This is a genomic window from Nonomuraea gerenzanensis, from assembly GCF_020215645.1.
Taxonomy (GTDB): Bacteria; Actinomycetota; Actinomycetes; order Streptosporangiales; family Streptosporangiaceae; genus Nonomuraea; species Nonomuraea gerenzanensis.
On record NZ_CP084058.1, the window covers coordinates 10,242,540 to 10,296,722 of the forward strand.

At 71.2% G+C, this 54,183-nt stretch carries 55 protein-coding genes, 3 tRNA genes and 1 riboswitch (2 of these 59 running past the window's edge); of the genes, 28 read left to right on the top strand and 30 right to left on the bottom strand.

From position 1 onward, the window contains the following. A protein-coding gene (gene cofC, locus LCN96_RS47635; protein WP_225268999.1) for a 2-phospho-L-lactate guanylyltransferase crosses the window boundary here: on the top strand, positions 1 to 97 show its 3' end. It extends 569 nt beyond the left edge of the window; the window shows 97 of its 666 coding nt (coding positions 570-666); the start codon falls outside the window, past its left edge; its stop codon occupies positions 95 to 97. Positions 98 to 111: 14 nt separating this feature from the next. Here cofC and LCN96_RS47640 read toward each other — a convergent pair whose 3' ends face one another. Beyond that, complete coding sequence (locus LCN96_RS47640; protein WP_225269000.1) at positions 112 to 1,323, bottom strand: MFS transporter; 1,212 nt, start codon at positions 1,321 to 1,323, stop codon at positions 112 to 114. 52 nt (positions 1,324 to 1,375) lie between these two features. Here LCN96_RS47640 and LCN96_RS47645 point away from each other — a divergent pair, with 52 nt between their 5' ends. Next, positions 1,376 to 1,594, top strand: a complete 219-nt coding sequence (locus tag LCN96_RS47645) for a hypothetical protein (protein WP_225269001.1) — start codon at positions 1,376 to 1,378, stop codon at positions 1,592 to 1,594. Between the two features lie 90 nt (positions 1,595 to 1,684). Here LCN96_RS47645 and LCN96_RS47650 read toward each other — a convergent pair whose 3' ends face one another. The 4 genes from LCN96_RS47650 to leuC all read right to left on the bottom strand — a co-directional run bounded on the left by LCN96_RS47650 (position 1,685) and on the right by leuC (position 4,302). Then, on the bottom strand, positions 1,685 to 1,984 hold the full coding sequence (locus LCN96_RS47650) for an HU family DNA-binding protein (RefSeq protein ID WP_225269002.1): 300 nt from the start codon (positions 1,982 to 1,984) through the stop codon (positions 1,685 to 1,687). A gap of 99 nt (positions 1,985 to 2,083) precedes the next feature. Continuing rightward, positions 2,084 to 2,335, bottom strand: coding sequence for an SCO5555 family protein (locus LCN96_RS47655; RefSeq protein ID WP_225269003.1), 252 nt, complete (start codon positions 2,333 to 2,335; stop codon positions 2,084 to 2,086). After that, positions 2,314 to 2,901: a 3-isopropylmalate dehydratase small subunit gene (gene leuD, locus LCN96_RS47660; protein ID WP_225269004.1), complete on the bottom strand. Its 588-nt coding sequence runs from the start codon at positions 2,899 to 2,901 to the stop codon at positions 2,314 to 2,316. Before leuD ends, LCN96_RS47655 begins: the two co-directional genes overlap by 22 nt. A 15-nt stretch (positions 2,902 to 2,916) precedes the next feature. Further along, on the bottom strand, positions 2,917 to 4,302 hold the full coding sequence (gene leuC, locus LCN96_RS47665) for a 3-isopropylmalate dehydratase large subunit (protein ID WP_225269005.1): 1,386 nt from the start codon (positions 4,300 to 4,302) through the stop codon (positions 2,917 to 2,919). A gap of 62 nt (positions 4,303 to 4,364) precedes the next feature. Between leuC and LCN96_RS47670 the strand changes: the two genes are divergently transcribed. Together LCN96_RS47670 and LCN96_RS47675 are read left to right on the top strand one after the other, a co-directional pair. Continuing rightward, on the top strand, positions 4,365 to 5,081 hold the full coding sequence (locus LCN96_RS47670) for an IclR family transcriptional regulator (protein ID WP_043618626.1): 717 nt from the start codon (positions 4,365 to 4,367) through the stop codon (positions 5,079 to 5,081). Between the two features lie 58 nt (positions 5,082 to 5,139). Further along, positions 5,140 to 6,858, top strand: a complete 1,719-nt coding sequence (locus tag LCN96_RS47675) for a hypothetical protein (protein ID WP_225269006.1) — start codon at positions 5,140 to 5,142, stop codon at positions 6,856 to 6,858. Between the two features lie 205 nt (positions 6,859 to 7,063). Here LCN96_RS47675 and LCN96_RS47680 read toward each other — a convergent pair. From LCN96_RS47680 to LCN96_RS47695, 4 genes are all read right to left on the bottom strand, one after another. After that, positions 7,064 to 7,136: transfer RNA gene (locus tag LCN96_RS47680), tRNA-Glu, on the bottom strand. A gap of 18 nt (positions 7,137 to 7,154) precedes the next feature. Further along, positions 7,155 to 7,230: transfer RNA gene (locus LCN96_RS47685), tRNA-Glu, on the bottom strand. A 94-nt stretch (positions 7,231 to 7,324) separates the two neighbouring features. After that, positions 7,325 to 7,936: a response regulator gene (locus LCN96_RS47690; RefSeq protein WP_225269007.1), complete on the bottom strand. Its 612-nt coding sequence runs from the start codon at positions 7,934 to 7,936 to the stop codon at positions 7,325 to 7,327. Between the two features lie 12 nt (positions 7,937 to 7,948). Further along, positions 7,949 to 9,274 carry a sensor histidine kinase gene (locus tag LCN96_RS47695; RefSeq protein WP_225269008.1) on the bottom strand — a complete coding sequence of 442 codons (1,326 nt, stop codon included), beginning with the start codon at positions 9,272 to 9,274 and terminating at the stop codon, positions 7,949 to 7,951. A gap of 109 nt (positions 9,275 to 9,383) precedes the next feature. Between LCN96_RS47695 and LCN96_RS47700 the strand changes: the two genes are divergently transcribed. Further along, entirely contained in the window at positions 9,384 to 10,307 is a 924-nt protein-coding gene (locus tag LCN96_RS47700) for an alpha/beta hydrolase (RefSeq protein ID WP_225269009.1), read from the top strand. Between the two features lie 40 nt (positions 10,308 to 10,347). On the opposite strand, the gene LCN96_RS47705 is transcribed toward LCN96_RS47700, so the two are convergent. Next, positions 10,348 to 10,419, bottom strand: a tRNA-Gln gene (locus LCN96_RS47705). Between the two features lie 164 nt (positions 10,420 to 10,583). Between LCN96_RS47705 and LCN96_RS47710 the strand changes: the two genes are divergently transcribed. Further along, positions 10,584 to 12,554 (top strand): M3 family metallopeptidase, encoded by a 1,971-nt coding sequence (locus tag LCN96_RS47710; protein WP_225269010.1) that lies wholly within the window; start codon positions 10,584 to 10,586, stop codon positions 12,552 to 12,554. Here the strand turns inward: LCN96_RS47710 and LCN96_RS47715 are convergent. Beyond that, positions 12,532 to 13,365, bottom strand: a complete 834-nt coding sequence (locus LCN96_RS47715) for an NmrA family NAD(P)-binding protein (RefSeq protein WP_225269011.1) — start codon at positions 13,363 to 13,365, stop codon at positions 12,532 to 12,534. The genes LCN96_RS47710 and LCN96_RS47715 overlap by 23 nt on opposite strands. Before the next feature lie 17 nt (positions 13,366 to 13,382). After that, a complete protein-coding gene (locus LCN96_RS47720; protein ID WP_225269012.1) occupies positions 13,383 to 13,928 on the bottom strand; it encodes a PadR family transcriptional regulator in 546 nt (181 codons plus the stop codon). Between the two features lie 54 nt (positions 13,929 to 13,982). Between LCN96_RS47720 and LCN96_RS47725 the strand changes: the two genes are divergently transcribed. Next, complete coding sequence (locus LCN96_RS47725) at positions 13,983 to 15,431, top strand: MATE family efflux transporter (protein WP_225269013.1); 1,449 nt, start codon at positions 13,983 to 13,985, stop codon at positions 15,429 to 15,431. Here LCN96_RS47725 and gltX read toward each other — a convergent pair. Both gltX and LCN96_RS47735 read right to left on the bottom strand, forming a co-directional pair. Further along, the gene (gene gltX, locus LCN96_RS47730; RefSeq protein WP_225269014.1) at positions 15,325 to 16,698 is read right to left on the bottom strand and encodes a glutamate--tRNA ligase; all 1,374 of its coding nucleotides are present in this window, start codon (positions 16,696 to 16,698) and stop codon (positions 15,325 to 15,327) included. The genes LCN96_RS47725 and gltX overlap by 107 nt on opposite strands. After that, on the bottom strand, positions 16,691 to 17,467 hold the full coding sequence (locus LCN96_RS47735; RefSeq protein ID WP_225269015.1) for a fumarylacetoacetate hydrolase family protein: 777 nt from the start codon (positions 17,465 to 17,467) through the stop codon (positions 16,691 to 16,693). The genes gltX and LCN96_RS47735 overlap by 8 nt, the downstream gene beginning before the upstream one ends. A gap of 182 nt (positions 17,468 to 17,649) precedes the next feature. On the opposite strand from LCN96_RS47735, the gene LCN96_RS47740 reads away from it, so the two are divergent. The 7 genes from LCN96_RS47740 (at position 17,650) to LCN96_RS47770 (ending at position 20,833) form a co-directional block, all read left to right on the top strand. Then, entirely contained in the window at positions 17,650 to 18,147 is a 498-nt protein-coding gene (locus LCN96_RS47740; protein WP_225269016.1) for an Asp23/Gls24 family envelope stress response protein, read from the top strand. Next, entirely contained in the window at positions 18,144 to 18,533 is a 390-nt protein-coding gene (locus LCN96_RS47745) for a hypothetical protein (RefSeq protein WP_225269017.1), read from the top strand. The genes LCN96_RS47740 and LCN96_RS47745 overlap by 4 nt, the downstream gene beginning before the upstream one ends. Next, positions 18,530 to 18,718, top strand: a complete 189-nt coding sequence (locus tag LCN96_RS47750) for a hypothetical protein (protein WP_225269018.1) — start codon at positions 18,530 to 18,532, stop codon at positions 18,716 to 18,718. The genes LCN96_RS47745 and LCN96_RS47750 overlap by 4 nt, the downstream gene beginning before the upstream one ends. Beyond that, on the top strand, positions 18,715 to 19,068 hold the full coding sequence (locus LCN96_RS47755; protein ID WP_225269019.1) for an Asp23/Gls24 family envelope stress response protein: 354 nt from the start codon (positions 18,715 to 18,717) through the stop codon (positions 19,066 to 19,068). Before LCN96_RS47750 ends, LCN96_RS47755 begins: the two co-directional genes overlap by 4 nt. Next, positions 19,065 to 19,754, top strand: a complete 690-nt coding sequence (locus tag LCN96_RS47760) for a DUF6286 domain-containing protein (RefSeq protein ID WP_225269020.1) — start codon at positions 19,065 to 19,067, stop codon at positions 19,752 to 19,754. The genes LCN96_RS47755 and LCN96_RS47760 overlap by 4 nt, the downstream gene beginning before the upstream one ends. 92 nt (positions 19,755 to 19,846) lie before the next feature. After that, positions 19,847 to 20,434: an alkaline shock response membrane anchor protein AmaP gene (locus tag LCN96_RS47765; RefSeq protein WP_225269021.1), complete on the top strand. Its 588-nt coding sequence runs from the start codon at positions 19,847 to 19,849 to the stop codon at positions 20,432 to 20,434. 15 nt (positions 20,435 to 20,449) lie between these two features. Further along, complete coding sequence (locus LCN96_RS47770; protein WP_225269022.1) at positions 20,450 to 20,833, top strand: antibiotic biosynthesis monooxygenase family protein; 384 nt, start codon at positions 20,450 to 20,452, stop codon at positions 20,831 to 20,833. 6 nt (positions 20,834 to 20,839) lie between these two features. Here the strand turns inward: LCN96_RS47770 and LCN96_RS47775 are convergent, their stop codons facing one another. Further along, the gene (locus LCN96_RS47775; protein WP_225269023.1) at positions 20,840 to 21,436 is read right to left on the bottom strand and encodes an HD domain-containing protein; all 597 of its coding nucleotides are present in this window, start codon (positions 21,434 to 21,436) and stop codon (positions 20,840 to 20,842) included. A 142-nt stretch (positions 21,437 to 21,578) separates the two neighbouring features. Here LCN96_RS47775 and LCN96_RS47780 point away from each other — a divergent pair, with 142 nt between their 5' ends. After that, positions 21,579 to 23,180 (top strand): heparinase II/III family protein, encoded by a 1,602-nt coding sequence (locus LCN96_RS47780; protein WP_225269024.1) that lies wholly within the window; start codon positions 21,579 to 21,581, stop codon positions 23,178 to 23,180. Positions 23,181 to 23,244: 64 nt separating this feature from the next. Next, entirely contained in the window at positions 23,245 to 25,938 is a 2,694-nt protein-coding gene (locus LCN96_RS47785) for a DUF6185 family protein (RefSeq protein WP_225269025.1), read from the top strand. Between the two features lie 21 nt (positions 25,939 to 25,959). Here LCN96_RS47785 and cimA read toward each other — a convergent pair whose 3' ends face one another. Both cimA and LCN96_RS47795 read right to left on the bottom strand, forming a co-directional pair. After that, positions 25,960 to 27,537 carry a citramalate synthase gene (gene cimA, locus LCN96_RS47790; protein WP_225269026.1) on the bottom strand — a complete coding sequence of 526 codons (1,578 nt, stop codon included), beginning with the start codon at positions 27,535 to 27,537 and terminating at the stop codon, positions 25,960 to 25,962. A 212-nt stretch (positions 27,538 to 27,749) separates the two neighbouring features. Beyond that, complete coding sequence (locus LCN96_RS47795; RefSeq protein WP_225269027.1) at positions 27,750 to 28,397, bottom strand: DsbA family protein; 648 nt, start codon at positions 28,395 to 28,397, stop codon at positions 27,750 to 27,752. Between the two features lie 59 nt (positions 28,398 to 28,456). Between LCN96_RS47795 and LCN96_RS47800 the strand changes: the two genes are divergently transcribed. The 3 genes from LCN96_RS47800 to LCN96_RS47810 all read left to right on the top strand — a co-directional run bounded on the left by LCN96_RS47800 (position 28,457) and on the right by LCN96_RS47810 (position 30,714). After that, entirely contained in the window at positions 28,457 to 29,101 is a 645-nt protein-coding gene (locus LCN96_RS47800) for an O-methyltransferase (protein WP_225269028.1), read from the top strand. A gap of 7 nt (positions 29,102 to 29,108) precedes the next feature. Beyond that, positions 29,109 to 30,092, top strand: coding sequence for an aldo/keto reductase (locus tag LCN96_RS47805; protein ID WP_225269029.1), 984 nt, complete (start codon positions 29,109 to 29,111; stop codon positions 30,090 to 30,092). An 82-nt stretch (positions 30,093 to 30,174) separates the two neighbouring features. Beyond that, positions 30,175 to 30,714 carry a Uma2 family endonuclease gene (locus LCN96_RS47810; protein ID WP_225269030.1) on the top strand — a complete coding sequence of 180 codons (540 nt, stop codon included), beginning with the start codon at positions 30,175 to 30,177 and terminating at the stop codon, positions 30,712 to 30,714. A gap of 30 nt (positions 30,715 to 30,744) precedes the next feature. Here the strand turns inward: LCN96_RS47810 and LCN96_RS47815 are convergent, their stop codons facing one another. Continuing rightward, a complete protein-coding gene (locus LCN96_RS47815; RefSeq protein ID WP_225269031.1) occupies positions 30,745 to 31,842 on the bottom strand; it encodes a branched-chain amino acid aminotransferase in 1,098 nt (365 codons plus the stop codon). Positions 31,843 to 32,068: 226 nt separating this feature from the next. Further along, a complete protein-coding gene (locus tag LCN96_RS47820) occupies positions 32,069 to 33,106 on the bottom strand; it encodes a 3-isopropylmalate dehydrogenase (protein ID WP_225269032.1) in 1,038 nt (345 codons plus the stop codon). Between the two features lie 98 nt (positions 33,107 to 33,204). Continuing rightward, a riboswitch (cyclic di-AMP (ydaO/yuaA leader) is annotated at positions 33,205 to 33,349 on the top strand. A 132-nt stretch (positions 33,350 to 33,481) separates the two neighbouring features. Between LCN96_RS47820 and LCN96_RS47825 the strand changes: the two genes are divergently transcribed. Continuing rightward, positions 33,482 to 34,015 (top strand): C40 family peptidase, encoded by a 534-nt coding sequence (locus tag LCN96_RS47825; RefSeq protein ID WP_225269033.1) that lies wholly within the window; start codon positions 33,482 to 33,484, stop codon positions 34,013 to 34,015. A 58-nt stretch (positions 34,016 to 34,073) separates the two neighbouring features. Here the strand turns inward: LCN96_RS47825 and LCN96_RS47830 are convergent, their stop codons facing one another. After that, a complete protein-coding gene (locus LCN96_RS47830; protein WP_225269034.1) occupies positions 34,074 to 34,472 on the bottom strand; it encodes an SSI family serine proteinase inhibitor in 399 nt (132 codons plus the stop codon). Positions 34,473 to 34,572: 100 nt separating this feature from the next. On the opposite strand from LCN96_RS47830, the gene LCN96_RS47835 reads away from it, so the two are divergent. Further along, positions 34,573 to 35,388 carry a class I SAM-dependent methyltransferase gene (locus LCN96_RS47835; protein ID WP_225269035.1) on the top strand — a complete coding sequence of 272 codons (816 nt, stop codon included), beginning with the start codon at positions 34,573 to 34,575 and terminating at the stop codon, positions 35,386 to 35,388. A gap of 419 nt (positions 35,389 to 35,807) precedes the next feature. Here LCN96_RS47835 and serA read toward each other — a convergent pair whose 3' ends face one another. Beyond that, positions 35,808 to 37,397, bottom strand: a complete 1,590-nt coding sequence (serA, locus tag LCN96_RS47840; RefSeq protein ID WP_225269036.1) for a phosphoglycerate dehydrogenase — start codon at positions 37,395 to 37,397, stop codon at positions 35,808 to 35,810. Between the two features lie 330 nt (positions 37,398 to 37,727). Between serA and LCN96_RS47845 the strand changes: the two genes are divergently transcribed. Both LCN96_RS47845 and LCN96_RS47850 read left to right on the top strand, forming a co-directional pair. Continuing rightward, positions 37,728 to 38,489 carry a hypothetical protein gene (locus LCN96_RS47845; protein WP_225269037.1) on the top strand — a complete coding sequence of 254 codons (762 nt, stop codon included), beginning with the start codon at positions 37,728 to 37,730 and terminating at the stop codon, positions 38,487 to 38,489. A 67-nt stretch (positions 38,490 to 38,556) separates the two neighbouring features. Further along, positions 38,557 to 39,918: an MFS transporter gene (locus tag LCN96_RS47850; protein ID WP_225269038.1), complete on the top strand. Its 1,362-nt coding sequence runs from the start codon at positions 38,557 to 38,559 to the stop codon at positions 39,916 to 39,918. Here LCN96_RS47850 and LCN96_RS47855 read toward each other — a convergent pair. Genes LCN96_RS47855 through LCN96_RS47865 form a run of 3 tightly spaced genes read right to left on the bottom strand, consistent with a single transcriptional unit; the run spans position 39,878 to position 43,634 of the window. Further along, entirely contained in the window at positions 39,878 to 42,451 is a 2,574-nt protein-coding gene (locus LCN96_RS47855) for an ABC transporter permease (RefSeq protein WP_225269039.1), read from the bottom strand. The genes LCN96_RS47850 and LCN96_RS47855 overlap by 41 nt on opposite strands. After that, positions 42,448 to 43,128: an ABC transporter ATP-binding protein gene (locus LCN96_RS47860; RefSeq protein WP_225269040.1), complete on the bottom strand. Its 681-nt coding sequence runs from the start codon at positions 43,126 to 43,128 to the stop codon at positions 42,448 to 42,450. The genes LCN96_RS47855 and LCN96_RS47860 overlap by 4 nt, the downstream gene beginning before the upstream one ends. Next, positions 43,125 to 43,634: a PadR family transcriptional regulator gene (locus LCN96_RS47865; protein ID WP_225269041.1), complete on the bottom strand. Its 510-nt coding sequence runs from the start codon at positions 43,632 to 43,634 to the stop codon at positions 43,125 to 43,127. Before LCN96_RS47865 ends, LCN96_RS47860 begins: the two co-directional genes overlap by 4 nt. 89 nt (positions 43,635 to 43,723) lie before the next feature. Here LCN96_RS47865 and LCN96_RS47870 point away from each other — a divergent pair, with 89 nt between their 5' ends. The 3 genes from LCN96_RS47870 (at position 43,724) to LCN96_RS47880 (ending at position 46,898) form a co-directional block, all read left to right on the top strand. After that, positions 43,724 to 44,272, top strand: coding sequence for a DUF1707 and FHA domain-containing protein (locus LCN96_RS47870; protein ID WP_225269042.1), 549 nt, complete (start codon positions 43,724 to 43,726; stop codon positions 44,270 to 44,272). 85 nt (positions 44,273 to 44,357) lie between these two features. Further along, positions 44,358 to 45,902, top strand: coding sequence for a D-alanyl-D-alanine carboxypeptidase/D-alanyl-D-alanine endopeptidase (gene dacB, locus LCN96_RS47875; RefSeq protein WP_225269043.1), 1,545 nt, complete (start codon positions 44,358 to 44,360; stop codon positions 45,900 to 45,902). Positions 45,903 to 46,097: 195 nt separating this feature from the next. Further along, positions 46,098 to 46,898, top strand: coding sequence for a CAP domain-containing protein (locus tag LCN96_RS47880; RefSeq protein ID WP_225269044.1), 801 nt, complete (start codon positions 46,098 to 46,100; stop codon positions 46,896 to 46,898). Positions 46,899 to 47,040: 142 nt separating this feature from the next. On the opposite strand, the gene LCN96_RS47885 is transcribed toward LCN96_RS47880, so the two are convergent. The 5 genes from LCN96_RS47885 to LCN96_RS47905 are packed head-to-tail and all read right to left on the bottom strand — an operon-like array spanning position 47,041 to position 51,303. After that, entirely contained in the window at positions 47,041 to 47,961 is a 921-nt protein-coding gene (locus LCN96_RS47885; protein ID WP_225269045.1) for a cysteine peptidase family C39 domain-containing protein, read from the bottom strand. 15 nt (positions 47,962 to 47,976) lie between these two features. Beyond that, entirely contained in the window at positions 47,977 to 48,747 is a 771-nt protein-coding gene (locus LCN96_RS47890; RefSeq protein ID WP_225269046.1) for an ABC transporter permease, read from the bottom strand. Beyond that, positions 48,744 to 49,496 (bottom strand): ABC transporter permease, encoded by a 753-nt coding sequence (locus LCN96_RS47895; protein WP_225269047.1) that lies wholly within the window; start codon positions 49,494 to 49,496, stop codon positions 48,744 to 48,746. The genes LCN96_RS47890 and LCN96_RS47895 overlap by 4 nt, the downstream gene beginning before the upstream one ends. Continuing rightward, entirely contained in the window at positions 49,493 to 50,245 is a 753-nt protein-coding gene (locus tag LCN96_RS47900) for an ABC transporter ATP-binding protein (protein WP_225269048.1), read from the bottom strand. Before LCN96_RS47900 ends, LCN96_RS47895 begins: the two co-directional genes overlap by 4 nt. Next, complete coding sequence (locus tag LCN96_RS47905; RefSeq protein WP_225269049.1) at positions 50,242 to 51,303, bottom strand: ABC transporter substrate-binding protein; 1,062 nt, start codon at positions 51,301 to 51,303, stop codon at positions 50,242 to 50,244. Before LCN96_RS47905 ends, LCN96_RS47900 begins: the two co-directional genes overlap by 4 nt. Positions 51,304 to 51,522: 219 nt before the next feature. Here LCN96_RS47905 and LCN96_RS47910 point away from each other — a divergent pair, with 219 nt between their 5' ends. Continuing rightward, on the top strand, positions 51,523 to 52,707 hold the full coding sequence (locus tag LCN96_RS47910; RefSeq protein ID WP_225269050.1) for a metal-dependent hydrolase family protein: 1,185 nt from the start codon (positions 51,523 to 51,525) through the stop codon (positions 52,705 to 52,707). Here LCN96_RS47910 and LCN96_RS47915 read toward each other — a convergent pair. Further along, on the bottom strand, positions 52,672 to 53,814 hold the full coding sequence (locus LCN96_RS47915) for a PucR family transcriptional regulator (RefSeq protein ID WP_225269051.1): 1,143 nt from the start codon (positions 53,812 to 53,814) through the stop codon (positions 52,672 to 52,674). The two genes, LCN96_RS47910 and LCN96_RS47915, sit on opposite strands and share 36 nt — an antisense overlap. A gap of 87 nt (positions 53,815 to 53,901) precedes the next feature. Here LCN96_RS47915 and LCN96_RS47920 point away from each other — a divergent pair, with 87 nt between their 5' ends. Further along, on the top strand, positions 53,902 to 54,183 hold the 5' end (the start) of the coding sequence (locus LCN96_RS47920) for an adenosine deaminase (RefSeq protein ID WP_225269052.1). The gene runs 648 nt beyond the window's last position; only the first 282 of its 930 coding nucleotides appear in the window; its start codon is at positions 53,902 to 53,904; its stop codon lies off the right edge, out of view.

Below are 54,183 nucleotides of genomic sequence, written 5' to 3' on the forward strand. Positions count from 1 at the left end.
GGCCGTCGCGCTGGGGCTGGGGCGGCACACGGCGGCGGTGGTCGCGGAGCTGTGGCCGGACACCGGCGTCACCCCGCCCGCGCGCCCGCCCGCCTGATCGCGGGGAGCGCCTCACCTCGCCGCCGCGCCCGCCCGCCTGATCGACGGGGCGGTCACGATCGCCAGGTACGACAGCCCGAGCAACGCCACCCCGGCGGCGAAGACCCCGTAACCGCCCAGCCACTCCCCCAGCAGCCCACCGGCCAGCCCGCCCACCGGCGTCGTCCCCCACATGAGGAAGCGCATGCTGGCGTTGACGCGCCCCAGGAGGTGCTCGGGCGTGATGCGCTGGCGGTAGCTGAGCTGCGCCACGTTGAACACCACCCCGGCCGCCGCCGCCAGGGCCGAGCTGACCGGGAAGATCAGCAGCCGCCACCCCGGCCCGGTGGCCACGGCGGGGAGCTGGAGGGCCACGACGAGCACCGCGGAGCCGTACAGGGTGGTGCCGACCCCGTAGCGCAGCGTCACCCGGGCCACCACCGCCGCACCTGCCAGCGCGCCGACCGCCGACGCCGACAGCAGCAGCCCGTAGACGGTGGCGCCCACCTCCAGGCCGACGAAGAGGTAGAGCGGATAGCCGACGGCGCAGATGCCCAGCGCGATCCGGGTGAGCGCCCCGCCGAGCGCGACCCTGCTCAGCACCGGCTCCCCGAGCACGAACGCGAGCCCCGCGCGCACCTCCGCCCACAGCCGCCGCCCCTCCGGCGGGCGGGGCCGCTCCGCCACCCGCACCCCCGACAGCAGCCGCGCGGAGACGAGGTAGCCGGCGGCGTCGGCCAGCAGCGCGACCGGCGCCGTGAGCGTGCTCACCAGCCACCCGCCCACCCCGGGCCCCGCCAGCACGGACACCTGCCGGGTGACCTCCAGCCGCCCGTTGGCCCGCTCCAGCCGCTCCTCGGGGACGACCGCGGGCACGAAGCTCATGTGCGCCACGTCGGCGAACACGGTGCCCACGCCGAGCACGAACGCGACCGCGTACAGGTGCGGCAGCGTGAGCACGCCCAGCCAGGCGGCGGCGGGCACGGTGAGCAGCGCCACGCCCCTGACCAGGTCGGCCCGGACGAGGATCGGGCGGCGGCGCAGCCGGTCCACCCACACTCCGGCGGGCAGGCCGATCAGCAGGAACGCGGCCGTCTGCACGGCTGACAGCAGGCCGAGCTGGAACGGGCTCGCGTGCAGCGTGGCCACGGCGGTCAGCGGAAGGGCGACGATCGTGATCTGGGTGCCGAAGCCGGAGATGCCGTTCGACCACAGCAGGCGCCCGAAGTTCCCCCGAGGACCCATGCCGTGATCGTGCGTGCTCGTCCGCTCGCGGGCAACCGATTACGCTGGACGGGTGCAGGCGACCGTACGGAGTTTCGACGAGACCACGCGCTCGGGCACGGTGTTCCTCGACGACGGGGCCGTGCTGGAGTTCGGCGCCGACGCCTTCGACGCGGGGCCGCTGTTGCTGCTGCGCACGGGGCAGCGGGTCAACCTCGGGATGTCGGGCGGGCGGATCGGCTACGTCACGCTGTCCACGTTTCCCGTTCCCGACACATTTTCCGGCGCGTGACTCCGGCACGCGCGTGACGGTTTTCCGGAAGCCGTGACAAACGTCACGCCCGGGCCGGAGCCCGGGCGTGCTGGTCAGCCGTCAGCCGATTTACTTCCTTTTGCCGATCTTCTTGCCGCCCTCGTTCACGAGGTCTTTGAAATCGGACCCGGGACGGAACTTCGGCGCCCAGCTCTCCGCGACGTTGATTTCCGCGCCGGTCGACGGATTACGCGCCGTACGAGCGGGCTTGTTCACCATCTCGAACGCGCCGAAGCCCGTGATCGAGACCTTGTCGCCGCTGGCCACGGCTTTCTGGATGGCGTCGATGACCGCGTTGACGGCCTCCGTGGCCGTCTTCCTGTCGCCCACCCGATCAGCGATGGCCTCGACGAGTTCTCGCTTGTTCATGAAAGTCCTGCTCCCCCAGTCACGGCACGGGGTTCCAGCTCACGACTTCGACGTAGAAACCCCTTACGCGCTCGAAAGTAGGCGGGATCGCGGGGGAACTCAATCACCCAGCGTGTTTTCCCCCTCGCGTGGCGTGTCGGGCGCCTCGGGATGGAGCTCCTCCAGCGCCTCCAGAAACGCCTCAAGGCGGGCGGCCGCCCTTTCCGGATCCCGCTTGGCGAGGTCGCAGATCGACAGATAGCGGCGCGCGCTGCGCTCCTTGACGGCGGCGGGCAGCATGCGGACGCGGCGGTGCGCATCGCGCAACCGCCGCGCCAGTTCGTCGTCCTCTAGACGGTCGTCGGCAGCCATGGCTGCCGACCATTCTCGTACGTGGCCACCTCGTCGGCGTGACGCAGGGTCAGCCCGATGTCGTCGAGGCCCTCCATCAGCCGCCAGCGGGTGTAGTCGTCGATCTCGAAGGGCACGGACTCGCCGGCCCACCGCACCTGGCGTTCGGCCAGGTCGACGGTCACTTCCAGCTTCGGGTCCGCCTCGACGGCCGCCTGCAGGGCCTCGACCTGGTCGCCGGGCAGGACGACCGGCAGCAGGCCCATCTTGGTGGAGTTGTTGCGGAAGATGTCGCCGAAGCGGGCGGCGATCACGACGCGGAACCCGTACTGCTGCAGTGCCCACACGGCGTGCTCGCGGGAGGAGCCGGTGCCGAAGTCGGGGCCGGAGACCAGGATCGAGCCGCCCTCGTAGGAGGGGTCGTTCAGGACGAACGTCGGGTCCTCGCGCCAGGCGGCGAACAGGCCCTTCTCGAACCCGGTGCGGCTGACCTGCTTGAGCCAGACGGCCGGGATGATCTGGTCGGTGTCGACGTTGCTGCGGCGCAGCGGCACCGCCGTACCGGTGTGGGTGGTGAAGGCTTCCATGGAACGTGGTCTCCCTTACAGGTCGGCGGGCGCGGTCAGGCGGCCGGTGACGGCGGTCGCGGCGGCGACCTGCGGCGACACCAGGTGGGTGCGGCCACCCTTGCCCTGGCGGCCCTCGAAGTTGCGGTTGGAGGTGGAGGCGCTGCGCTCGCCGGGCTTGAGGGTGTCGGGGTTCATGCCCAGGCACATCGAGCAGCCGGCCTCGCGCCACTCGGCGCCGGCGGCCTTGAACACCTCGTCCAGGCCCTCCTCCTCGGCCTGCTTCTTGACCATCATCGAGCCGGGCACGATGAGCGTGCGCGTCCTGACCTGGCGCCCGCGCAGGATCTCGGCGGCCGAGCGCAGGTCCTCGATGCGGCCGTTGGTGCACGAGCCGACGAACACGGTGTCGACCTCGATCTCGCGCAGCGGCGTGCCGGCGGTCAGGCCCATGTACTCCAGCGCCCGCTCGGCGGCCGAGCGGGCGACCGGGTCGTCGAACGACTCGGGGCTCGGGACGCTCTCGCCCAGCGGCAGGCCCTGCCCCGGATTCGTGCCCCAGGTGACGAACGGGGTCAGCGTCGAGGCGTCGATCTCCACGACCTTGTCGAACACGGCGTCGTCGTCGGTGCGCAGCGACTTCCAGTACGCCACCGCCTGGTCCCACGCCTCGCCCTGCGGGGCGTGCTTGCGACCCTTGAGGTAGGCGAACGTGGTCTCGTCCGGCGCGATCATGCCGGCGCGGGCGCCCGCCTCGATCGACATGTTGCAGACCGTCATGCGGCCCTCCATGGAGAGCTTGCGCACGGCCTCACCGCGGTACTCGACGATGTAGCCCTGGCCGCCGCCGGTGCCGATCTTGGCGATGATGGCCAGGATCAGATCCTTGGCCGTGACGCCGACCGGCAGCTCGCCGGAGACCTCGATGGCCATCGTCTTGGGCCGGTAGGCGGGCAGCGTCTGCGTGGCCAGCACGTGCTCGACCTCGGAGGTGCCGATGCCGAACGCGATGCCGCCGAACGCGCCGTGCGTGGAGGTGTGAGAGTCGCCACACACGATCGTCATGCCGGGCTGGGTCAGGCCGAACTGCGGGCCGATGATGTGCACCACGCCCTGACCGGCGTCGCCCATCGGATGCAGCCGGATGCCGAACTCCGCGGCGTTCTTGCGCAGCGTCTCGACCTGTGTCTTCGAGACCGGGTCGGAGATCGGGCCGAGCACGGTCGGGACGTTGTGGTCCTCGGTGGCGATGGTGAGATCGGGCCGTCGCACCTTCCGGCCGGCGAGACGGAGCCCGTCGAACGCCTGCGGGCTGGTCACCTCGTGGATGAGGTGCAGGTCGATATAGAGCAGGTCCGGCTCGCCCTCCGCGCGACGGACTACGTGTTGCTCCCAGACCTTCTCGGCCAGTGTGCGGCCCATGATCTCCTCCTTGAGAATCCTCCGACTTGCTTTCTCATATGTCGAGACTGCAGTATCGGTGTATGGACAACTCTAGCGGAGTCGGAGTACTCGACAAGGCAGTTCTTGTACTCAATGCCCTGGAAGCGGGACCCGCTTCACTGGCTCAGCTCGTCCAGGCCACCGGCCTGGCCCGCCCCACTGCCCACCGGCTGGCCGTCGCCCTGGAGCACCACCGCATCGTGAGTCGTGACACGCAGGGCCGGTTCGTGCTCGGCCCGCGGCTGTCGGAGTTGTCCACCGCGGCCGGCGAGGACCGGCTGCTGGCGGTGGCCGCACCCGTGTTGATGCAGCTCAGGGACCTGACCGGGGAGAGTGCGCAACTCTACCGCCGCCAAGGTGATGAACGGGTCTGCGTGGCGGCGGCCGAGCGTGCCAGCGGTCTGCGTGACACCGTTCCCGTGGGCTCCGCGCTGCCCATGACGGCGGGTTCGGCGGCGCAGATCCTGCTGGCCTGGGAGGAGCCCGACCGGCTGCACCGCGGGTTGCGCGGCGCCAAGTTCACCGCCGCCACGCTGGCCTCCGTGCGCCGGCGCGGCTGGGCCCACAGCGTGGGCGAGCGGGAGCAGGGGGTGGCCAGCGTCTCGGCGCCGATAAGGGGCAGCGGCGGCAAGGTGATCGCGGCCGTGTCCGTCTCCGGGCCCATCGAACGGCTCACCCGGGCGCCTGGAAGGCTCCACGCGGTGCCCGTCATGGCGGCCGCCGAACGCATCACGGAGGCGATGCGCCGCACGTCATGATCGGGAAAAGGATGTATTTGGGGAGCCGACTGCCTCCCCGGCGCACTAGCCTGAGTGCGTGACAGATCGCATCGAGGTAGCCGCCACTGAGCTGCGACCCCTGCTCGAAGAGTTCATCATGTGGGCGCGCGCGAACGCCCCTGGGAGCGACCCCGAGCTCGTGGGGCCCGCCGCACTGTGGCACCGTCTCGCCTTCTCGCAGGACCTCGGCACGTGGAAGCGTGCCGACCTGCGTAACCTGCTGCTCGACCGCATGCCCAAGGTCGTGGAGGATCCCGACGCCGCCGCCGACGGGATGCTGCCCGCCGTCGACGCGTACCTGACGTTCCTCTCCCAGACCGGCCGGCTGAACCAGGGCTCCGACAGCCTCGCCGATCTGCAGGCCGAGCTGGATGACGTCGAGGACGAGTTCGTCGATCTCATGGAGGAGCTGCTCGACGACACCGAAGGCGACGAGGAGGAGGAAGAGGCCGGCGACCTGGGCGATTTCGAGCCGTTCGCCGACGAGCTGGCCGAGCTCGACACGATCAGGCTGCGACCCGACTCGGAGCTGGCGGAGGCGGCCCGCCAGGCGCCGCTGGTCGCCAAGGCCCGCGATCTGGCCGTGTGGGTGGGCTCGGGCCGCAAGGTGGGCGAGGAGACGCTGCTCACCGACGCCGAGGTCGAGCAGGCCCTGGCCGCCGTCGGCCTGCCCAGGCCGGAGACGGAGGGGCCCGTCGCCGAGGCCGTCCCCCAGCTGTGGAACATCTGGAACCTCGCGGTCGACCTCGAGTTCCTCGAGCCTGGCGAGGCCGGCACAGTCGCGGTCCAGGACGACACGGCAGAGTGGCCGTTCGACGACGACGAGGACGTGCTCGACGCCTGGATGCTCGGGCTCCACTCGGTCGACTACGGCGACCCCGAGCTGGAGGACGAGGACCTCACCATGGCCCTGGCGGGCCTGACGCGGGGCCTGCTCATCCGGCTGCTGCTGGCGGGGGGCTCCCGCGGGCGCGCCGAGCTGGCGCAGGACCTCGCCGACGCCGCCGCCGACCTCGACGAGCTGGGCTCCGACGCGTGGGAGGCGGCGGGCGACCCGCTGGCGCCCGCGCTCGACTGGCTGATCGGCTACGGCATGGTGGAGCTCGACGGCGACGACGGCTCCACGGTCCGCCTCACGCCGCTCGGCACCGAGGGCGTCGTCCATCTCATCGACGACGCCGACATCGAGGTCGACGCCCGGCCGGCCATCGAGTCCATGAGCGCCCACGAGCTGCTCGCACTGAGCGCCGAGCTGCCGGAGGAGGAGGCCGACGCCGAGTTCGCGGCCTGGATGCAGCTCAGGGAGCCCGCCAAGGCGGCCGAGGAGCTGCTGGAGGCGGCGGCTGAGGACGACAGTGACGCCCTGATCAGGGTGCAGGCGGCCAGCGTCGTCGGCACCCTGGGCGAGGCCGCCGTCCCGGCCTGGCAGGCGGCGCTCAAGCAGCCGTCGCTGCGCCCGTACGCGGCCACCCACCTGAGCCAGCTCGGGGTGGAGGGCGCGCCGGAGCCGACTCAGGAGGACACGCACTGGCTGATCCTCGACATGTGGACGATCTCGGCGGGGCTGGGGCGCTCGGAGTTCGTGAGCAGCCTGCGCGACATCGGGCCCGAGATGGTCAACGAGCTGCTGGAGGTCATCTGGAAGATCCCTCACGCGCACGTGGAGGAGCTTCTCGACCTCATCTCGCAGGTGCACCCGGACAAGCAGGTCGCCAAGGCGGCCAGGCGGGCGCTGTTCAAGGCCCGCTCGGTCTGACGTCACAGAAACGCGCCCCCGCTGTCGGACGGCGGGGGCGCGGTCGTTCGGGAGGGCACTCAGCCGGTCGAGAGTGCGCGCGTAACGGCGGTCAGCCGGTGAGCCGGAGGAGCGTTCCCCTGGACGGGGATCAGCTGGGAACGGCGGGTGGCGTCGCCCACCGCTTGCCGTAAAAACAAAAACGCCTTCTTCGGAGAAGAAGGCGTAGTCCCGACCGGATTCGAACCGGCGCTACCGCCTTGAGAGGGCGGCGTCCTGGGCCACTAGACGACGGGACCTTAGCGGGCTTGTGGCAGTGGTAGTCCCGACCGGATTCGAACCGGCGCTACCGCCTTGAGAGGGCGGCGTCCTGGGCCACTAGACGACGGGACCTTGCCCACAAGCTGCTGTGCCGGGCCTCCCCGGCAACGCAGGTAACTCTACCGCACCCGGAAGACCACACCAAACCGCTTATCCGCCCATCTGATCAACCCAGCAGCCCCCTGCGGTAGGCCTCGGCGACGGCGGAGGCGCGGTCGCGCACGTCGAGCTTGGCGTAGACGTGCAGCAGGTGCGTCTTGACGCTGGCCTCGCTGATGAACAGGCCGGCCGCCGCCTCCTTGTTGGTGGCTCCGCCGGCCACCAGCCGCAGCACCTCCAGCTCCCGCTTGCTCAGCTGCCCCCTGGCGGGCCTGCGCAGGTGCTCCGCCAGCCGACCCGCCACCGCCGGGGCGAGCACGGTCTCACCGCGGTGGGTGGCCCGCACGGCGCGGACCAGCTCGTCCGGCGGGGCGTCCTTGAGCAGGTAACCGCTCGCGCCCGCTTCGAGCGCCGGCAGCACGTCGGTGTCGAACGTGGTCAGCACCAGCACCCGCGGCCCCGTGCCGCTCAGCAGCCGAATGGCGCTCACCCCGTCGAGGCCCGGCATGCGCAGGTCCATGAGGACGAGGTCGGGGGCCAGCTCCGCGGCCAGCCGCACGGCCTCCTCACCGTCGGCCGCCTCGCCGACGATCTCCAGGTCGGGCTCGCCGCCGAGCGCCGCCCGCAGGCCGTCACGCACGATCGGATGGTCGTCGGCGATCAGCAACCGCACTGGCATCGGGTCAGCCTCTCATTCGGTACGGGCGGGGGCCGCGGGCAGGGCCGGGACGGCGGCGGCGACGGCCGTGCCCCGGCCGGGCCCGGACTCGACCTCCAGGGTGCCGCCCACGCCGCGCACCCGCTGCCGCATGCCGTCCAGCCCGAAGCCGTCAGAGGGCCGCTGCGGGTCGAAGCCCGTCCCGTCGTCTCGGACGTCGAGGAGGATGGCTTCGTCCGTGTACGACAGAGTGAGGCCCGTCCTGGTGGCATTGGCGTGCTTCGCCACGTTCGCCAGGGCTTCCTGAGCGACCCGGAACAGCGCCGCCTCCACCTCGGCGGCCACGGCGACCGGGGTGCCGGTGACCTCGAACCGCAGGTCCACGCCGGCCGCCTGCGCCCACGACTCGGCCATGTGACCGAGCGCGTCCGGCAGCTCCGCGTCCTCCAGCGGCTCGGGCCGCAGCGCCCGTACGGATCTGCGGGTCTCGGACAGGCCGCGGCGGGCCAGCTCGGCCGCCCGGTCGAGGTGGCGGCGGGCGTCCTCGCCCTGGGCGCGGCCGGCGGCGGAGAGCTGGCCGATCAGCGCGACCAGGTCCTGCGCGAGCGTGTCGTGGATCTCGCCGGCCACCCGGTGCCGCTCGTCGAGCACGCCCGCCCGGCGGGCCTGGCCCAGGAGCCTGGCGTTCAGCTCGGCGTTCTCGTCCATGGCCGCGCGCAGGCGCTCGACCAGGCGGCGGCGCCTGTCGTGCTCGGCGGAGACGTACCAGCCGGCCAGGACCAGCGGCACGGCCACGCCGGCGATGACGGTGAGCAGGGTCGTCCCGGCCTCCGGGCCTGCCTGGCTGGTGACGTTGATCAGCGCGGTGAGCGTGACGCCGGCCATGACGAGGCGGCCGGGGAGCAGCGCGATGGCCAGGGGGTAGCCGGTCGAGGCGAACACCACGAAAGCCTGGCTCCTGGTGGCCAGGGCGGCGGCGAGGATCAGGAGGATGAGGTAGTGGGCGACGACGAGCGCCCTGCGGGTGTCGCGGCGGGGGTGGAGCCACGGGATGGGGGCGAGCCACCCGGCCGCCACCAGGGCCAGCGGCGGCCACGGCACCGCCGCCCACAGCGCGACGACACCCGCACCCCAGCCACCGCCCGCCGCGCCGCCCGCGCCGCCCGCGCCGTCCGCGCCGCCCGCGCCGCCCGCGCCGTCCGCGCCGTCCGGGCCGCCCGCGCCGCCCACGCCCTCGGGCAGGATCGCGCCCGGCCAGGCGCCCGCGTCCTGGCTCGCCGCCAGGACCACCGAGATCGCGAGCAGCGCGTACGCCAGCCCCGCGTACACCCACCTCTCACGCCCGTCCACCCAGCTCATGCCCCCAAGCCTGGCACGCCGTCAACCGATCGGTGGATGGCCGCCGTCAACCGCTTCTCCACCCCGACGGTCGATGTGGCCGGCCCCCGCTCAAGGCGACCATCGAGACATGACCGATCTCACCCGCAGAACCGCCTTCCAGCTCGCCGCCGTCGCCGGCGCGGGAGCCACCGCCGTCTCCCTGCCCAAGGGTAAGGAAGTGACCACGTTCGTCTTCGTGACCGGCTCGAACGGCACGGCCAGCGGCGACAACGAGCTGGCGCTGCGCGGCCACCGCACCGTCGGCGTGAGCCTGCCGGGCCACGGCCCGGAGAACCAGCTCCACCGCGCCTACCAGGCCCCCCAGGACCTGGCGAAGCTGGCCACGCTCCCCTCCCCCATGGCGGGCGTGACGCTGGACGACTACGTCGAGGCCACGGTGGACGTGGTGCGCCGGGTCTCCCGCTACGGCCCGGTGATCCTCGTGGGCGGCAGCCTGGGCGGCTCCACCATCACCAAGGCGGCCGACGCGGTGCCCGACCTGATCGACCGCCTGGTCTACATCGGCGCGTACTGCTGCACGAAGCTGCGCTCCCCCGCCGAGTACCTGGAGACGCCGGAAGGTAAGACGAGCCTGGCGGCGAGCATCCTGCCGGGCGTCGTCGGCGATCCGCGGGTGCTCAAGGCGATCAGGGTGAACTGGCGCACGAACGACGCGAAGTTCCTGGACGCGGCGAAGGCGGCGTTCATGGCCGAGGGCACGGAGGGCGAGTTCCTGGCGCTGCTGAACGCGTCGCTGCCGGACGAGAGCCTGGAGGTGTCGAGCGCGGACGCCAGGGGCCGCAAGGACGCCTGGGGACGGGTGCGGCGCGTGTACGTGCGGCAGTCGCTGGACCGGGTGATCCCGCCCGCGCTGCAGGACCGCATGATCAGGGAGGCGGACGAGGCGACGCCGGGCAACAGGTTCGAGGTCTTCACGGTGCGTACGCCGCACGCGCCGACCCGCGGCGCCTATGGGAAGATCACGAAAATCCTGGACGGGCTCGCGAAATGAAAAAACGGACATCTCCTGAGGAGACATCCGTTTGCAAATGCTGGGGTACCAGGACTCGAACCTAGACTAACTGAACCAGAATCAGTCGTGCTGCCAATTACACCATACCCCACCGCTGCGATCTCCTTGCGGAGCGCGTTGGCGACGTCCGAAAGAATAGCCCAGCTCGGGGGCTAAGACCAAAACGATTAGCCGACCCGCCCTCCGCGGCCCCCACCAGTGGCCCGATCGTGCCAAGCTGAAGGGGACAAAACACCACGTGGAGGAGCCCGAGCGTTGGCCGAGAATCCGTTCTTCGCCCCAAGCGACCTGCCGTACGAGCTGCCGCCCTTCGCGGACATCCGTGAGGAGCACTACCTGCCGGCGTTCGAGCGCGGCATGGCGGAGCAGCTCGCCGAGGTCGAGGCGATCGCGAGCAGCACCGAGACCCCGACGTTCGAGAACACGATCGCCGCGCTCGAACGGTCGGGCCGGATCCTCGACCGCACGGCCACGGTCTTCTTCAGCATCGCCGCGTCCAACACGACCGACGGCATCATGGAGATCGAGAAGCAGATCTCCCCGCAGCTCACCCGGCACAGCGACGCGATCCGGCTGAACCGGGCGCTGTGGGCCAGGATCAAGCAGGTCTCCACGGCGGACGCCGAGGAGTCGTGGCTGCTGGAGAAGTACCGCGACGACTTCATCAGGGCCGGGGCCGACCTGTCCGAGCCGGACCAGGACCGCCTGCGCGCGCTCAACGAGGAGCTGTCGAAGCTCTCCACGCAGTTCGCGCAGAGCCTGCTCAAGGCTTCCACGGAGTCGGCCCTGGTGGTGACGGACCCGAAGGAGCTCGACGGCTTCGACGAGGCCAAGATCGAGTCGCTGCGCCAGGACGACGGCACGTACGTGCTGCCGCTGCTCAACTTCACCTGCCAGCCCGGCCTGGCCCAGCTCACCGACCGCGACGTGCGCCGCCGCCTGTACGAGCTGAGCGTCGGCCGGGCCCCCGGCAACTTCGAGGTGGCGGCCAGGATGGCGGCGCTGCGGGCGGAGCGGGCGGCGCTGCTCGGGTTCCCCACCCACGCGGCCTACACGGTGGCCGACCAGACGGCCAAGACCGTCGAGGCGGTCGAGGAGATGCTCGGCCAGCTCGTCGGGCCCGCCGTGCGCAACGCCGAGCGGGAGGCCGAGGCGCTGGCGGAGCAGGCCGGGTTCCCGATCGAGCCGTGGGACTGGTCGTACTACTCCGAGAAGGTGCGCCAGGCCCGCTACGACTTCGACGGCGCGGCCATGCGCCCGTACTTCGAGCTGAACCGGGTCTACCGCGACGGCGTCTTCTACGCGGCCACCAAGCTGTACGGGATCACCTTCGCCGAGCGGCCCGAGCTGGGCGGTTACCACCCCGACGTGACCGTGTTCGAGGTCTCCGACGAGGACGGCGGCCCGCTGGGGCTGTTCGTGCTCGACCCCTACGCCAGGCCGAGCAAGCGCGGCGGGGCGTGGATGAACAACCTGGTCGACCAGTCGTTCCTGTTCGGGCAGCGGCCTGTGGTGATGAACAACCTCAACGTCACCAAGCCGGCCTCGGGGCCGACGCTGCTGACCTACGACGAGGTGAACACCGCCTTCCACGAGTTCGGGCACGCGCTGCACGGGCTCTTCTCCCAGGTGCGCTTCCCGCGCGTCTCGGGCACCAGCGTGCCCCGCGACTTCGTCGAGTACCCGTCGCAGGTCAACGAGATGTGGGTGACCTGGCCCGAGGTGCTGGCCAACTACGCCAAGCACCACGAGACGGGCGAGCCGATGCCGGCCGAGCTGGTGGAGAAGCTTACGGCGGCCGAGAAGTTCAACCAGGGATTCAAGACCGTCGAGTACCTCGCGGCCACGCTGCTCGACTGGGCCTGGCACAAGCTGGCGCCCGGCGAGACCGTGACCGACCCCGAGGCGTTCGAGCTGGCCGCGCTGGAGGCTGCCGGGATCGCGTTCGCGCTGGTCAGGCCGCGTTACCGGACCAACTACTTCGCGCACGTCTTCTCCGGCGGCTACAGCGCGGGCTACTACTCCTACATCTGGAGCGAGGTGCTCGACGCCGAGAGCGTGGAGTGGTTCAAGGAGAACGGCGGCCTCACCCGGGCCAACGGCGACCACTTCCGGCGCGAGCTGCTGTCCAGGGGCGGCAGCCTCGACCCGCTGACCGCCTTCCGCAACTTCCGCGGGCGCGAGCCCAGCATCCAGCCGCTGCTCAAGCGCCGCGGCCTGGACTGAACCACTCGGCGTGCTCGGCCGCCCACTGCGCGAACGTGCGCGGTGGGCGCCCCGTCACCTGCTCGACCGTGGCTGTGACCTGGTAGGCGCCCTCCGGCACGTTGCCGAAGACCTGGATCTGGAACTCGATCAGCTGCTCGGGCACGCCCTCGGCCCGGTAGCGCTCGCGCATCTCGTCCACGGTCAGCTCGCGGAAGGCGATCTCGCGGCCGATCGCCTCCGACAGGATCCGCACCTTGGCGGGCACGTCGAGCAGCTCGGGGCCGGTGAGGCCGTAGGAGTGGCCCGCGTGGCCGTCCTCGGTGAGGGCGGTGGCGATCACCGCGCCGATGTCGGCCTCGTGCACCATCGCCGTCCTGGTGGCCGCGAACGGCTCCTCGATCAACCCCTTCGTCCGTACGGGCTCGGCCCACGCCAGGGCGTTGGCCATGAACTCGGTCGGCTGCACGTAGGTCCAGGCCAGGTCGCTGCCGGTCACGGCGGCCTCCAGCGTGCCGGGCGACCAGCCGCTGAGCAGCGTGACCTTGCTCACCCCCGCCGCCCGTACCGCCTCGACCAGCTCCGCGCCGTTCTGCAGCGGCGCGTACGCGGAGTCGGCGGCGTCGATGAGGTGCACGCCCTCGACGCCCTTCAGCGCGGGCACGATGCTCTCGGTCCGGCTGAGATCGCCCCGCACCACCTCGACCCCTTCGGGCAGCTTGGCCCTGGCCAGGTCACGTGTCAGGGCGCGCACGCGGTGTCCCGCGTCGAGGAGGTGCGCGACGACGTGCCTGCCCACGGAGCCTGTGGCTCCGGTCACCAAGTAAGTCATACCGGCGACGTTAGGCACTAATGCGGCACGTTCAGTTCCGCGATTCGCTGGCGTAGCCATTCTTTCTCCGCCTGGCTGGAGGCGCGGGCGATCAGCAGCATGCCGCGGCGGTAGGGGTCGGGCTCGTCGCGCGCCCTGACCGGCCGGCCGCCCTCGTGGAAGAAGCTCGCGGGCGCCTCCAGGAAGGCCAGCCTGCGGCTCAGCACCTTGACCTGGTCGGCCGGGTCGGGCAGCGCCGACAGGAACGCCAGCAGCGCGAAGAACCGCGCCTGGTCGCTGATGTCGAGGTCGGCGGGCTCGCGCAGCCGCCGCAGCAACTCCTCGCGGCCGGCCTGCGTGATCGTCAGCACCTGCCTGCGCGCGGCCGCCGCCCCCGCCTCCTCGTGCCGCTCGACCAGGCCCTTGGCCTCCAGCCTGGCGATCGCCGGGTAGAGCGCGCCGTCGCTGACCGGCCGCAGGTGGCCGGTCAGCGAGGTCAGGCGGGACTTGAGCTCGTAGCCGTGCATGGGCCGCTCGTTGAGGAAGCCCAGGATCGTGAGAGCGAGGTCGGCGCCGCTTGCCATGGGGCGCATCGTAACGCTATACCTCTAATCGATGTATAGCGAAGCGAGGTATCGATGATCAGGCTGGCGTTGCCCATCTACGTGGAGCTGCTCACCGCGGTGGTCGCGGTCGGCGTGATCGACCTGCTCTGGGTGTCGGGGCTGGGCGAGGCGGCGATCGCGGCCGTCACCGTGGGCACCACCGCCGAGTACCTGGCCTACGGGCTCTTCCTGGCCGTGCCCACCGGGGTGACGGTGCTGGTCGGGCGGCGTGACGGGCGCGCCCCGCTGGGGCCGGTGATCAGGACGGGCTGGGTCCTGTGGGCGGTCTTCTCGGTGGGCGTGGCGGTGCCGGGGGTGCTGCTGCGGGAGCCGCTGGCGGCGCTGTTCACCGACTCGCCGGCGCTGACCGCGGACTTCTTCCTGATCTCGCTGGGCGGGCTGCCGGTGTACTTCGCCCAGACGGTGGTGGACGGGGTGCTGAAGGGGCTGGGGGACACCAAACGGCCCATGCGGCACGCCATCATCTGCAACGTGCTCGTGGTCGTCCTGGATCCGCTGTTCATCTACGGGCTGGAGATGGGGGTGCAGGGGGCGGCGGTGGCCACGGTGATCGCGCGGGGGGTCACGCTGGCGATCGCGCTGCGGACCGTGACGCGGCTGCGGGAGGCGGCGAACGGCGGTCCGGCCGCGAGCGAGCCGGCTGCCCTCGGCCGGGGCACGAGCGAGCCGGGCGGCTCCGGTCAGGCCGGGCGCGGGACGGGCGGCGGCGGGCGGGCGATGGCCGGCGAGGTGATCCGTACCGGGTTGCCCATGTCCGGTGATTTCCTGGCACGTGCCCTCGTGGGGATGGCGCTGGTGGAGATCGTGGCCGGGTTCGGGACGACGGCGGTGGCCGGGTACGGGGTCGGGCAGAAGGTCATGCTGGCCGGGGTGATGGTGTTCTACGCGCTGCGGCAGGCGGCGATGATCCGCACCGCCCGGTCGGAGCCCGTCAGGTCGCCGCTGGTGCTCGGGCTCGGGTCCGGCGCGGTGGTCGCGGTGGCGCTGAACGTGGTGGCCGTGCCGGTCGCCGGGTTGTTCGCCGGCGATCCGGCGGTGGCCGTGGAGTTCATGCGGTGGATGGCGCTCTACCTGGTGCCGTTCGGCGGGCTGATCGCCGTGGGCGGGGTGCTGCAGGCGAGCGGGCGGGGCAACCGGCTGCTCGCCGCCACCCTGGCGGGCTTCGCCGTGCAGTTGCCCCTCGCGTACGTGCTGAGCGCGTGGCTCGGCCTGACGGGCGTGTGGCTGTCGATGGCCACGGGCGCCGCCGTCAGTCTCGCGGGCACGTCCGCGAGGCTCCGCCCTCCGGCCGCGCCGACGCGCCCTTCCCCGGACCTCAGCCCTTCAGCCGCGCCGACGCGCCCTTCCCCGGACCTCAGCCCTTCAGCCGCGCCAGAGCCGCGCGCAGGCGATCCTGAGCACGCTCCCGCCCCAGCACCTCGATCGACTCGAACAGCGGCAGACCCACCGTCCGGCCGGTGATCGCCACCCGCACCGGCGCCTGGGCCTTGCCGAGCTTGAGCCCGTGGGCGGTGCCGACCTCCTCCAGCGCCTGCTTGAGCGACTCGGGATCCCAGCTCACGATCTCCAGTCGCTCCAGGTAGCCGGTGAGGATCTCCTCGGCGGCGTTCTTCATCGCCTTGTCCCACGACGCCTGGTCGAAGACCGGCTCCTCCAGGAAGAGGAAGTCGACGTTCTGCCGGATCTCCGACAGCACCGCGATGCGCGTCTGCGCCAGCGCGGCGACCTTGCTGAACAGCTCGCGGTCCCAGGAGGGGTCGAGGTAGGGCGCGCAGCGCTCCTCGAAGGTCTCCAGCGGCAGCGCCCGGATGTACTCGCCGTTGAAGGCCCGCAGCTTCTTCTCGTCGAAGAAGGCGTTGGAGGCGTTGACGTCCTCGAACCGGAACAGCGGCACCATCTCCGACCACGGCATGATCTCGCGGTCCTCGCCGGGGCCCCAGCCGAGCAGCATCAGGTAGTTGACCATCGCCTCAGGCAGGTAGCCCTCGGCGCGGTAGTCCTCCAGCGCCACCTTGTCGCGCCGCTTGGACAGCTTCTTGCGCTGCTCGTTGACGATCACCGGCAGGTGCGCCCAGACCGGCGGGGTCGCGCCCAGCGCGGGCCAGAGCAGCTCCTGCCTGGCGGCGTTGGGCATGTGCTCCTCGCCGCGGGCCACGTGGGTGATGCCCTGCGTGATGTCGTCGACGGCGTTGGCCAGCACGTACAGGGGGGAGCCGTCGCTGCGCGCGATGACGAAGTCCTCCTGGGCGTTGTTGGGGAACTCCACCCGGCCGCGCACCAGGTCGTTCACCACCGTGACGCCCTCGTCGGGCGTGCGGAAGCGCACCGCGCCGGCGCTGAGCCCGCGCTCGCGGCAGTGGCCGTCGTAGCCCTTGTCCTTGGAGCCCGTACGCTCCTGGACCTGCTCGCGGGTGCAGTCGCAGTAGTAGGCCTTGCCGTCGGCGAGCAGCTTGGCCACGGCCTCGCGGTGCTGCGGCTCGTAGGCCGACTGGAAGTAGGGGCCCTCGAACACCGGGTTGGTGCCGTTGATGCCGATCCAGTCGAGCGCCGAGATGATGCCCTCGGTCCACTCCGGCCGGTTGCGGGTGGCATCGGTGTCTTCGATGCGCAGGATGAACCGCCCCTTGGACTGCTCCGCCACAGCCCAGTTGAACAGCGCGGCGCGGGCGCTGCCCACGTGGAACATGCCGGTTGGAGACGGGGCGAACCGCACCCGTACGTCAGTCACGGGAGACCACCTTGTTCGTGAGTGTGCCGATGCCTTCGATGCCGACGCTGACCTCGTCACCGATCTCGAGCGGGCCGACGCCCGCCGGCGTGCCGGTCAGGATGACGTCGCCGGGGATCAGCGTCATGACCGCGCTGACGTAGGCCACCAGCGCGGGGATGTCGTTGATGAGCTGGCTGGTGCGCCCGCTCTGCCGGATCTCGCCGTTGACCGTGGTCGTCAGCGCCAGGTCGCTCGCGTCGAGATCGGTCTGGATCCACGGGCCGAGCGGGCAGAACGTGTCGAAGCCCTTGGCCCGCGTGAACTGCACGTCCTTCTTCTGCAGGTCGCGCGCGGTCACGTCGTTGGCGCAGGTGTAACCGAAGATGACGTCCTTGACCCGCTCGACCGGCACCTCGCGGCAGAGCCTGCCGATCACCACGGCCAGCTCGCCCTCGAAGTCGACGCGGTCGGACAGCGACGTGGGGTAGGCGATGCTCTCGCCGTGGCCGATCACCGTGGTGGACGGCTTCATGAAGATGAGGGGCTCTTCCGGCACCTCGTTGCCCAGCTCGGCCGCGTGCTCGGCGTAGTTTCTGCCGATGGCGATCACCTTGCTCGGCAGCATCGGGGCCAGCAGCTTCACCTGGGACAGCGGAAGCCGCTCGCCGGTGAACTGCACCTGCCCGAAGGGATGGCCGGAGATCGCGGAGATGAACTCCTCGCCGGGCCCGCCCTCGACCACGCCGAACGAGACGCCTTCGCCTGTGGAGAACCTCGCTATACGCACCTGACAAGGCTATCGCCGCCGCCGGAGGGGTCCGTCACGTTTTTCGCGCGCCACCCCGCGCGAGTCAGGAGCTGTCCATTTTTGGGCCCGGAGTCCGTTTTGAGGGGCTTCGGGGGTGTAGCAGCGGTTATCTACGCCCATGGAGCAGACACCGAAGGGGGTGACGGATCGTGTCGGACACGATGTCCAATCGGCCCGCGGGGGCCGGCGCCACGGGGACCGTGCCGCGGGCCAGGACCCAGGAGAGCACGTCCTCGCTGGTCACGGAGAAGGGCACCACGAGCATCGACGACGGCGTCGTCGCCAAGATCGCCGGACTGGCGGCCAGCGAGGTGTCCGGCGTGCACGCCATGGGCGGCGGCGCGGCACGGGCACTCGGCAGCATGCGAGGCATCGTCGGCGGGGACAGGAACGTCTCCCAGGGCGTGTCGGTCGAGGTGGGTGAGCGGCAGGCGGCCGTGGACCTCGACCTCGTCGCCGAGTACGGCACCGCGATCCCCGACCTGGCGGCCGCTGTCAGGAAGAACGTGATCGGCGCGGTGGAGCGCATGTGCGGCCTGGAGGTGACCGAGGTCAACATCCGGGTGGACGACGTGCACCTGCCCGGCCAGGACCGCGACCGCGACCGCGGGCAGGACGGCCAGAGGGGGGACTCGGAGCAGGAGCCCCGGGTCCAATGACAACCGCCCCTCAGGCCGGCCCGGGCGACGCGGCGAGCACCGGCTCGGGCGACGCGACGGGCGCCGGTCCGGGTGGCCCGGCGAGCGCCACGCAGGCCCGCTCCGGTGCCGGCACCGAGACGCGGTTGCTCGCCGATCGGGTGCTGGCCTGCGACGGTGTGGCGCGGCTGTCCGGGGGGCCGTTCGGCACGGTGGCCACGTACCTGCCGGGCGAGCGCCTCATGGGCGTGTCCGCGGACGAGCGCGAGGTGGAGATCGCCATCGTCGCCACGCTGGACCGCCCGCTGCCGCAGACGGCCGACGAGGTGCGCGCGGCCGTGGCGGACCTGGCCGGGCAGCGCCCGGTGCACGTGCGCATCGACGACATCATCGTGGAGGGATCATGAACAACATCCAGTGGATGCCGATCATCGGCATGGCCGTCGGCATCGTGCTCGCGCTGGCCGGGGCGTTCGGCGGGCTGGGCACGTTCCTGCTCGTCCTGGTCCTGGGCGCGGTCGGCTTCCTGGTCGGGCGGATCGCCGAGACCGGGGAGATCAACCTGTCCGGGCTGTCCGTGAGGCGTAAATGACGATGACGGTGCCCGCCCAGCGGCGCGCGCCCCTGCCCGCGCCCGAGCGGCGCGGGCGCACGGAGGTCGCCGACCGGGTGGTCAGCAAGATCGCCTGTGTCGCCGCCGCCGAGGTGCCCGAGGTGCGCGACGTGCAGCCGCGCGGGCTGCCGTGGACGCCGTCGGCCGGCGAGGTGCACGGGGACCAGGCCGTCGTACGGCTCAACGTGAGCGTGGCCTACCCGTCACCGCTGCACGCCGTGGCGGCCCGGCTCAGGCAGCACGTGATCGACCGGGTCGCCGCCCAGACGGGCCTGAACGTCACGCGCCTGGACATCACGATGACCGACGTGGGCGGAGACCTGCCATGACAGCACCTGAGTCACCGCGTTTCAGTACCGCCGAGGAGGCCGCTGACAGCGCGACCGGTGACAGCGTGGACGAGCAGTCGGGCGCGTACCGGGCGCCCACTCACACCAAGGCCGCTGACAGGGCCGCGGACAGGGCCGCTGACAGGGCCGCTGTGCGGGCGTTCCGGCCGTACCGGCGGATTCCCGCCATCGTGGTCGCCACCCTGCTCGCGCTGCTGAGCCTGCTGGTGCTCGCCGAGACGGTCTCGGCGCTGGCCGGGCGGCCGCTGCGCTGGATCCCGTACGACCGCATGCTGGCCTGGGCGAGCACCACGCTGTGGTCGGACCCGCGGGTCCTGCTCGGCGCGGCCGTCGCGGCGCTGCTCGGGCTGGTGCTGCTGGCCATCGCGCTGGTGCCTGGCCGGCCGCGGCTGGTGCCCGTCCGCAGCGGCGACCCCGATCTGGTGATCGGGCTGCGGCCGAGGAGCGTCACGCGGGCCCTGGCGCACGCGGCCGAGCAGGTGCCCGGCGTGCGTTCGGCCCGTGCCACGCTGCGCGGCCACACGGTCGCCGTCACGCCGACCACGTGCCGGCGGGACGTGGACGGGTTCGGGCAGGACGTGCGCGGCGCCGTGCTGTCCAGGCTGGCCGCGCTGGACCTGGTGGAGCCGTACCGGGTGTCCGTGAATGTCAGGGAGCAACGGTGAGAGCGGACGTGCACGCCAGGGAGCAGCCGTGAGAGCGGACGCGAGCGTCAGGGAGCAGCGGTGAGAGCGGACGTGCACGCCAGGGAGCAGCCATGAGAGTGGACAGGAAGACCGGGCGGGGCAACCGGTGGGGGCTGGCGCTGGTGGGGCTGGCGCTGGTGATCCTGGGCGGGTCGGCGCTGGCCCGCGGGCTCGGCGCGTTCTCGCAGAACTGGGCCGCCGCGCGCACGACGCTCGTGGACGGCAACGTGGTCGCCTTCTTCGCGCGCAACAGCCCGTGGATCTGGTGGCTGCTGGCCCTGGCCGCGCTGGTCGTGGCGGTGCTGGCGCTGCGGTGGCTGTCCGTCCAGGGACGCAGGGAGTCGCGGCGCACGCTGCGCATCGAGGACGGGCCGACCGGCGTCACCGAGGTGTCGGAGTCCGGGATGGCGCAGGCGGTGGCCGCCGACGTGGAGTCCAGCCCGGCCGTCCTGCACGCCGCCGCGCACCTGGTGGGGCCGCACCCCGAGGTACGGCTGCGCGTGGTCGCCGACGAGTCGGTGCCCATGGAGGAGCTGAGCAGGCACCTGGCGACGGTGGCGCTGCCGCACGTACGGGACGCGCTGGACCGGGATCGGGTCCCGGCGGTGGCCCGCGTTAGCCTGGAGCCCTCACCTTCGCCGCACCGGACCGTGCGCTGACGAGAGGGGTCCTCTGTGTCCGTCGTGAAGATCAACGTGCTGACCGTGCCCGCCGAGATGCGGGAAGAGCTCGAACGGCGCTTCGCCAACCGCGCCGGGATGGTGGAGTCGGCCGACGGGTTCGAGTGGTTCGAGCTGCTGCGGCCGGTGGAGGGCACGGAGCGGTACCTCGTCTACACGCGCTGGCGCTCGGAGGAGGACTTCCAGAAGTGGCAGCAGGGCCAGGCGTTCCAGCGCGGCCACGCGCAGGCCGCCGCGGCGGCCCAGGGCGGGCAGGGCGGGCAGGGCGGGCAGGGCGGGCAGGGCGGGCAGGGGCACGGTCACGGGCAGGGGCCCGCGGCGACGGGGTCCGAGGTGTGGACGTTCGAGGTCGCCGAGAGCACCGGCCCCAAGGCCTGACTCCGCTCAGCCGTCGAGCGGGTTGCGGATGATGCGGTCGACGATGCCGTCGCGCACGAACCGCGCCGCGAAGCTCGACGGCTTGCGCGCACCCTGGTCGGCGACGCAGACGCTGAACTCCTTGGCGATCTCCAGCCGCGGGTACCGCTCCAGCACCTCCCGCCGCACCTCGGCGGGGATCTCGTCGGTGCGGCGGCCCGAGATGTCCATGCCGGTCGACAGCTCCAGCAGGTGCCCCTCCGGGTCCTCCTCCAGGGGCACCTCCGGCCACATGTGCCGGATGACGACCTCGCAGGCGCGCCGGCGCCGCTCGGGCGACCAGCCGGCCCCGGCGCAGAAGGCCCAGGCCACGTGCCCGCCGGCCTCCTCGTACGGCACGGTGTGGCTGTCGAACTCGGCCGCCAGCCCGATGTCGTGCAGCATGGCCGACACGTAGAGCAGCTCCGCGTCGAACGCGATGTCGTTGGCCCGCGCGTGGGCCGCCGCCCACAGGTAGGCGCGGATCGAGTGGTTGAGCAGCGAAGGCGTGTGGTACTGGGTCGCCACCTCGAGCGCGCCGCGGGCGGCGGGCGTGTCGGGGATCACCAGGTCGTCGTATCTCACAGGCACCAGCATCTCATCGGGCGGCTAACGAATCGGGCACGCAACTTGACCAGTTGATCGAGAGTCCGAAAGCATGTCCCGCCCTCACCTTTTGTCCCGAAAGGAACCTGGCGTGCGCCGCCTTGCGATCCCTCTTGCCCTCATGCTCGCAACCGGTGCCGTCGCGGGCCCGGCGCAGGCGGCCGACAAGGTGACGCGCACCGCCGAGTGCCAGGGCGACTGGCTGCCCGGCACGCCGACGGCCGCGGACGTCATGCAGGGCGAGATCTCGCTGGTGGGGCTGCCCGCGTACAAGCTGGGCAAGAGCATCAACTGGGACGCCAGCCCGTTCAAGAACCGGTCGTGGGAGTTCGTCTTCCACTCGCTGCGCTGGATGGGCACGCTCGTCGTCGAGTACGAGAACACCGGCGAGCGGCGCTACCTGGACCGCGCGACCGAGATCGCCAAGGACTGGGTGGAGCACAACAGGTACGGCGCCAAGGGCACCCCGGCCTACGCCTGGAAGGACCACCCGGTCTCGCTGCGCACCCAGCCGCTGCTCTGCCTGAGCAGGCACGTCAACGCGAGCTGGCTCAAGGACAGCCTGACCGCGCACGCCAAGCTGCTGGCGAACCCGAGCCTGTACAAGAAGGGCCACAACCACGGCATCGACCAGGACATCGCGCTCATGGGCATCGGCTGCAGGTACGGCCGCAAGGACTGGGCGAGCCTGGCCTCCAGCCGCCTGACCGGCACGGTGAAGCTGGACGTCGACGCGCAGGGCGCGCTCATGGAGCAGGCGCCGAGGTACGCCGTCTACGTCTACGGCCGCCTCCAGGTCGCCATGACGAACATGAAGGCGTGCGAGCGCAAGGTGCCCGGCACGATCGCCGAGCGGGCCGAGGCGCTGAAGGAGTTCATCGCCCACTCGACCATGCCGAACGGCTACATGGTGCCCCTCGGTGACGGCAGCGCCGAGACCGAGCCCAAGATGGAGACGGGCACGCCGAAGCAGGAGGTCAAGGCGTACCGCGCCGGCTACGTCTTCGGCCGCACCGCCTGGGGCAAGCCGGAGTCGGCGTACTACTCGATCAGGTTCGGGCCGGGCATGAAGTTCCACGGCCACGAGGACCACCTGGGCGTCACCTACTACGCGCAGGGCCGCGACATCCTGATGGACGGCGGCTTCCACTCCTACGAGAAGAGCTCCTACCGCTACTGGACGCTCTCCCCCGAGGCGCACAACGTGCCGACCGTGGTGGGCGCCAGGTTCCGGCCCCGTACGGCCAGCAAGCTCGTCGAGAGCGCGTACGGCAAGGACCGGCAGGCGTTCAAGGTGACCGACAAGGCGTACGGGGTCAGCCGTACCAGGTCGGTGCTGGTCAACCACGGCCAGGACGTGATGGCGGTGCTGGACACGGCCTCGGGCGGCAAGAAGGTCAGCAACATCTGGCGCTTCGCCCCGTCACTCAAGGTCGTCTCCAGCGGCGGCGGCAAGGTGGTGCTGGGCGACGGCAAGTTCAAGGTCACCCTGCTGCAGTTCTCCTCGTGCGACAAGGTCGGCGGGCAGAAGGTGGAGCGGGGCGGCAAGCTGGGCTGGGTCTCCCCCACGTACCTGTCGAAGCAGGCCACGAACGTGGTGGTGTCGCCGGCGGCGAAGTCGCTGCTGACGGTGATCGTGCCGGGGACCGACTCGCCCAAGGTGTCGTGCTCCGGGGGGAAGGTCACGGTGGACGGCGTGTCCTTCTCGTCGGGCCTGATCTAGCTCGTCCGGATATTGACACCCGGCCGCTCTTACCCGCGGGCGGCCGGGGCCGCATCATCGCGGTATGCGGCGCGTTCTCCTGATGGCCTTGGTGCTGGCGGGGATGACCGGGATCCTGGTGGGCCTGCTCAGTGTGGCCGATGTCCGGGTCGATGCGGTCAGGAGGTCCGCGGACCACGGGATGTTCTCTTCTGACTGCTCGGCCCTGCCCTACGGCGAGGTCCACCGGCGCACGCAGCTGAAGATCCACAGCTCCGGGGTGAGCGTCCCGCTGTTGATCTCGACCACGGTGGCGACGGTGGCGGGGCACTCGACGCTGGCGCAGCCGCTTCTCACCGGCCCCAGGGAGCGGAGCTACCAGAGGCTGATGAGCTGCCTCCTGCGGACGGGCGATCCCGGGTGGGAGTGGGAGGAGAAGCGGTCCTCCATGCCGCTCGTGACGGTCGAGAACGGCGACGTCGTGGTCACCGACACGATCCGCATCGACAGCGACTCGCTCACCGACACCACCTCCTCCGCTGGGGAGCGGTTCGGTCCCTGGACGTTCTACCGGCATGAGGAGAACGAGCATTGGTTCTTCGAGCTGAAGGCCTGCGGCCTCATGCCCTGGCACGACGTCACAGTGGAGGCCCCCTCAGGTTGGCTGCTCAACGCCGACCCGTTCCCCCAGTCCACTGACTCCCGGCACACGGTGTGGCGGCATCCCGTGGACATGGTCGAGTTCACGATGCTGCCCGACCCGGAGACGCGCGTCGCGGCGGGCGTCAACCAGCACCCGATCCGCGCGGTCCTGGTCCACTTCTGGGATCTGGTGGTCCTGCTGCTGGCCCTGGTCTGCACCCGCACGGTCGAGTTGCGCCGCTCGGCCTGGCCGCGGCCCGCAGGCCCCGACCCCGCGCATGACGCCCGCGCGATGCGGGTGCGCCAGGCGAGTGCCGTCAGGGCGCGCCGCAGAAGGTGGTGGCGATGGCGTTTGCGGTCACGCGTCTTCGTCGTGCCATGCGTGCTCACCGCTCTGGCGGGCTGCGCCACCTGGGTGGAGGAGACGATCGACGCGTCCACGTCCTCCTACTGGCGGGGCTCGACCGCGGTGCTGCTCGTGGCGTCGGTGCTGGTGTTGTGGGCGGGCCACGTGCTCCGGCGGTCCACGGCCGTGGCCATGGCGGCCGTGGTGGCGGCCTACGCCGGTATCGGCCTGGGCGAGCAGGCGTTTCCCGAAGAGCTTCCGTCCGGCGGCTGGACGCCCGTGGTCTGCGTCGCCGCGGATCTGCTGCTCCTCGTCCTGCTGATGAGCGCCGTGCTCAACGGCACCCGGCTGGCCTGGAACCCGCCGTCCCGCCCGCCGGACGGTGCCGTCCCTCGCACGACCCGAACGGTGGCGCCGCTCTGGGTCTGGCGCACCGCGACCGCGATGGCGGTGCTGATTGTGGTCTACGCCTGTTACGCGCTGGCCCGCGACAGGGTGTGGGCGGGATGGCTGGTCGGCGATCTCTCCTTGCTCAAGGGGGTGACGTGGGACCTGCTCTGGCTGCCGCTCCAGGTGCTGAAGTGGCTCGGCGGCGGCCTGGTGTGGATCTGGCCGCTGGCCGCGCTGGCCGGATGGCTGCGCGGGCAGGCCGCCGGTGCCCGCGCCGACAGAGGCGGCCCGTTGTGGCATCCCGTGCCCGGCGCGTCCCGCGCGCGGGCCCGGCTGTCCAGGCACCGGCGGCAGGTCATCGTGTGGGTGTTCGCCGTGCCGCTCTTCAGCTGGAGCGAGTCCTACGCCGGGCTGTGGCTCCCCGTCACGGTGACCGTGGGGGCGCTCGCCTTCTGGTTCATCCTGCGGGCGAGCCGGCCCAGGGTCATCTCGCTGTGGCCGCTCGAACGGCCAGCAGAGCCGGACGGTCCCAGCCTGCTCGCGACCCTCGGCCCCGAGCGTGCCGGGCTCGCTCATGATCTGGCCCGCCGGTTCCTCGACCTGAGACGGCGGGGCCGTGCCTCTGACAACCAGGCGCAGCCCGCTCCGGACGGTCTGGAGAAGTGCTTCGAGGAGGCAGTGCGCTGGCCACCGGGGAGCGCCGCCCGGCTCCCCCGCGGCGTCACCCCGCTGCACCTCGCGCTGCTCGCCGGCCCAGCGGCGAGCGGGGCGAGGGCGGGCGGGGCGAGGGCGGGCGGGGCGGGGGCGGGCGGCGCGTCGGCTCAGCGCCTCGGCCTACTGACCATGTTCCTCGGCCTGATCCCCATGACCTACCTGTGGTGGCGGGACATCATGATCCATGGCGGCCCCGCGGACCTCGAGTGGACGGCGGGCCTGCTGTATCCGTCCTACCTGGCCTGGGACCTGATCTTCTGGTTCCTGCCCGGCCACCTGCTAGGCCTGCTGTGGCGGGAGCTGCCCGGCCGCACCGGACCGGTCAAGGCCCTGTCCATCAGCGGCGCGTATGCCGTCGGCGCGGGGGCCTACCTCGTCCTGGCGGCCCTCCTGGACCTCGGTGCGGTCAGCGAGACGGCGCTACGTGCCCTGCTGCTGTTCGCCGTGCTGACCATGGCGGGCCTCATCGTCGACATCCGGACGGTCCGCGACGTGATCCCGCCGTGGAGCCGCGTCGGCCGCACCCTGCTCGAGATCTACCGGCTGGAGAGCATCCCGTCGCAGGGCACGTTCCTGCTGGCGCAGCTCGCCGCCATCCTGGCGATCATCCAGTTCTTCAGGGGGCAGGGCGGTGAGCCGCAGTATCCGAGCATCGATCCGTTCAACATCCCCAGACCACCGAACTGACCGCCTCCGCCCCTGGCCGCCCTACGAGCAGTCGCGCCCCGCGCGCAGCAGCCCGTACGTGACCGCCTGCTCCAGCGCCTGCCACGACGCGTCGATGATGTTCTCGGCGACCCCCACCGTGGCCCACTCGGCCGTGTCGTCGCTGGAGGTGATGAGCACGCGCGTGATGGCGTCGGTGCCGTGGGTGCCTTCGAGGATGCGCACCTTGTAGTCGACCAGCTCCAGCTTGGCCAGCTCGGGGTAGAGCTTCTCCAGCGCCAGCCGGACGGCCCTGTCCAGGGCGTTGACGGGGCCGTTGCCCTCGCCGGTGGCCACGATGCGCTCGCCCTTGGCGTGCAGCTTGACCGTGGCCTCGCTGACCAGCTCGCCGCCCTTGGTGCGCTCGACGATCACGCGCCAGGACTCGACCTCGAAGTGGCGCCTGCGCTCGCCGTGGACGGTGTCGCGCAGCAGCAGCTCGAAGGAGGCGTCGGCGGCCTCGAAGGTGAAGCCTCTGGACTCCAGGTCCTTGACCCGGTCGACGAGGGTCTTGGTGTGCTCGGGGGTCAGGTCGTAGCCCAGCTCGCGGCCCTTCAGCTCGACCGACGCGCGGCCGGCCATGTCGGAGACGAGCATGCGCATGTCGTTGCCCACCTGGGCGGGGTCGATGTGCTGGTAGAGGTTGGGGTCCACCTTGATGGCGCTGGCGTGCAGGCCGGCCTTGTGGGCGAAGGCGGACATGCCGACGTAGGGCGCGTGGGAGTTGGGGGTGACGTTGGTGACCTCGGTGATCGCGTGGGCGATGCGGGTCATCTCGGCCAGCGACTCCTGGGGCACGAGCTCGAAGCCGCGCTTGAGCTGGAGGTTGGCCACGACCGTGAAGAGGTTGGCGTTGCCGGAGCGCTCGCCGTAGCCGTTGGCGCAGCCCTGGACGTGGGTGGCGCCCGCGCTGACGGCCGCCAGGGTGTTGGCCACGGCGCAGCCGGTGTCGTCGTGGCAGTGGATGCCGACGCGGGCGCTGGTGCGTACGGCGTCCTGGACGATCTCGGCCAGCTCGTCGGGGAGCATGCCGCCGTTGGTGTCGCACAGGGCGATGACGTCGGCGCCGGCCTCGGCGGCGGTCCTGATGACCTCCAGCGCGTAGGCTGGGTTGGACTTGTAGCCGTCGAAGAAGTGCTCGGCGTCGAGGAAGACTCGCTGTCCCTCCGCACGAAGGTGAGAGACCGTGTCGCGGATCATCGCGAGGTTCTCCTGGAGAGTCGTGCGGAGGGCCAGCTCCACGTGCCGGTCGTGACTCTTGGCGACAAGGGTCACGACCGGCGCGCCGGATTCGCGCAAGGCGGCCACCAGTGGGTCGTCGGCGGCCTGCACACCTGCCCGGCGGGTCGCGCCGAACGCGGCTAGTTGCGCGTGCTTCAGGTCGAGCTCTGTTCGAGCGCGCCTGAAGAACTCTGTGTCCTTGGGGTTGGCGCCCGGCCAGCCCCCTTCGATGAAGCCGACGCCCAGGCTGTCCAGGTGCCGCGCGACGGCGAGCTTGTCGGCGACCGTGAGGTTCAGGCCCTCTTGCTGGGCGCCGTCACGCAGCGTCGTGTCGTAGACGTGGAAGCGGTCGTCGGCCATGAGTCTCTCTTCTCTGCGGAAGGCGGAAGTCCGTGTGGGTTCGGGAAAACAAAAAGACCCCTCACGGACGTGAGAGGTCTGCGCGCTGGCGGTGTCCCTGCGTTAGCCAGCGCGCCTGCCGATAATGAGCAGACCGTAGAACATGGTGCCGTCCAGTCTGCCACACGCATTCACCATTCGGCACACCGGTCTCACTCCATGGACATCACGGCTCACACCCGCACGCCGACACCGCCGGTGATGAGGCGCTCCAGCGCGGCGGGGTCGAACGCCTCGTTGCCCAGGAGCTGCCCGTCGAGCACCACGGTGGGCGTGCCCTGCAGCGGGATCTTGGCCGTCTCCGCCAGGTGGGCCCTGGCGTACGTCTGCGAGGTGACGCACGAGTCCACGGACGCGCCGGCCTTGCGCGCCGCCCCGATCAGCTCCTCGACGGTGTACCCGGACGCGGTGCCGTGCGGCGCGGGCTGCATGGCGTACACCTGGTCCCTGAACGCCAGCCAGCTCTCGGCCGGGACGCAGCGGGCCGCCGCGGCGGCGCGGATGGAGTTGGAGCGCATGGGCTCCTCCTGGAAGATCGTCACGGTGTGGAAGACGACCTTGACCTTGCCCTCCCGCGCCAGCTTCCTGATCGTGGGGTCCACCTTGGCGTGCATGTCCTTGCAGACGGGACAGTCGAAGTCCTCGTACACGTCGAGCACGGGAGCATCGCTCCCGAGGTCCGCCAGCACCATCGAGCCGTCCGCCTGCCGCGTGAGCGTCACCTCGCCGGAGGACGACACGCCCGGCCCCGAGAACGCCAGCACCCCGAGTACGGCGATCGCCGCGCACGCCAGCGCGATCGCCATCAACCGCTTCTTCATCAGCCCACTCTCACCTCATTGATCGCGCAGACCCTACCCGAAACGGAAACAATGGCCGCATGAAGGCATACCTCCTCGACGCCGCCGTCGCGCGGTACGTCGCCGAGCACACCACCGCGCCCGACGCCCTGCTGGAAGCGCTGGAGAGGGAGACCGCCGAGGTCGCGGGCGAGGACGCGACCATGCAGATCTCCTTCGACCAGGGCCGGTTCCTCACGATGATCACGCAGCTCATGGGGCCGCGGGTGGCCGTGGAGGTGGGAACGTTCACCGGATATTCGTCCATCTGCATCGCGCGCGGGCTGTCGGGCGGCACGTTGCACTGCTTCGACGTCAGCGAGAAGTGGACCTCCATCGCCCGCCGCTACTGGCACGAGGCGGGGGTGGAGGACCGCGTGACGCTGACGCTCGGGCCGGCCGCCGACACGCTCGCCGCCTTCGACCAGCCGATCGACCTGGCCTTCCTGGACGCCGACAAGCAGAGCTACCCGGTCTACTACGAGCTGCTGATGGACCGGCTGCGGCCCGGCGGACTGATCCTGGCGGACAACACGCTGCGCAGGGGCTGGGTGGCCGATCCCGCGCACGAGGAGCCGACGACGGTGCAGATCCGGCAGTTCAACGACCTGGTGATGGCGGACCCCCGGGTGACCGTGCTGACCCTGCCCGTCGCCGACGGGATGACGATGATCAGGAAGGGGTAGCGCGACCATGAGATCCCGCACGCTCGGACGGCACGGCCCGGCGGTCTCGGCGCTGGGCTTCGGCGCGATGACGCTGGCGCCCCGCGTCTACACCGAGGTCAGCGAGCAGGAGGCCACCGGCGCCCTGCTCGCCGCGCTGGACGCGGGCATCACCCTGATCGACACCGCCGACATCTACGGCGCCGGATACAGCGAGAGCCTGATCGGGCGGGTGCTGCGCGGGCGGCGCGAGGAGGTGGTGCTGGCCACCAAGTTCGGTGGCAACGCCGACGAGCGGGGCCGGCTGCGGCCTGGCCTCGGCCGTCCCGCCTACGTACGGACGGCGCTGGAGGCCAGCCTCACCCGGCTCGGCACCGACCACGTGGACCTGTACTACCTGCACCGCCTCGACCCGACCACCCCCGTCGAGGAGACCATGGGCGCCCTGGCCGAGCTGGTCCAGGAGGGCAAGATCCGCCACGCCGGCCTGTCGGAGGTCTCCCCCGCCACGCTCAGGCGGGCCTGCGCCGTGCACCCGGTGGCCGCCCTCCAGACCGAGTACTCCCTGCTCAACCGGGCCCCGGAGAAGGAGGTGCTGCCGGCCTGCGAGGAGCTGGGGGTCGGCTTCGTCGCCTACAGCCCGCTGGGCCGGGGCCTGCTCGGCGGCGTCGTACGGACCCGGGCCGACCTCGGGGCCGGCGACTGGCGGCGGGGCAACCCGCGCTTCCAGGAGGGCAACCTGGACCGCAACGTGGCGCTGACGGACGCCGTGGCGGCCCTGGCGGCCGAGTGCGGGCTGTCGGTGGCCCAGCTCGCCCTGGCCTGGCTCGTGCACCGGGGCACGGTGCCTATCCCGGGCACGACCAGGGCCGCGAACGTACGTGCCAACGCGGCCGCCGCCGAGGTGCGGCTGGACGAGGAGACCGTGCGGCGGCTGGAGGCGCTGGTGCCGCCGGAGGCCGTGGCGGGCGAGCAGGGGGACGAGGGTTACCTGAGCAGGATCGACCGGTAAATCCGCGGGCCGCACGCCCTGTATTCACACCCCCGGCCCGGCATACGCTCGGTCACTCCGCCCGAAGAAAGGATGCAGCGCCATGGCCGCTCCGCTCGAAGAGCGATTCCGAACTGTGCGTGAATTGCATCCCGAATATCGGGTCGAAACGGTGCGGGGCCGGATCGTGGTCAACGAGGCGGGCACCTGGCAGCACAACATGTCGCTGTTCCGGGTGCTGCGCGCGCTGCTCGGCCCGACCGTCGAGCGGGGCTGGCAGATCTGGCCGAACATCACCATCCACCTGGGCCGGCAGGCCGATCGGTACATCCCCGACCTGACGGTGGTGCCGCAGTCGCCGCGGCTGCACAAGGAGTACGCGGTGCACGGGGATTCGACGCTGCTGCTCGTCGACATCGTTTCCTCCGGCAGTTCCTACGACGATTACTACGTCAAACCGTGCGGTTACTCGCCGGCCGGGGTGCCGCTTTATCTCATCGTCGATCCGGCGCAGCAGACGGTGCGGCTGCACAGCGAGCCCGGTGGCCGCGCATACGGCCGGGAAACGATCGCGAGCGTCGCCGAGCCGCTGTTCCTGCCGGCGCCGTGGGAATTGTCGCTGCATATCGGCGAATTCTGGTGAGCCCGCCGCACGGCGGGCTCACCGGGAGGATCAGCCGATCTTGTGGATCCAGTCGTGGGTGTCGGGGCGGGCGCCGTACTGGATGCCGACGAGCTCCTCGCGCACCCGCATCGTCACCGGGCCGGGCGTGCCGTCGGCCACGGTCCACGAGCGGTCGGCGCCCTTGACCGTGCCGACCGGCGTCACCACGGCCGCCGTGCCGCACGCGAACACCTCGGTGAGGTCGCCGGAGGCGCTGGCCTGCTGCCACTCGTCCACCGTGATGAGCCGCTCCTCGGTCTCCAGCCCCAGGTCGCCGGCCAGCTCCAGGATCGACTCGCGGGTGATGCCGGGCAGCAGGGTGCCGGTGAGCGAGGGGGTGACGAGCTTGTCGCCGAAGACGAAGAACAGGTTCATCCCGCCCATCTCCTCGACGTAGCGGTGCTCCTGTGCGTCCAGCCAGACCACCTGGTCGCAGCCGTTCTCCACCGCCTGCCGCTGCGCCACGAACGCCGCGGCGTAGTTGCCGCCGCACTTGGCGAAGCCGGTGCCGCCGGGGGCGGCGCGGGTGTACTCGGTGGACAGCCAGACGGAGACGGGCTTGATGCCGCCGGTGAAGTACGAGGCCGCCGGCGAGGCGATGACCATGTACTTGTACGTCTTCGACGGGTAGTTGACGCCCAGCCCCGCCTGAGTGGCGATCATGAAGGGGCGCAGGTAGAGGCTGTGGCCCTCGGTGGTGGGCACCCACTCCTTGTCGGTCTGGACGAGCAGCTCCAGCGACTCAACGAACGTCTCCTCCGGCAGCTCCGGCATCGCCATGCGGGCGGCCGAGCGGTTGAAACGGCCGGCGTTGGCGTACGGGCGGAACGTCACGATCGAGCCGCTGATCTGCCGGTAGGCCTTCAGGCCCTCGAACAGCTCCTGCGCGTAGTGGAAGACCGAGGTGGCGGGGTCGAGCGAGAGCGGGCCGTACGGCATGAGCCGGGCGTCGTGCCAGCCCTCGCCCTCGGTGTAGTCGATCGAGATCATGTGATCGGTGAACGTCTGCCCGAACCCCGGGTTCGCCAGTACCTGCTCCCGCTCGGCCGCGGTGCGAGCGTGGTCGGATAGCTGCACGTCGAAGCTGAGCTTCGGAGCGATGGTCATGACGGCGGTCCTTCTCTCTACGGTCTACCGAAATCTACCGGAATCCGGTCACCCGTCCGGGAGCTGTCGCTTCCGCATGGGCGGTTCGTACTTCCTATTGTCTCGCTATATGGGATGGCAAGCGGCGGATGGGGTGGTTGGCCCGATTACCGCCTTGACCTGGGAACACGAAAACGCGCCCGGCAGTCCTCCTCGGACCGCCAGGCGCGTACGGGGCTAGGCGGTCCTAGCCGGATACTCGCGCGGTGATGTCGTCGCCGATCTCGCTGGTGCTGCGGCCGGCCCGGCGCTCGGTGATGTCGTCGGCGACCGCCCGCTCGACCCTGGCCGCCTCGTCGTGCAGGCCGAGGTGGTCGAGGAGCATGGAGACCGACAGGATCGTCGCGGTGGGGTCGGCCTTGCCCTGGCCGGCGATGTCGGGGGCGCTGCCGTGCACCGGCTCGAACATGCTGGGCGCCGCGCCCTCGGGGTTGATGTTGCCGCTGGCCGCCAGGCCGATGCCGCCGGCGATGGCCGCGCCGAGGTCGGTGATGATGTCGCCGAACAGGTTGTCGGTGACGACCACGTCGAAGCGCTCGGGCTGGGTCACGAAGAACATGGAGGCCGCGTCGATGTGGCAGTAGTCGGTGGTGACCTCGGGATACTCCCCTGCCACGCGGTCGACCGTGCGCTGCCACAGGTCGCCGGCGAAGGTGAGCACGTTCGTCTTGTGGACGAGGGTCAGCTTCCTGCGCGGGCGGGACTTGGCCTTGTCGAAGGCGTAACGCACCACGCGCTCGACGCCGTGGGCGGTGTTGAGCGACTCCTGGGTGGCGATCTCGTGCGGCGTGCCGCGCCGCATGACGCCGCCCGTGCCGGCGTAGAGGCCCTCGGTGCCCTCGCGGACCACGATCATGTCGATGTTCGCGGTCGGCGTGTCGGCCAGCGGGGTCGCCACGCCGGGGAAGAGCTTGACCGGCCGCAGGTTGACGTAGTGGTCGAAGGCGAACCTGAGCCGCAACAGCAGGTCGCGCTCCAGGATGCCGGGGGGCACGCTGGGGTCGCCGATGGCGCCGAGCAGGATCGCGTCGTAGCCGCGCAGCTCTTCGAGCACCGCGTCCGGGAGCGTCTCACCGGTACGGTGATAGCGGGCGGCCCCCAGGTCGTAGTGGGTGGGCTCGATCTTCGTGCCTACTGCCTCAAGGACCTTGAGCCCTTCGGCGACGACCTCGGTGCCGATGCCATCCCCAGGGATGACGGCCAGGCGGATGTTACGCGACTCCATGACGGCAACCATACCGGCTCGTCTCGCCTGACGAACACACCATCTCACCTCGCGGACGTCCGGTTTGGGGGGATTGCGACCTTTTGACCGTTTCGTTAGAGTCCGTCGAGCCTAATCCGCGCAGCAGCTGCGTGGAGCCGGGGACCCATCTTTCCCCCCGGGGCGAATCGGCGGTATCGCCGTAGGGCTGTCTTCCAGGCCCGAGCCCGTCAGCTAACCCGGTCGGCCGCATGGAAGGACAGTCTTCTGTCTCGCATCGCCATCGTCCTGGCAGCGGCGTCTGCCGGACTCATCCTGGCCACCCCGGCCGCACAGGCAGCCACCGGCGACAACCTCGCCGCCAAGCCCGCCGAGCCCGTCAAAACCGTCAAGTCCGTGAAGTCCTGGAAGTCCGTGAAGTCCGTCACCGACAAGGACGACACCACCCTCACCGGCGCCGAGATCAAGCGCATCAGGCTGGCACAGGCGCCCAAGCCCGCATGGAAGGTCGCCCTCGACTTCGCCATGACCAAGCGCGGCATCCCCTACGTCTGGGGCGGGACCAGCGACTCGGGTTACGACTGCTCGGGGCTGATGCTCCGGGCGTACGAGAAGGCCGGCATCGACCTGCCCCGCACCGCCCGCGAACAGTACGGGGCGTTCTCCAGAAAGATCGACTGGACGGAGCTGGAACCCGGCGACCTGGTGTTCTTCAGCAACCTGGGTCACGTCGGAATGATCTCCAAGCCCGGCTACATGGTGCACGCGCCGCACTCGGGCGACGTGGTGAAGGAGGAGAAGCTGTCGAGCTGGCGCAGGCAGGCCTTCGTCGGCGCGGTCCGGCCCGACCCCAAGGGCGTGCGCCGGTGGGCCCAACTGCTGGAGGAGCGCCGCGAGCCCGTCCCCGCCTCGCTGACCGCCACCCTCTGAGCACTACCGGAAAGAGCCAGGGCGGCCCCGCTTTCCCCCGCGGGGCCGCCCGTCCCGCTCAGCCGACCCTGGGCACGATCGGGGCGGCCAGCCGCTCCGCGAAGCACGGGTTCGGATAGTCCTCGGCGAAGTCCTTGGGCTCGCCGCGATAGTCACCCCTGATCTGCACGTGCACCGGGTCGAAGATCTTCGGGCACGGCTCGCCTGGCTGGAACCTGAGGCGGTCCAGGTCGCCGCCGAAGTCGTCCAGCATGCCGCAGGCGGCTCGCGGGTCGGGGTGGATGCCGCCCGCCGGACCGCAGGTCAGGATCCACTGCGCGGTGCTGCCGGCGTGGTGGGTGGTGATGCGCAGGTAGGACTCCTGCGCCTGGGCGGGCGCTGCCAGCAGCGCAGCCGCGGACAGAGCGGGCAGGGCGACGGTCACGGCACGACGGATCACGCTCAGGGAAGCGCGCATGGGGGAACCTCCTGCATGGGTGAATACGCAGAGCGACGTTACCAACACTCTCCGTATCCACAGGGGCAGGTCTTCGTACCCTGGGCGTACCGTGTCGGGTATGTCCCCCGAGAAGGTGCACCTGACCGAGGAGAAGGCCACTCTCCTCGCCACCCTGTACGGCAGGGCCCTCGACGCCCGATCCCCGCACCCCATCCTCGGCGACCGGCTGGCGGCCGAGACGATCGAGCGGATCGACCACGACTTCGGCAGCACCGGGCTCGACGCCAAGATGGCCAGGGCCGTGGCACTGCGGGCGCGCCTGGTCGACCGGTGGGCGGGCGAGTTCCTCGCCGCGCGCCCGGACGCGACCGTGCTGCACCTGGGCTGCGGGCTCGACACCCGCGTCCACCGCATGGACCCGCCGCCGTCCGTGCGCTGGTACGACGTGGACTACCCGGAGGTCGTCGAGCTGCGCCGGCGGTTGTTCCCCGAGCGGCCGGGCCACACCCTGATCGGGACCTCCGTCACCGACCTCGGCTGGCTGGAGCAGGTGCCCGCGGACGCCCCCGCGCTGGTCGTGGCGGAGGGCCTGTTCTACTACCTCGACCCGGTGCAGGGCCCGGCGCTGGTGCGGGCGATCGTGGACCGCTTCCCCGGCGGCGCCTTCGTCTTCGACGCCCTGAGCCCGCTCGGGCTGCGGCTGCAACGGCTCAACCGGCCGGTGCGCAAGGCGGGGGCGACGATGCACTGGGCGATCGACGGCCCCGCCGAGCTGCTGGCCATCCATCCAGGGCTGCGCTGCCTGGAGGCGCTGAGCGCGTTCGACATCGACGGCTTCAACCGCCTGTCGGCCACGCACCGGGCGGTGGGCACGATCATCAAGCTCGTGCCCGCGCTGCGGCGGACGGCGGTCTTCTACCGGCTCGAATTCTGAGGGGCGCCGCCGTTGTCGCGGCGGTCCAGCGCGGTCTGCAGGGCCTCGGCGGCCTCGTCCTGCTGCTCTTCCGTACGGTTCCAGGCATACATGTCGTACATGTGACTCAGCTCATCTCGCGGACGCGTTTCCAGTGGGAAGCCGGACTCCGGTCGCGAATCCGACCGGGCCTGATCTCGTGGTCCGGGTCACGGACCGGACGAAAGGGACTTATTGGCCGACACAACGCCGCTCTCCGCGGCGGGTCGTCGACCTGCCCTAACAGGCCCCGCCGCGGCAGGCAATGAGTACGAACACCTGGCGCATTAGCAGCCACAGTACCCGAGGATCTGCTCGGAAGTCCTACTATCTTGCATGCTGAGACGCAAAGGGCCGCCACCCGGAACGGGTGACGGCCCTCGACGAGGCTCCGGCGGAGGTCAGTCCTCCAGGTCCACCGAGCGGCCGCTCTCGGCGCCGATCTCGGTGCCGATCTGCTCGACGACCTCGGCGGGGATGGCCGAGTCGACGGTCAGCGCGATGAGCGCCTTGCCGCCCTTGGTGTCACGGGCCACCTGCATCGAGGCGATGTTGATGCTGTGCTCGCCGAGCAGCCTGCCCACCACGCCGACGATGCCGGGGCGGTCGGTGTAGGTGTAGAAGCACAGGTGGGCCGTCGGCTCGATCTCCATCTCGTAGCCGTTGACCTCCACGATCTTGGTGATCTGGCGGGGGCCGGACAGCGTGCCGGAGACCGAGACGGTGCGGCCGTCGGCGAGCACGCCGCGCACGGTCACGACGTTGCGCCAGTCGGGGCTCTCGGAGCTGGTGACCAGCTCGACGGTGATGCCGCGGTCCTTGGCCAGCAGCGGCGCGTTGACGTAGGTGACCTGCTCCTCGACCACGTCGGCGAAGACGCCCTTGAGCGCGGCCAGCTCGATCACCCGCACGTCCTGGGCGGCGATCTCGCCGCGCACCTCGACGTCGAGCTTGGTGGCCACCTCGCCGGCCAGCGCGGTGAAGACCCGGCCGAGCTTCTCGGCCAGCGGCAGGCCCGGCTTGACGTCCTCGGCGACGGCGCCGCCCTGGACGTTGACCGCGTCGGGCACGAACTCGCCCGCCAGCGCCAGCTTCACGCTGCGCGCCACCTGGGTGCCGGCCTTCTCCTGGGCCTCGTGCGTGGAGGCGCCGAGGTGCGGCGTGACGACGACCTGGTCCAGCTCGAACAGCGGGCTGTCGGTGCAGGGCTCCTTGGAGAAGACGTCGAGGCCCGCGCCGGCGACCCGGCCCTCCTTGATCGCCGAGTAGAGCGCGCTCTCGTCCACGATGCCGCCGCGGGCCACGTTGACGATGCGCACGCTCGGCTTGACCTGGTGCAGCTCCTTGTCACCGATGAGCCCGATCGTCTCCTTGGACTTGGGCAGGTGAACGGTGAGGAAGTCGGCCTGCTTGAGCACCTCTTCGAGGCTCAGCAGCTTGACGCCCATCTGCGCGGCCCTGGCCGGCGGCAGGTAGGGGTCGTAGGCGATCAGCTCGACGCCGAACGGCTGCAGGCGCTGCGCCACGAGCTGGCCGATCTTGCCGAGGCCGAGGATGCCGACGACCTTCTCGTCGAGCTCGACGCCGGTGTACTTGGAGCGCTTCCACTCGCCGTTCTTCAGCGCGGCGTGCGCCTGGGCGGTGTTGCGCGCGCTGGCCAGGATGAGGGCGATCGTCTGCTCAGCGGCGCTGGTGATGTTGGAGGTCGGGGCGTTCACGACCATGACACCGGCCTTGGTGGCCGCCTCGACGTCGACGTTGTCGAGACCGACCCCGGCGCGGGCGACCACGCGCAGCTTGGGCGCCGCGGCGATGGCCTCGGCGTCGACCTGGGTGGCGGAGCGCACGATGAGCGCGTCCACGTCGGCGAGAGCGGGCAGGAACTGGGAACGGTCGGCGCCGTCGGTGTGGCGGACCTCGAAATCAGCTCCGAGTACGGCGAGGCCAGCCTCGGACAGCTCCTCTGCGACCAGAACGACGGGCTTGTTCACGTCTGTGCATCCTTAAGGCACGGCGGAGGGGGGTCACCGTCCACGGAACCCCCCGGCGGTCCCACAGAGTGTATCCGCAGCTTGTGAACGTATTCACGAGGGGCCACCATGTGAGACGGATCCCGGCGTACCCACCTCCCGGCAAACTCATCCACTCCGCTCACATCTTTGTCTTGATCGGGAGATTTATTCGCCATTAGCCTGATAAGCCGTGGCCGACTACCTATGGTTCGTCATATGAGCATCGGGAATCCTGCGCTTGCCGACGTGCTCGCACAGCATGGCACTCCCCATCGCCTGCTGGGCGCTCTTGCCGACGGTGGAGTCCTGGTGGCAGTGCGACCAGATCGTTCCGTCGTCCTGGGGACGACCCAGGCCGGTGACCGGGTCCTGCTCGGGTACACCAGCCCCGCGACCTATGCCAGACACCGCGGCAGCCATTCCCTGTCGGCCTGCGACGCCGACACCATCCTGGACATCCAGCGCGTCACCGGGGTGCGCGAGATCGTCATCGACGCGGCCGGACCAGCCGCCGCGGCCGTGCCCATCGACGATCTCCAGCACTTCATGACCACGACACGCACAGGGCCCACGCCCGTCATGTCGGGGGCCGTCCCGGCCGCCTACGCCACGGGCGCGATGGCCACCGTGTCGCGGGGTGCCGCGCTGGCCCAGGTGGCCCCGCCGAGCCCGCAGGCCCCCACGCTGCCCTGGGTGCCCGCGCCCCGGCCGCACCTGTCGGGGCCGATGCAGCAGGTGGACCCGGGCTACCGCCGGTGCACGCACCCGATCCTGCCGGCGCTGCGCCAGGCGATCGCGTACCTGCTCATGGACTTCCCGCTGGTGCACCACGTGTGGATCTCCGAGGCGGGCACGGCGTCCGGGGCCACCGGGATCATGCTGCACGTCAAGGTGCACATGTCGGCCGCCGAGGACGTCGTCCGCGACCTGCACCGCCTGGTGCGCGCCAGGCTGCCGCAGTTCGCCGCGTCGGGGGCGCCGATCCTCATGGCCAGGGTGGCCGACGCGCGCAGCGAGCGCCGCATGATCGAGATCGGCGCGCACGTGGTGTGCGCCAACGTCTCGGACTGAGGCTTGAGGGAGGGTCCGGGAAAACTGGGCCCTCCCCAACCAGCCCGCGCTCCGTTGTAATGAGGGGATGATCACACCGGCGGCGGGCACGGCCACCGTCCCGAAGGGCGTGCGCCTCGGCTACGGGGTCGGCTCGTTCTGCACGGCCACCTTCAACGGCGTGCCGGGGCTGTTGCTGCTGTTCTACATGACGAACTTCCTGGCCGTGCCCGCGTGGCTGGCCGGTGTCGTGGTCAGCGCGCCGAAGGTCTGGGACCTGTTCATCAACCCCCTGGTGGGGCGCTGGTCGGACCGGACGGTCACCCGCTGGGGGCCGCGCCGGCCGTGGCTGCTCGCCGGGGCGTGCACGCTGCCGATCACGTTCTTCCTGGTCTTCGCGGGGCCGCCGCTGACCGGGGTGCCGGCGGCGCTGTACGTGGGGGTCTGCTTCCTGGCGGCGGCGACCGCGTACGCGTTGTTCGAGGTGCCGTACAAGGCGATGCCCGGCGAGATGACGCACGACTACCACGAGCGCACGTCGCTGCTGCAGTGGCGGATGGTGTTCGTCGGGGCGGCCACCGCCATCAGCGGCATCCTGGCGCCGGTGCTGGCCACGAGCGAGGGCGAGGACGGCACGCTGGGCAGCTACCGGCTGATGGCGATCACGATCGCGGCCATCCTGCTCCTCGCCATGCTCGGCTCCTTCTTCGGCACCGCCCGCGCCCCCATGACCGGCGCGCCCGAGCCGGACAGGGGCGGGTGGCGCGAGCAGTTCGCCGCGATCAAGGGCAACTCGGCGTTCCTGTGGCTGACGGTGCTGGCCTGCGTGCAGATGCTGGCCGTCAGCATGATGCTGGCCGCCGCCCCCTACTTCGCCACGTACACGCTGGGCTCGGCCTCGGCCACGCAGACGCTCTTCGCCGTGCTGGTCGGCCCGATCCTGCTGACGATGCCGCTGTGGGTGCGGGTGGCCAGGCGCTTCGACAAGCGCGGCGCGATGATCCTGGCGGTGCTGCTGTTCGGCGGCGGCACGACGGCCGCCATGGCCACGCCGCTGTTCGGCCCGGTGTGGGCGCACCTGACGATCCTGCTGGTCGGCGTCGGGTACGCCGGGCTGCAGCTGATGCAGTTCTCCATGCTCGCGGACGTCATCGCGGTGGACGCGGCCACCTCGGGCAAGCGGCGGGCCGGGGTGCTGACCGGCCTGTGGACGGCCATCGAGAGCGGGGTCAGCGCGTTCGGCGCGCTGATCTTCGGCATCATCCTGACGATCGGCGGCTTCATCGAGTCCGAGCCGAGCACCCCGGTGCAGCAGCCGGACAGCGCGGTGACCGCGGTCCTCATCGGTCAGACCACGATCCCCGCGCTGATCATCTTCGCCTCGGCGCTGATCACGCTGAAGTACCGGCTCACGCCACCCGCCGCGCCAGCTCCATCCTCGTCCGGGTGAACAGCCCCGAGATCAGGGCCGCCAGCAGCGGCAGGCCGAGCACCAGCGTGGCCAGGAACGCCCACGGCACGACGATCGGGCTGCCCTCCCGCCACATCGAGGCCATGGACACCGACAGCGCGCTTCCGGTGATCGCGCCGGCGACCAGCCCGATGACGGCGCCCAGCCCCGCGATGTAGCCGGCCTGCGCCGCCACCACCAGCCTGCGGGTCAGCGGCCGGCCGCCCACGGCCGACAGGGTGTCGAGGTCACGGCGCATGTCGGCCACGGCGAGCCCCGTCGCGGCGAACGTGCCACCGAGCACCAGGACCACCGCCGCGGCCAGCGCCGCCGTAAGGAGGGTGGCGAGCTTCATGCCGGTGTAGTCCTCGGCCAGCGCGGCGTAGACGAAACTCGTCACCGTCTGCAGCTCGCGGTTGAAGCGGTCCACGGCCTCCTGGTCGCGCAGGGCGGGATCCACCGCCGTGGGCTCGACGTAGATCCGCCGCTCGACCGTCGTGAACCCGGCCGCCGTCAGCACCGAGGCGGGCACCACGGCACCGCCCTGCTCGGCCTGGGCTCCCCGCGCCACCACGGCCGGCACCCGCATCGTCGCCCCCTTGCGGGAGTCCTCGCCCTTGCTGATCAGCGTCATGCTCACGGTGCCGTCGCTGACCAGCCGGGGGTCGAAGACCACGATCCTGCCGGCCGCGAGGGCCGCCGCCGCCTGCGGATCACTGCGGCCCTGGAGCAGGGCGAGCAGCCGGGCGTCGCCCACCGGGACGTCGAAGTAGGACGCACCGTACCGCTCGCAGGAGCCTTGACAGTCCTCGGAAGCGAGCTGAAGCATCACCGCCTGGCTTCGCCCGTCGCCGTCCACGGCCTCCTGCGCGGGCACGGGGCTCGCACCTGGCAGCCTCTCCTGGGTGACGGCCCGGAGCTTGGCCCAGGTCGCCTCGTCCACATCGGACGCGGTCACGATCAAGGTGCCTTCCGGCGCTTCGAGCCGGTTCATCCGCTTTTCTGCGGCGTACGTGCTGGTGTAGGCCAGGCCGACGGTGACCGCGCCCATGGTGGCGGCCATGACGGCGGCCACCGCCGAGACCGTGCGGGCTCGGTGGCGGGTGGCGTCACGGACCGACAGGCGCGCCGGCAGCGGCAGGCGCGCGGCCAGCGGCCCGGTGCGCCGGACCAGCCAGGGCATCAGCGCGATGAGCCCGAACAGGGCCACCGTGGACGCCGCCACCACGAGCAGCTCGCTCCTGCCCGACAGGTAGATCGCCGCGCCCGCCCCGAGCACCAGGAGCACGAGGCCGAACAGCGGGCGGGCCGCACGGTCGCGCACCTCGTCCGGGCGGCCGGCGAGCACCCTGGCCGGGCTCTGCCGCCCCGCCGTGATCGCCGGGGCCAGCGCCGCGACCAGCGCGCTGACCAGGCCGAGCGCGGCGACACCGAGCACCTGTGCCCACGGCACGTCGACCGGGCCGCTGCGCCAGTCCAGCGACCGGGCCGCGATCGACTCCGCCACCGCCCCCGCGCCGATGCCCAGCGCGACGCCCAGCAGGGCCGCCACGCCACCCAGCACGAGGCCGTCGGCCAGCACGATCGTGCGCAGGTGCCCGGGAGAGCCGCCCTGCGCGGCGATCGTGGCCAGCTCCCGCCTGCGCCGGCGCAGCCCCACCGCGAACGCGGGGCCCGCCAGCAGGACCGTCTCGGTGACGACGAGGAGCACGGCGATGGCGAGCCAGAGCAGCTCGTCGCCCGTGGTGACGGAGTACTGGTACCTGTCGGCGCGCGGGCTCTCGGTCACCGCGCGGGAGGCCACGCGCAGCCCCACCTGGTTCAGCTCGCGCACCTTCTTCCAGGTGACCGGCGCCGGGGTGTCGACGAGCCAGCCCTCGCCCTGCGGGTCGGTCTTCTTCGCCAGCACCGAGCCGTACAGGCCGACCACCTCCATGACGCCCGGCCGGGTGGGGTCCTCGATGACGCCGACCACCCGCTTGGGCTCCGCGCGCTTGGTGAGCGGGAGCGTGCCGCCCACGGTCACCCCGCGGTCGAGCAGCGCGGGCGTGACCGCGATCTCCTGTGGCGAGGCCGGGAGCCTGCCGTCGGCCAGCGTCCTCATGCCGGTGCTGAGCGGGTCGCGCAGATCGATCTCCAGCAGGTCCACCCTGTCGGCGCCGTCCGGGAGCCGGGCGTCGGTGCTGTAGTCGTAGAACGGGAGCACCCTGCCACCGATCAGGCGGCTCACCTCGGCGGCCGTCCATCGAGCCGGCGGTCCGGTCTTGTTCGGGTCCTGGTGGCCGAAGCGGCCGGCCGGGTCCTGCTTGACCGGCAGCGTGGTCGTGTGGGCATGGACGGCCGCGTCGGCCACCGAGCCCAGGCGGGACGGCAGCTCCTCGCGTGGCGTCAGGTTCGTGGTCTCCGACAGCGTCAGCAGCGCCGTGATGGCCAGGACGGGCAGCCCGATCATGATCATGACGAGAGCGGTGCGGCCCCTGGCGCGCAGCGCGTCCCTGCGGGAGAGGCGCAGCGCGGCGCGGAAGGCGCTCATCTGGAGCTCTCCAGCCGCACGGCGCTCGACTCGGCGACGAGCCCGTCACGCAGGTAGATCACCCGGTCGGCCCAGGCGGCGTAGCGTGGCTCGTGGGTGACGAGCAGCACGGCCGCGCCGGCGTCGCAGCGGGCACGCAGCAGCTCCAGGATCTCGTCGCCGGTGGCCGTGTCGAGCGCCCCCGTCGGCTCGTCGGCCAGCAGCAGCCGCCGCTCGCCGACCAGCGCCCTGGCGATGGCCACCCGCTGGCGCTGCCCGCCGGACAGCTCCTCGGGGAAGCGGTCGGCGATCTCCTCGACGCCCACCTCCGCCAGCACGGCCAGCGCCTCGCCGCGGGCCCGCCCGGCGCGCACACCGTCGAGCTCCCTGGGCAGCATCACGTTCTCGGCGGCGGTCAGCGACGGGATCAGGTTCAGGTCCTGGAAGACGTAGCCGACGTGGCCGCGCCTGAGCGCTGCCAGGTCCTTGACCCGGGACAGGTCCTCGCCCTCGATCATCACCGCTCCCGAGGTGGGCCGGTCGAGGCCGCCCGCCACGTTGAGCAGCGTGGACTTGCCCGAGCCCGACGGGCCCATGACGGCGACCAGCTCGCCCGCCCCGACCTCCAGGCTCACCCCCTTCAGCGCGTGCACCTGCCCGTGCTCGCGGGTGACGTCCCGCAGCTCCACCACACTCATCGGTTCTTCTCCTTGGAAACGGCCTCGCAGTGGTCCAGCCAGCGCTGCTCCGCCTCGGCCTTGAAGATCAACGAATCGAGCACCAGCCGCTGCGCCAGCCCGCCGGTGGCGGCCCGTTTGGCCCGCGTGAGCTCCTGCAGCGCGCGCATGGTGGCGCCGCGCTGCGTGTGGATGACCTCGGCGACGTCCACGCCACCCGCCACCGCCATCGCCACCTTGATCGCGAGCTCGTCCCGAGGCCGGTCGGTCTGCGCGACGGGGGTGCTGAACCATCGCGCCAGCTCCTCCCGACCGGCCTCGGTGATCGTGTAGACCGCGCGGCCCTGCTCGTCCGCGCCCTCCGGCGCGACGAGCCCGTCTCGCTCCAGCCGGGAGAGCGTCGTGTAGACCTGGCCGATGTTCAACGGCCAGGTCGCCCCCGTGGACGCCTCGAACTCCACCCGCAGCTGATAGCCGTATCTCGGTCCGCCGCTGAGCAACGCCAGCAGCCCGTGCCTGATCGACATAGATACTGAGTATGCATACTGAGTATGCCTAGGGCAACCTGATCCGCGTATTCTGGACACGGGCCGAGGTTGAGGCCGATACTCGCTCTATGAGCTCCACGCATCCGCCCTTTCGCGCCTCAGATGGGGAACGTGACCGTGCGATCGACGAGCTCAGGGAACGCGCCGTAGAGGGCCGCATCTCGCACGACACCTTCGTGGGGCGGGTCGACCAGGCGTTGCGGGCGCGCAGCAGGGGCGAGCTCGACGAGCTGGTCGCGGACCTGCCGAGGCGGGCCACGATCCGGCAGCGGCTCACCGACGCCGTCTCCTCGGTCTCCGAGTTCACCACCAGGCTGCAGTCCGCCTGGCGGCGGCCCCGGCTGCCCCGGCTGGCGCTGCCCGACGACGATCGCCTGCGTTACGTGGTGGGCCGCGGGTCGGCCTGCGACCTCGTGCTGTCGGACCTGACGGTCTCCCGGGTGCACGCCGAGCTGCGCCGCGAGGGCGACGGAGGCTGGATGCTGGTCGATCTCGGCTCGCTCAACGGCACCCGGCTCAACGGCTGGCGGCTGGTGGGCCCCGCGCGGGTGAAGTCCGGCGACGAGGTGTCGTTCGGTGACTGCGGGTTCATGGTGACGTCGCAGCAGCCCACCTGACACCACAAATACGGATATTTGCGGATTACAGGCTGACTGTGCTGATCCATGCTTCCATGCGATCCCTCAGTCACTTGGAGACCCCATGCGGCGCACCTCAGCCTCCCTCGTCGCGGGCACGCTCGTCGCGGCCCTCGCGTGGGCGTCCGGACCTTCCACCCCGGCCGTCGCGCTCGACCCCTCCGTGGGTGTCGCGGACCTGACCCAGGACATCAACCAGATCCTCAGCGACTCGCGGCTCACGATCGCCAGGGCGGGCGTCGTGGTCAAGAGCGCCCAGACCGGCGAGGAGCTGTACGCCACCGACGCGGGCAAGCTCCTGACCCCGGCCTCCAACACCAAGCTGTTCACCTCGGCCGCCGCGGCGCAGACGCTCGGCCTCGACTACCGCTTCCCCACCACCGTGCTGAGCACCGGCCGCAAGGCGGGCTCCGTGCTGGCCGGCGACCTGGTGCTGCGCGGCACCGGCGACCCGACGATGCTGGCCGAGGACTACGACGCGCTGGCCGCCGAGGTGGCCGCCGCCGGCATCAAGGCCGTCACCGGCAAGCTGGTGGCCGACGACACCTGGTTCGACTCCCAGCGGCTCGGCAACGACTGGTCCTGGGACGACGAGACCGCGTACTACGCGGCCCCGATCTCGGCGCTGACCGCCTCACCCGACAGGGACTACGACGCCGGCTCGGTGATCGTGTCCGTGGCGGCCGACGGCGATCGGGTCAAGGTCTCGACCACGCCGGAGACCGACTACCTGAAGATCGTGAACAGGGCCACGGTGGGCGCCGAGACGGACGTGCTCATCGAGCGGCAGCACGGCACGCGCACGGTGGTGATCACCGGCACGGTCGCGGACCCGTACCAGGAGTGGGTGGCGGTGGACGACCCCACCGCGTACGTCTCCTCGCTCTTCCGCAAGTCGCTGGCCAGGCACGGCGTCAAGGTGCTCGGGCCGACCACCACCGGCGCCGCCCCCTCGGGCGCCAAGGAGCTGGCCAGGCACGAGTCGATGACGCTGGGCGAGTTGCTCGTGCCGTTCATGAAGCTGAGCAACAACATCCACGCCGAGATCCTCACCAAGGCCATGGGACGCAAGGTGGCGAACCAGGGCAGCTGGTCGGCCGGGCTCAAGGTCAGCACCGACTTCGCCAAGGCGAACGGCGTGCAGGTGATCAACATGCGGGACGGCTCCGGCCTCTCGCGCCGCGACGGCTTCTCGCCGGGCTCGATCGTGCAACTCCTGTCGGCGGTACGCGCCAAGCCGTGGTTCTCCACCTGGTACGAGTCCCTGCCCATCGCCGGCAACGCGGACCGCTTCACCGGCGGCACCCTGCGCAGCCGGATGCGCGGCACGCCCGCGGAGAACAACGTGCACGCCAAGACCGGCTCGCTGACCGGCGTCACCTCGCTGTCGGGCTACGTCACGAGCGCCGACGGCGAGCCGCTGATCTTCTCGATCATGCTGAACCAGTACCTTTCGGCCTCGCCGAAGGACATCGAGGACAAGATCGCCGTACGGCTCGCCCAGTTCTCCCGGTCGGCGGCGGCGGGCGAGGCCGCACAGCTCCGTGCCGCGGACGAGGGCGCGACGGGCGACCTGGAGTGCTCGTGGCTCAAGCCCGCGCAGTGCTAGCGCTGCGCTGAGGTAAAAATCTCGCGGCCCCCTGACGCCCAGGGGGCCGCTGTGGTTTACCGAGATCAGACTGGGTGTTATTACGATTCAGCCACTTGGAACTCCAAGTTAGGTCGCTAATTTCCGTACATAGCCGACTTGGGGGGACCAGAATTCGGGTTCGACGCACAGTCGAACCCTCATCCGGAGGACGGTATGCGTAGAGAGCTCCAGGCGGTGGCCTGTGTCGGTTGTCTGGCGGCACTGAGCTTCCCCGCGCCCGCCGCCTCCGCCGCACGCGCCTCGGCCGAGCGGAGCACGGCCCAGAGCCGGCAGGCGTGCCGCGTGGTCGCGCTCAAGCCGTCCGTCGTCCAGGGCACGGTCCGCGCGACGGCGGTCCGGTCCGGCTGCGCCGACCAGGCCCGGCTGAGGGTACGCATCAAGGTCGCCGTCTCCGGCCCCGACCGGGTCGTCAAGAGCGGCTCCCAGATCATCGGCAACGGCCGGATCACCGCCAAGACCGCCTGCACCAGCACGCCGCGCCGCTACTACGCGGTCGCGCTCGACGCGCAGGGGCGGGCCGGCCAGTCGCGCTCGATCAAGCTGGCGTGCGGGCGCCCGGCCGCCGGCGGCGGCTTCGCCTCGACGCCCGAGACGGCGGTCGTCACCCTCACCAACCGGGCCAGGGCCGGGAACGGCTGCCGCCCCCTCGTGCACGACGCCAAGCTGCACCTGGCCGCGGAGCGCCACTCGGCGGACATGTCCCGTAACAACTACTTCTCCCACACCTCGCGCGACGGCCGCACGTTCGGCCAGCGGATCAAGGCCACCGGCTTCGTCTTCCGCCAGGCCGGCGAGAACATCGCCAAGGGCCAGCCGTCCGCCGCCGCCGTGGTCAAGGCCTGGCTCGACAGCCCCGGGCACCGGGCCAACATCATGAACTGCGCGTTCACCCACATCGGTGTCGGACACCACGCCAAGGGACCCACCTGGACCCAGGACTTCGGCACCCGTTAGAGCAGCACTCCCCCCGACCAAGGGAGCGTCGGGCTTTCGCCGGCCCCACCCCGAGCCGGTTCCCACCGCACGCCCAACCGCTCCCCTCCGGGCGGACCCGGCCGCGCCTCCCCCCGCACACAGGACCGCGGCCGGGTCCGCGTCAACCGAGCGCGGACCGCAGCCGGTCGTAGCCGGGCGCGAGCCGTCTCAGCCCCGCCGCCACGGCCCCGTCGTCCCCCGTGACCAGCGGATACTGCAGGGCACCGAGCACCCGCGCCTGCTCCCAGGCGATCTCGGCCGGCTCGGGCAGCCCGACGTTCCCCAGCCACGCCGCGGCGTCGGCCAGCCGCCGCGCGCCCAGCCGCACCCCGAAGTGCACCAGCATCCCGCGCGCCGTCCCGTCGAGCCCGCCGTCCACCTGCTCGGCCAGCCGCAGCACCGCCGCGGCCCCGCCCAGGGTGCCGGGCGGCACCGGCAGGTCGTCCCGTCCCGCCAGCCAGCGCGCGGCGGCGGGCAGCGAGGCGCGCAACGCCTGCTCCACGGACGTGTCACGGACCCGTACGAAGCCGGTGCGCATGACGTACGACGTGTCGAGATACTCCACCGCCTCGGCCCGCCAGGCGCCCAGGAAGTCGTCGGCGGGCAGCGTGGCGAAGGGATGCCCGTGCGGATCGTGCAGCACGACGGTGTCCCGCTCGACGGCGAGCACCACCACGTAGTGGTCGCCGCCCCCGCCGGGCGTGTACGGCAGCAGCCGCATGTCCACCGGCCCCACCAGGGCAGGGCCGCCGGCCCGCAGCCGCGCCAGCGCCTCCTGCGCCGTGCCCCCGTGGCTGCGCTCGCACGTCCAGCCGAGCAGCTCGACGGCGGCGTCGAGCCCCAGCTCGGGGTCCCAGCCGTAGGGGTCGAAGAACGGCTGGGTGCCGCCGATGAGCTGCACGCCGAACGGCGAGCCCGTCAGCGTCTCGATCGCCCCCACCGGAGGCGCGGCGGGGCCCAGCATCATGGCCAGGGAGTGGGCGTAACAGTACGGTCCTGAACCCGTGTAGGCGAACATGGCGTCCAGCCAAGCGCCTGACACGGTGTCAGGCGCAACTCACCTGTCCGAGAAGCGGGCCAGCACGAGCGACTCGACGACGCCGACCACCGCGTAGGCCAGGATCGACACCCCGGTGACGACCACGATGTCCGCCCACACCTCGTCGTAGCGGAACCCGCCGATCGCGCGCAGGATCTCGGCCCCGATGCCCTCCCCGGTGGCCAGCCACTCGGCGATCAGCGCGCCGATGATGGAGGCCGGCACGGAGATCCTGGCCGAGGCGAACACCGACGGCATCGCCGTGGGCACCGCCACCTTGCGCAGCACGGTGAGCCGGGTGCCGCCGTACGCCCTGATCAGGTCGGTGGCCTGGGGCGAGGCGGAGCGCAGGCCGAAGGCGATGTTCACCAGCGCGGGGAAGAAGACCACGATGCCGCCGATGACGGCCACGCCGGCGAGCTCGCGGCCGAAGACCAGCGTGATCAGCGGCGTCATCACCACCAGCGGCACCGAGCGCAGCAGCATGGCGACCGGCATGAACGTCTGCTCGACGGTCCTGAACAGCACGAACGCCACGGCGACGGCGATCGCGGCGAGCATGCCCGCGACGAAGCCGATGGCCGCGTCCCTGATCGTAATGCCCAGCGCGCCGAACACGGCCTCCCGGTGCGCCTGCGAGGCCGCCAGGTACTCCCAGACCTGCGGCGGGCGCTTGCCCACGAGCGGGCTGATCCCGAACGCCTCCAGCGCCAGCCACCACGCGGCCACGACGATGACGACCGAGGGCACCAGCGGCCCCACGATCCGCAGCACGGTACGGCCGATCATGAGGTGGCCTCCCCTCTCGACCAGGGGGTGACCACGCGGGCGACGAGCGCCACGAGCGCGTACCCGAGGCCCGCGATCAGCCCGGACACCAGCGCCAGCCCCCAGGTGCGCGGCACCTGGAACTGCTGCTGGGAGATCATCAGAGACACGCCGAGGCCCTGGTCGTTGCTGCCGAGGTACTCGCCGATGATGGCGCCGAGCAGCGCCGACGGGGCGGAGATCTTCAGGCCGGCGAACGTGCTGGGCAGGGCGGAGATGATCTGCACGTAGCGGAGCCTGGCCAGTCGGCCGCCGCCGTACACGGTGACGAGGTCGAGGCTGGTCCGGTCGGCGGAGCGCAGCCCGAGCAGGGCGCCGATGAGCGTGGTGAAGAAGACCGAGATGGCCGCCAGGAACACCACGGTCGCGTCGCCGCCGAAGACGACCAGCACGATCGGCCCGATGGCCAGCAGCGGGATGCAGTAGCTGATCACCGCGAGCTGCGTGGCGACGGCTTCGAGGCGGGGCACGAGCAGCACCAGCAGCGCCACGCCGATGGCCAGCCCGTTGCCCCACAGGAAGCCCTGGACGGCGGCGGACAGCGTGGCGGCGGCGTTCGGGCCGTAGAAGGCCCAGCCGTCGGCGCCCATCGACTCCAGCACCGCGACCGGGGTGGGCACCGCGCCGCCGTCGGCGAAGACCGTGGCGGCCAGCAGCCACCAGACGGCGACGAGCGCGACGACGCCGGCCAGCCCCTGGGCGCGTCTCATGAGCCGTGCCCGAACAGCAGGTCGCTGAGGTGGTCGTGGAGGGCGTGGAACTCGGGGGTCCGCATCATCTCCGGCGTGCGCGGGCGGGGCAGGTCGATCTCCACCAGCTCCACGACCCGCCCGGGACGCGGGCTCATCACGGCCACCAGGTCCGAGAGGAAGATCGCCTCGCCGATGCCGTGGGTGACCATGAGCGTGGTGGCGGGCTTCTCCGTCCAGATGCGCAGCAGCTCCAGGTTGAGCCGCTGGCGCGTCATGTCGTCCAGCGCGCCGAACGGCTCGTCCAGCAGCAGCACGCTAGGCTTGACCACGAGGGCGCGGGCGATCGAGACGCGCTGGCGCATGCCGCCGGACAGCTCGGCCGGGCGAGCCTTCTCGAAGCCCTCCAGGCCGACCAGCTTGATCAGGTCCTCGATCACGCCGGGCTCCGGCTTGATGCCGGCCACCTCCAGCGGCAGCCGGATGTTGGCGGCGACGCTGCGCCAGGCGAGCAGCGCCGAGTCCTGGAAGGCGATGCCGAGGTGGTGGCCGCCGCGCAGCTCGCGCGGCGTCTCGCCGTTGACGCGGATCTCGCCCGTGGTGGGCTCCTCCAGCCCGGCCAGGATGCGCAGCACCGTGGACTTGCCGCAGCCGGACGGGCCGAGCAGCGACAGGAACGAGCCCTTCGGCGTCCGGAGGTCCACGTTCTCGACGGCGGTCAGGCCCTTCCCGAACGTCTTGCTCAGGCCGGAGATGCTGATCCCGCTCATGAGAGCTTCAGGCTCGGGTCGGCCTGGTAGATCTCGTTCAGGATCGACAGGTCGAAGAGCTGCTCGGCCTTGATGCTCAGGCCCGCCTTGGCCAGCGACTCGATGTTCTGCTCGATCAGCTCGGGCGTCATCGTGAACAGGCCGTTGGCCTTGGCGTCGTCGGTGACCACGAGCTCGTTCTGCATCTTGGCCTCCTCCGTCTGCTCCTTGACGTCGAGGTTCTGGTCCTTGCCGTAGACGGTGGCGGCCAGCTCGGCGGCCTTGGCCGGGTCGGCGACGGCGTCCTTCCAGCCCTTGATCTCGGCGGTCAGGAACGCCTTGAGCTTGTCGCGCTCGTTGTCGATGGTCTCCTGCGTGACCGTGAACGTCTCGGCGACCAGCGGCAGGCCGGCGTCGGCGAGCAGCAGGTACGCCGGGTCGTGCCCCTTCATCCGCAGGTTGACCGGCCCGCTGGTGACGAAGCCCACGTACCCGTCGAGCTGCCCTGAGGTGAGCATCGACGGGTCGGACTGGAACGGCACCCTGGTCACCTGGGCGGCGTCGAGGCCGTTGGCCTTGAGCAGCGCATTCCAGACCAGCTCGTTGGAGTCCTGGACGCCGATCTTCTTGCCGGCCAGGTCCTCGGCCGTCTTGATCGGGTTCTTGCTGAGGGAGATGATCGCGAACGGGTTCTTCTGGAACGTGGCGCCGACGATCTTCAGCGGGGCGCCTTGGAGCACGGCGGGCGCGGTGATCGTCGGGGCCGACAGGCCCGCCCAGCAGCGCCCCGTGGCCAGCCCCGACTCGACGGAGGTGCCGGAGCCGCCGCCGGACAGCAGCTCGACCTGCGAGAACCCGGCCGCCTTGAAGTAGCCGTTGGTGTCGGCGAAGTACTCGCCGGCGAACTCCACGTTCTTCTTCCAGGAGAGCTGCAGCTTGACCGACCCGAACCCGCCGCCGCCACCGCCGCCGCCGGAGGAGGAGGTGGTCGTGCCGTTGTCCCCGCAAGCGGCCAGACCGAGCGCCAGACCGGCCAGACCGGATGTCCGCAGGAACGCGCGACGGTCGAAGGTAGCCATAATTCTCCTTGAACGGCCCGTGAAGATGCAGGTCAGGAAGGTATCCCTCGATTATTACCATCGTGTGACGATGGTTTCGGACATAGCGGCCCGGGGAACGCCCGCACGCTGGGAAGCCGGGAAAACCGCTGGCGGCCCCTGTAGGTCCCTACGAGAGCGCCGCGCGAGGACCGTAGATCCCTCCAGCCGCTCAGGAGCTCCGGTAGCGTCGAGCCCGAGATGAGACTCGACGCGATCCCCCTTTGGGACGGTACCGAATACCGCGGCCCGGTCGATCTGACCTGGGAGCCCGACCGGATCACCGGCGTCACCCCGGTGGCGGCGGCCCGGCACGACGACCTGTGCGTGCTGCCCGGCCTGGTCGACACGCACGTGCACCTCGTCGGCTACGCCGGCCCAGGCACGCCGCCCGACTTCGCGACCTGGCCGCTGACCACCACCCGTGACGAGCAGGTGCTGCACGGCGCCGCGCACGCCCAGCGGGCCCTGCGGCACGGCGTCACGACGCTGCGCGACCTGGCGGGCGACGAGGCGCAGATCGCGCTGCGCCGCGTCTTCGACGCCGGGGTGCTGCCGGGGCCGCGCATCCAGGTGCACGGCGTGGTCGGGATGACGGCCGGGCACAACGACCTGTTCGTGCCGCCCGCGTTCCCGATCAGGAAGCCGACGGCCGACGGGCCCGACGAGTGCCGCAAGCTCGTACGGACCTGGGCCAGGGCCGGCATGGACGGCATCAAGCTCACGACCAGCGGCGGCGTGCTGTCCATCGGCGACAAGAACGTATGGCGCAACTACACCCGCGAGGAGATCAGGGCGGTCGTGGACGAGGCGCACGCCCTCGGCATGCTCGTCGCCTCGCACGCGCACTCCGAGGACGGCATCCGCGTGGCCGTCGAGGAGGGCGTCGACTCCATCGAGCACGGCACGCTGATGAGCCGGGACCTGGCCGAGACGCTGGCCGCCCGCCGCACGCCCGTCGCGCCGACCCTGCTGATCAACGAGGCCATCGCGCAGGGCCGGGTGCCCGTCACGGCCGAGGCGCGGGCCAAGGCCGCCGAGCTGGTCGCCACCCGCGACGTGCTGCTGGCCCAGGCCGCGGCGCTGGGCGTGCGGTTCGTGCTGGGCACCGACGCCAACGGCCACCACGTGCAGTTCGGCGACCAGCTCGCCGAGGTCGTGCACATGACGCGGATCCTCGGCATCGACGCGGAGTCGGCGCTGCGCGCGGCCACCTCCGACGCGGCCGACTCGATCGGCATGCCCGTGGGCCGCGTCGCCCCCGGGCTGGGCGCCGACCTGGTCGTGCTGCGCGGCCGGCCGTGGGAGCGCATCGAGGACCTGGCCACGGAGAACATCGTGGCCGTGGTGTCACGGGGTCAGGTCGCCGCGGGCCGCCTGCCCTGACCGCAGGGCCAGGTACAGGTCCGTACGGTCGCGCATCGACGACATCCGCCGCCCGGTGAGCTCCTCGATCCGCTGCATCCGGTAGCGCAACGTGTTGACGTGCACGTACAGCTCGTCGGCGGTGCGCTGCCAGGAGCCGCACGTCTCCAGGAAGGTGTCGAGCGTGCGCAGCAGCTCCGAGCCGTGCCGGGCGTCGTACTCCTCGACGGGGCCGAGCAGGTGGTCGCGGAAGGAGCGGCGCATGCTCGACGGGAGCGAGGCCAGCAGCAGGTCGAAGCTGTCGATGTCGGCCACCGACATGATCGAGACGGGCCCAGGGCCGCCGCGTGCCGACTCCATGCCGCGCCTGGCCGTCTCCAGGGCCTCGCCGAGCTGCGACACGCTGGCCGCCATCTCGCTGATCCCGGCCGCGATGCTCAACCCTCGTCCGTCGGGGACGAGGGCGCGCAGCTCGTCGGCCAGGCTCTTGCGTGAGGCGCGGCCGTTGACCAGCACGATCGCCTCGCGCGGCGTGCCGCCCACGATCAGGTGCCGGCCCTTGCGCGCCAGGCCCTCGTGCAGCAGCTCGGGCAGGTCCAGCTCGGGGCCGCCGGTCTGAGTGACCGCCATGGCGGCGGTGGGCAGGCCGGGGTCGGCGCCGAGCAGCCGCAGGTGCGCCGACACCTCGCCGGGCGGGATCTGGCCGAGCACGTCGAGCAGCGTCTGCGCCCTGACCCGCTCCGCCCTGCGCTGCTCGGCGGCGAAGCCCTCGGCGCTCACCACCTCGCTGATCGCGCCGAACGCCTGGTCGGGCGCGGCCAGCAGGAGCGGCAGCCGCCTGCGCTCGCACGCCTGGACCAGCTCGCGCGGCAGCTCGCCGAGCACGATCAGGCCGACCACCAGCCCGGCGACGTCGGCCGCCCACAACGCGTCGGCGAAGCGCTCGCAGTCGGCCGGCTCGGCGTACCAGACGCCGCTGGTCAGCACGAGGTCGCCGGAGCGCAGGTAGCGGCGGGGATCGGGCAGGTCGGTCGGGTAGGCCCGCAGCACCTCCCGATCGACGGCGTCGGCGCCCGTCACCAGCGTCAGCCGTAGGTCCTCGCGGGCGAGCAGATCCGACAGCCTCATGAAATCTGATGTTATGCCAGCTCAGAGCGGGACAGTTCAGAGGTTCGCACGATGCCGTCACTCTCCGGGGTCCGGTTTACTGCATGCATGCGTCCCAAAGCGGAACTCCACCTGCACATCGAGGGCACTCTGGAGCCCGAGCTCGTCGTCGAGCTGGCCCGGCGTAACCGGATCGACCTGCCCACCTTCGACGTGGAGGCCATCCGCGCGCGCTACTCCTTCGCGAACCTGCAGTCGTTCCTGGACGTGTACTACGAGAACATGGCCGTCCTGCGCACCGAGGCCGATTTCTACGACCTGGCCACCGCCTACCTGCGGCGGGCCGCCGGACAGGGGGTCCGGCACGCGGAGATCTTCTTCGACCCGCAG

Bases quoted from the DNA above. Each gene is read 5' to 3' on its own strand.
- LCN96_RS47670 (WP_043618626.1), top strand. From the start codon at position 4,365: ATGGACAACTCTAGCGGAGTCGGAGTACTCGACAAGGCAGTTCTTGTA.
- LCN96_RS47870 (WP_225269042.1), top strand. From the start codon at position 43,724: ATGAGCTCCACGCATCCGCCCTTTCGCGCCTCAGATGGGGAACGTGAC.
- LCN96_RS47755 (WP_225269019.1), top strand. From the start codon at position 18,715: ATGACGATGACGGTGCCCGCCCAGCGGCGCGCGCCCCTGCCCGCGCCC.
- LCN96_RS47865 (WP_225269041.1), bottom strand. From the start codon at position 43,634: ATGTCGATCAGGCACGGGCTGCTGGCGTTGCTCAGCGGCGGACCGAGA.
- LCN96_RS47910 (WP_225269050.1), top strand. From the start codon at position 51,523: ATGAGACTCGACGCGATCCCCCTTTGGGACGGTACCGAATACCGCGGC.
- LCN96_RS47695 (WP_225269008.1), bottom strand. From the start codon at position 9,274: ATGAGCTGGGTGGACGGGCGTGAGAGGTGGGTGTACGCGGGGCTGGCG.
- LCN96_RS47815 (WP_225269031.1), bottom strand. From the start codon at position 31,842: ATGACCATCGCTCCGAAGCTCAGCTTCGACGTGCAGCTATCCGACCAC.
- LCN96_RS47725 (WP_225269013.1), top strand. From the start codon at position 13,983: ATGATCAGGCTGGCGTTGCCCATCTACGTGGAGCTGCTCACCGCGGTG.
- LCN96_RS47655 (WP_225269003.1), bottom strand. From the start codon at position 2,335: ATGGCTGCCGACGACCGTCTAGAGGACGACGAACTGGCGCGGCGGTTG.
- LCN96_RS47830 (WP_225269034.1), bottom strand. From the start codon at position 34,472: ATGCGCGCTTCCCTGAGCGTGATCCGTCGTGCCGTGACCGTCGCCCTG.
- LCN96_RS47805 (WP_225269029.1), top strand. From the start codon at position 29,109: ATGAGATCCCGCACGCTCGGACGGCACGGCCCGGCGGTCTCGGCGCTG.
- LCN96_RS47890 (WP_225269046.1), bottom strand. From the start codon at position 48,747: ATGATCGGCCGTACCGTGCTGCGGATCGTGGGGCCGCTGGTGCCCTCG.
- LCN96_RS47700 (WP_225269009.1), top strand. From the start codon at position 9,384: ATGACCGATCTCACCCGCAGAACCGCCTTCCAGCTCGCCGCCGTCGCC.
- LCN96_RS47835 (WP_225269035.1), top strand. From the start codon at position 34,573: ATGTCCCCCGAGAAGGTGCACCTGACCGAGGAGAAGGCCACTCTCCTC.
- LCN96_RS47795 (WP_225269027.1), bottom strand. From the start codon at position 28,397: ATGAAGAAGCGGTTGATGGCGATCGCGCTGGCGTGCGCGGCGATCGCC.
- LCN96_RS47855 (WP_225269039.1), bottom strand. From the start codon at position 42,451: ATGAGCGCCTTCCGCGCCGCGCTGCGCCTCTCCCGCAGGGACGCGCTG.
- dacB (WP_225269043.1), top strand. From the start codon at position 44,358: ATGCGGCGCACCTCAGCCTCCCTCGTCGCGGGCACGCTCGTCGCGGCC.
- LCN96_RS47850 (WP_225269038.1), top strand. From the start codon at position 38,557: ATGATCACACCGGCGGCGGGCACGGCCACCGTCCCGAAGGGCGTGCGC.
- cimA (WP_225269026.1), bottom strand. From the start codon at position 27,537: ATGGCCGACGACCGCTTCCACGTCTACGACACGACGCTGCGTGACGGC.
- leuC (WP_225269005.1), bottom strand. From the start codon at position 4,302: ATGGGCCGCACACTGGCCGAGAAGGTCTGGGAGCAACACGTAGTCCGT.
- LCN96_RS47715 (WP_225269011.1), bottom strand. From the start codon at position 13,365: ATGACTTACTTGGTGACCGGAGCCACAGGCTCCGTGGGCAGGCACGTC.
- LCN96_RS47765 (WP_225269021.1), top strand. From the start codon at position 19,847: ATGAGAGTGGACAGGAAGACCGGGCGGGGCAACCGGTGGGGGCTGGCG.
- LCN96_RS47900 (WP_225269048.1), bottom strand. From the start codon at position 50,245: ATGAGCGGGATCAGCATCTCCGGCCTGAGCAAGACGTTCGGGAAGGGC.
- LCN96_RS47780 (WP_225269024.1), top strand. From the start codon at position 21,579: ATGCTCGCAACCGGTGCCGTCGCGGGCCCGGCGCAGGCGGCCGACAAG.
- LCN96_RS47905 (WP_225269049.1), bottom strand. From the start codon at position 51,303: ATGGCTACCTTCGACCGTCGCGCGTTCCTGCGGACATCCGGTCTGGCC.
- LCN96_RS47915 (WP_225269051.1), bottom strand. From the start codon at position 53,814: ATGAGGCTGTCGGATCTGCTCGCCCGCGAGGACCTACGGCTGACGCTG.
- LCN96_RS47860 (WP_225269040.1), bottom strand. From the start codon at position 43,128: ATGAGTGTGGTGGAGCTGCGGGACGTCACCCGCGAGCACGGGCAGGTG.
- LCN96_RS47745 (WP_225269017.1), top strand. From the start codon at position 18,144: ATGACAACCGCCCCTCAGGCCGGCCCGGGCGACGCGGCGAGCACCGGC.
- LCN96_RS47740 (WP_225269016.1), top strand. From the start codon at position 17,650: ATGTCCAATCGGCCCGCGGGGGCCGGCGCCACGGGGACCGTGCCGCGG.
- LCN96_RS47810 (WP_225269030.1), top strand. From the start codon at position 30,175: ATGGCCGCTCCGCTCGAAGAGCGATTCCGAACTGTGCGTGAATTGCAT.
- LCN96_RS47785 (WP_225269025.1), top strand. From the start codon at position 23,245: ATGCGGCGCGTTCTCCTGATGGCCTTGGTGCTGGCGGGGATGACCGGG.
- LCN96_RS47895 (WP_225269047.1), bottom strand. From the start codon at position 49,496: ATGAGACGCGCCCAGGGGCTGGCCGGCGTCGTCGCGCTCGTCGCCGTC.
- LCN96_RS47800 (WP_225269028.1), top strand. From the start codon at position 28,457: ATGAAGGCATACCTCCTCGACGCCGCCGTCGCGCGGTACGTCGCCGAG.
- LCN96_RS47820 (WP_225269032.1), bottom strand. From the start codon at position 33,106: ATGGAGTCGCGTAACATCCGCCTGGCCGTCATCCCTGGGGATGGCATC.
- LCN96_RS47760 (WP_225269020.1), top strand. From the start codon at position 19,065: ATGACAGCACCTGAGTCACCGCGTTTCAGTACCGCCGAGGAGGCCGCT.
- LCN96_RS47690 (WP_225269007.1), bottom strand. From the start codon at position 7,936: ATGCCAGTGCGGTTGCTGATCGCCGACGACCATCCGATCGTGCGTGAC.
- LCN96_RS47640 (WP_225269000.1), bottom strand. From the start codon at position 1,323: ATGGGTCCTCGGGGGAACTTCGGGCGCCTGCTGTGGTCGAACGGCATC.
- LCN96_RS47720 (WP_225269012.1), bottom strand. From the start codon at position 13,928: ATGGCAAGCGGCGCCGACCTCGCTCTCACGATCCTGGGCTTCCTCAAC.
- LCN96_RS47750 (WP_225269018.1), top strand. From the start codon at position 18,530: ATGAACAACATCCAGTGGATGCCGATCATCGGCATGGCCGTCGGCATC.
- LCN96_RS47880 (WP_225269044.1), top strand. From the start codon at position 46,098: ATGCGTAGAGAGCTCCAGGCGGTGGCCTGTGTCGGTTGTCTGGCGGCA.
- LCN96_RS47650 (WP_225269002.1), bottom strand. From the start codon at position 1,984: ATGAACAAGCGAGAACTCGTCGAGGCCATCGCTGATCGGGTGGGCGAC.
- leuD (WP_225269004.1), bottom strand. From the start codon at position 2,901: ATGGAAGCCTTCACCACCCACACCGGTACGGCGGTGCCGCTGCGCCGC.